The following is a 40,505-nucleotide window of genomic DNA, read 5'->3' on the forward strand; positions in this document are numbered from 1 at the left end:
CCACCCCCGCACGCGCGAGGGTGAAGAACAGTCCGTTGCGAGAAGGCATTAACCACTCCGTGGTCAGGGCTTTGATTGTCGTTGAACCCTCCCGTATGTGGACGCAGGAATCAAGGGAATAACTTCACAAAATCCTATCCCTCGCCTTTTAACAGGAGGCAGAAAGTTCTTACGACTGCAACGCCATGCTTCCCGAAGAGCAAAAACGGAAAGCGGAATGTCATCCACACGTTACTCAGGCCAGAATTCCATCCCATTCACCTTCGAACGTTGTCCCCGCGATCCTCCAGCCACAGGATCAGGCCCGCGTGGTGCAGGGGATTGCTCTCGATGCCCTGCCCCGGCTCCAGCGGATAGTCGGCCAGCGCGGACTCCAGATCCGCATCCGCTGCGGCGTGTTCGGCCGTCAGCTGCAGCACGGCGGTGGTGCCCGACGGGCGGTGCACGGCCGGATGGAAACGCTCGGCGATCATGCCCGGCAGCGGGGGGTCCTCGGTGGTGCGGAACCCGTCCTCGCCGGAGAAACGCGTCCAGGCGGTACGCAGCAGGGCGCGCACCCGCTCGCCGTCTCCGCTGTCAGTGGCGGCGTCCCAGTCGTGCAGGCCGCGGGCCACGTACGCGTAATCCGGCAGCGTGGCCGGGCCGGCCTCCTCCGCGGGCAGGCCCAGCAGCGCCGGCAGATCCTCCGGCTCGTCGGCCCGCGCCGCCAGCCAGTCGCGCACGTCCCGGCCCATGGCCGCGTACTCCTCGCCCAGATCCTGACGCACCGCCTCGGCCAGCGCCGACAGCAGCAGACCGTGGGCGCCGGTCAGCACCTTCTCGTCACGCGGCAGGCCGCGTTCCTGGCGCGCCTCGATCAACGCCTCGCGCCCCCGGTCGACGTAGTCGCGCACCCGCTCCTCGTCGAGGCCGAAGCGCTCGCCCAGGGCTGCGGTGTCCATCCGGTCGGCCGGCAGATGCCCCGCGCTGAACGCAGGTGCGCCGTCCATGCCGAAGCGCGCCCGCACCAGCTCCGACTCGGGGTGATCCTCCAGCGCGGCATCCAGGGCCGAGCCCGGCCACAGGTAGGCACCGCCCTCGCGGCCCTCGTCGTCCAGCGCCGACAGGCTGGAGGCAAAGCCCCGGAAATCGCTCTCCGGTGCGCCCGCCGCGCCGGGGTCGGAATCGCGCAGGGCCATCTCGCGGCCGACGAAATCGAGGGTCTCCAGGCCGATCCGCGTCCAGTCCTCGCGCCCGAAGAGCTCGCCGGCACGCAGGTAGACACGCGCCAGCTGCGCCTGGTCCTCGAGCATGATCTCGAAGTGCGGCGTGCCCCAGTCCGGGGTTTCCGAATAACGGAAGAAGCCGCCGCCGAGCACGTCGCGCAGCCCGGATCCGGCCATCTCTTCCAGAGTGATGCTCAGGAATTCCCCGACCCAGTCCGGCGCGCGGGTGTCTTCCTGTGCGGTCAGCAGTGCATCCAGATAGGGGGAATGCGGGAACCTGGTCTCCTGCCCGAAGCCCCCGCCCAGATCATCCGCTTCGCGTTCCATTCGGCTCCAGAGGACGTCCGGCAGGCGTGCCGCACGCTCCGCCGACAGGGGCTGCTCCCCGTCGCGCAGACGCTGTTCCAGCTCGCGCGAGCCGGCGGCGGCCAGTTCGGCCAGGCGCTCCTCATCCGCCCTCAGCCGCTCCACCACGCCGTCGAGGAACTCGGCAAAGCCATCCCGCGGCGCATAGACGATCCCGGTCAGCGCATGGCCCTCGGGCATCACCACCACGTTCAGGGGCCAGCCGGCACTACCCCCGGTGGCGCGCTGGAACTCCAGCAGATAGGTGTCCAGCGCGGTATGCACCTCGCGGTCCAGCTTGACCGGGATGAAATGCTCATTGAGCCGCTCGGCGATGCCCTGGTCGAGAAAGCTTTCCTCATGCATCACGTGACAGTAATGGCAGGAAAAATAACCGCTGGAGATCAGCAGCGGCCGGCCGCTTTCGCGCGCCTCGTCCAGCAGGCCCCGATCCCAGGCCCGCCACTGCACCGGGTCCTCCGCGTGCAGACGCAGATACGGGGAAATGCTGTCCGCCATCTCCGGATTCGCCGGCTCGGCCGCCAGCGGATGGGCTCCGGCCAGAACCAGCGCCAGACCTGCCGCCAGAACCGCAAGCGTGCGGCGCATTTCGGACACGGGATTCATGAAACTCATAGCCTACCTCAATCCGGACGTGTAATGTCTGTAAGACCGCTCAAGTTGATCAAGCATTCCCTCGCGGAATTCCCGAGCCGGCATCCACCTTTTTCGTACATGGTCTGTACAGATCCTGTATAGTTCGGAGCATGGCCATCGCAACCGACAACGACTCGAACGAGCAGGCGGGGCTGTACCCGATCCGGCACGTCTGTGCGGAGACCGGCATCAATGATGTCACCCTCCGCGCGTGGGAGCGTCGGTACGGGCTCATCCGCCCGATGCGCACCCCCAAGGGGCACCGCCTCTACAGCGAGGAGGACATCCGGCGGGTCCGTCGGATCATGGAACTGCTGGACCAGGGCATCCCGGTCTCGCAGGTCCATCGCGTGCTGCAGCGCGACGAAGACGCCGCGGCACAGGAATCGGCCGCCCCCGAGGCGGACGACGCACCCGCCTCGCCGGCACCCGGCCGGCGGCCGGCGATCAGTGGCCCCGGGATTGCCCCGCATACCGCCGACCCCATCGCCGACGCGCTCTACCACGCGGTCGACCCGCTGGACGTGGAGCAGCTGGACCGCGCCTACGCGCGGCTGGTAATGCGCCACGGATGGGACGGGGTGCACGAACGCGCCTTCCTCGAGGTTTATCGTCAGTTGCGCGAGGAGTCCCGCCATTCGCCGGAGGGCGAGGTGCGCCTGGCAGTATTCTCCGCCTGGGCCACCGCCGCCCTGGCCGACCAGCTGCGCAATGCCCTGCGGGCCTGCGAAGGGCCTGTGGCACCCTGCCTGGTGCTCGGCGGCGGTCATCAACAGGTCGGCGGCATGCTGCTCCAGGTCAGCTGTGCCCGGCGTGGTCTCGCAACCCTGTCGTTGTTCGACGCGACCAGTGCGACCGCGCTGGAGTCGCTGGTCGGCACCCTGGGTGCGCGCGGGATTGTTCTGCACGGCTCGTCGCGACTGCTGCGCAGCCCGGACCTCAATCAGGTGGAGGGAATCCTGGCGGCACCCGGCTCACCGGTCTACCTGGCCGGCTCCGCAGCCCTTGAACTGTCCAAGCTCGACCGCCAGCGTCCGGTGGAAGTCCTGCCCGGCGCCCCCCTGGAAGCCGCCGACCGGCTCTGGCAGTACCTGGGCCGCGGCTGACCCCCCGGATGGGCCCGAGGCGATGGCGACGCCCCTGCGCACGCTGCTGATCGTCCTCGGCGACCAGCTGGCCCCCGAACACCCCGTCCTCGCCACCCTCGACCCGGCACAGGATGCCCTGTGGATGGCCGAAGTCACCGGCGAATCCACTCACGTCCCCTCGCACCGGGCCCGCACCGCGCTGTTCCTGGCGGCGATGCGCCACTTCGCCGAACGCCGCCGCGCGGCCGGGCTGACCGTGCACTACCGCCGGCTCGGCTCGACCGATCGCCCGGCAGACCTCGGCGGCGCGCTGGAATACGACCTGGCGCACCTGCAACCACAACGCCTGTGCGTGCTGCAGCCCGGCGAACGGCGCGTGCAGCGGGATCTGGAAAACGCCGCCGCTCGTCACGGGCTGCGTCTGGAGATCCGCGAGGACCCGCATTTCATCGACACCCCCGAGGCCTTCGGCCGCTGGGCCGGGTCGCGCCGCGAGCTGCGCCTGGAGCACTACTACCGCAAGCTGCGCCGCGAGCACGACGTGCTCATGGACGACGACCAGCCCGCAGGTGGCGCGTGGAACTTCGACGCCAGCAACCGGGGCAGCTTCGGCCGTCAGGGCCCCGGCCTGATCCCGGAGCCCGCCAGCTTCGCGCCAGATGCCATCACCCGAGAGGCGATCGACGACGTGCGCACCCACCTGCCGGACCTGCCGGGCGAGCTGGAGGACTTCGACTGGCCGGTCACCCCGGAGCAGGCGCAGGCGGCGCTGGAGGATTTCATCCGGAACCGGCTGCCCGACTTCGGCACCTGGCAGGATGCGATGTGGACCGATGCGCCGTGGCTCTACCACGCGCGGATCTCCGCCGCGCTCAACCTGCACCTGCTGGATCCGCGCGCGGCCATCCGCGAGGCCGAGGCCGCATGGCACGACGGGCACGCGCCCATCGAGGCGGTGGAGGGCTTCATCCGCCAGATCCTCGGCTGGCGCGAATACGTGCGCGGGCTGTATTTCCACTTCGGCGACGACTGGCACGCCTGGAACGCGCTGGACGCCCACGAACCGCTGCCACGGCTGTACTGGGACGCCGACACCAACATGACCTGCCTGGCGCAGGCGGTGGGCCAGACCCTGCGGCTGGGCTACGCCCATCACATCCAGCGCCTGATGGTCACCGGGCTGTTCGCCCAGCTGCTGGGCGTGGAGCCGCGCGCGATCCACGCCTGGTATCTCGGCATCTACGTGGACGCAGTGGAATGGGTGGAGCTGCCCAACGTGCTCGGCATGTCGCAGTACGCCGATGGCGGGCGCATGGCCTCCAAGCCCTACGTGGCCACCGGGCGCTACATCCAGCGCATGAGCAACTACTGCCGCCACTGCCGCTTCGACCCGGGCGAGGCCAGCGGCGAACGTGCCTGCCCGTTCACCACCCTGTACTGGGATTTCCTCGACCGCCACCGCGAGCGCTTCGCCCGCCACCCGCGCACCGCGCTGCAGTGGAAGCACGTCGAACGCATGGACCCCGAGCGCCTGCAGCAGATCCGCGACCGCGCGGGCGAGCTGCGCCGGCGCCTGCGCAAAGGAGACCGCCTGTGAGTACCCCGTCCCCCGCCCTCGTCTGGCTGCGCCGCGACCTGCGTCTGGCCGACCAGCCCGCGCTGCACGCCGCCCTCAGCCGCGGCGGCCCGGTGATCCCGGTGTACATTCACGCCCCGGACGAAGAAGCGCCCTGGGCCCCCGGAGCGGCGTCGCGCTGGTGGCTGCATCACAGCCTGCAGGCGCTGGTGGGCGAGCTCGAGGCCCTGGGGGCCACGCTGACCCTGCGCCGGGGCCCCAGCCTTGAGCAGCTCCGCGCGCTGGTGCACAAGACCGGCGCCGGCGCGGTCTACTGGAACCGCCTGTACGAACCGGCGATCACCGCGCGCGACGCCACCATCAAGGCCGCGCTGCGCGAGGACGGTCTGGAGGTGCACAGCTTCGCCGCCGCCCTGCTGCACGAACCCTGGGAACTGGCCACCGGTCAGGGCACGCCCTACCGGGTCTTTACCCCGTACTGGCGCGCCGCCTGCAAGCGCGGGCTGGAAGGCGACCCGCTGCCGGCCCCGAGCCGCATCCCCGCGCCGCCGTCGCCTCCGGCCTCGGAACCGCTGGAGGCCCTGGAGCTGCTGCCGCGCATCCGCTGGGACAGCGGGCTGGCCGCGGCCTGGAACCCCGGCGAGCGCGCCGCTCTGGAGCGTCTGCAGGGCTTCATCGAAGACGGCGTGGGCGCCTACGCCGAACGCCGCGAGCGCCCCGACACCGATGGCACCTCGCGGCTGTCGCCGCATCTGCATTTCGGCGAGATCAGCCCGACCCAGATCCTGCGCGCCCTGCGCCAGGCCGGGCTCGAGCCGACCGACGGCCCGGCCGAGCCCTTCGTGCGCGAACTCGGCTGGCGCGACTTCGCCCACCACGTGCTGTACCACTTCCCGCACACCCCGGAGCAGCCCCTGAACCCGCGCTTCGAGGCCTTCCCGTGGCGGGAGTCGGCGGAAGACCTGGAGCGCTGGCAGCAGGGTCGTACCGGCATCCCGGTGATCGACGCCGCCATGCGCCAGCTGTGGGAGACCGGCTGGATGCACAACCGCATGCGCATGGCCGTCGGCTCCTTCCTGACCAAGAACCTGCGCCTGCACTGGCACGCGGGGGCGCGCTGGTTCTGGGACACCCTGGTCGACGCCGACCTCGCCGCCAACACCCTCGGCTGGCAATGGGCCGGCGGCTGCGGCGCCGATGCCGCGCCCTACTTCCGCGTCTTCAACCCGCAGCGGCAGGGCGAACGCTTCGACCCCGACGCCGCCTACATCCGGCGCTTCGTCCCCGAACTCGCCCGCGCCCCCGCCCACGACATCCACCAGCTGCGCCCCGGCCTCGCCGCCGACTACCCCGCCCCCATGGTCGACCTGAAACAGAGCCGCCAGGCCGCCCTCGATGCCTTCGCCACCATCAAGAACCCGCCGAGGTCCGACCATGGTTGAGGCACCGTCGTCGTCATCGCAGACCGGGCGAAACGTACGGTGCTACACTGGAATGTTAGAGAGTTTTTCTGGATTGAGAATGGAAATGAAGCCGATCAAGAGACCGCGCCTTAGCTTGCAGCCCCTCGGGCCACACGACCCGGTTGAGCGCGTGCGGCGATCCCGCGCCAACATCCGCCTTGAGGGACTGCACGCCGACCCGCGGACCGAAGCCCTGGTCGCAGCCATGGCTCGCGGGGAGATCAATGCCGAAAAGGCCGTTGGCGAGATCCGTTCCTGGTATGCCGGTCGAACCTGAAACCTGGCCCGGCACCAACGTCTACATCAACCACCTCGGCCTGAAAGACCGCCGGGAACTTGCCGAAGCCGAAGCATCCCTCACCTGGGTCCGCATCGAAGAGTACCGGGATCGACCCCACCGCCCCGCCACATTCGACCTCGAACACCTGTGTCACATCCACCACCAGATTTTTCAGGACCTTTATGACTGGGCGGGGCATATCCGCTCGTTCGACATCCGCAAGGGTTACTGCGAATTCACCCCCGCCGGGTCCATCGAACACTACGCTCATCAGATCTACACGGAACTGGCCGAACAGGATTTTCTTCGGGGACTGGACCGCGAGCCATTCACTCGGAATCTCGCTCGCTATTACGACCTGATCAATCGCCTGCACCCCTTCCCGGAAGGCAACGGACCAACGCAGAGGCTCTTTATCGAAGATCTGGCGGCATTTTCCGGCGTCTCCGTAAACTGGGATCTCGTCCCGCAGTGGCAAATCGTCGAAACCGCCGTCCGGGCCTTCGATGGCGACCGCGAACCAACAATCTGGATGTTCAGCGAAATACTGGAATGGGCAGTTGACTGACGCCGCCCGCGGCTCTTGCCGGCCCTGACAGAGCCGCCAGGCCGCTCTCGATGCCTTCGCCACCATCAAGCAGAGCGGGTAGAATGGTCCGCGATCCCATCAACCCAACAGCGAGAATCCGGCGATGAGCACCTTTTCGGAAGGCAACCTGCAGTACCCGCGCAACGTCTCCTACAACTTCAGCCAGTACGAAGACACCACTCCGGTGCGCGTGGAGGCCGAAGGCAAGCGCTACGTGGGCCAGCTGCTCAACTGCGAGCCGCCCTACCGCGTGCGCGTGACCGAAGAGATCGTGACCCCCGGCAGCGCCCGTTTCATCCCGGTGCGCGAGATCCATCTCCAGACCCTCGACGGCGTGGAATACCTGCACCAGGGCCACCACGCGCACTGAGCCATAAACCGCGAGCCGGCTCCGGCCGGCTCAACGGTTCACACGCCGGCGATGTGGTCGGGCGTGCGCACCGGGGCAGACGCGATCAGGGCGATCACGAACAGCGCCAGACAGAACAGGATGGCGTTGGCCAGCCCCAGCCAGGCCTGCAGCAGGCCCAGGCCCAGCAGACCGAAGATCGCCGCCGCCTTGGCCGCCAGCCCCCAGAACCCGAACCACCGCCCGGCCTCGCGCGGCGGGGACATGATCGCCACCAGCGCGCGGCCGGCCGACTGCGCCGCCCCCAGGCTCAGGCCGGCGACCGCCCCCACCACCAGGAACACCTCCTGCGCCTCCACCGGGCGGCCCAGCAGCGCGGCCAGGGCATCCGCCACCGCGGGCGTGGCGTAGATCGCCAGGACCGCCAGACACCACATGATCAGCGTCAGGCGGTAGATCCGCACCGGCCCCGCGCGATCCTGCAGCCAGCCGAACCCGATCGCCCCGACGATCGCCGTGATCTGGGTAATGACGAACATCGTCACCCGCGTGGACTCATCCCACTCGATCACCTGCGAGCCATAGATAAAGGTGAAGGCGATGATGATGTAGATCCCCGCCATCAGAAAGAAGATGGACACAAACAGGCTGCGCAGCGCGCGATCCTCGCTCAGGCGCTGCAGCGCCAGCAGCACGCGCCGCCAGCCCAGCCCCAGCTGCACCCGGCGCGCAAGCTCGCGGCGCGTGCCGCGCTCCTTAAGAAACAGAAAGGTCGGCAGCGCCGAGACCAGGAAGAACGCCGCCGCGAACGGCCCCACCCAGCGGATGCGGTCGAAGTTCTCCTCGGTCACCTCACCCAGCAGCCCCAGCGCAAACGCCGTGGCCACCAGCCCGCCCAGGTAGCCCAGACCCCAGCCCAGCCCCGAGATCCAGCCCAGCCGCTCCGGCGGCCCCAGATCCGGCAGGAAACTGGCAATGAACGACTCGCCGATGGCGTACCCGAAGTTGGAGGCGATGATCAGCGCCATGCCGAACCAGATCAGCCCCGGCTCGACGAAATACAGCAGTCCCGTGGTGACCACCGTCAACAGCCATGAACCCAGCAGGAACCGCTTGCGCGTGGCCGTGGCATCCATGATCGACCCCGCCAGCGGCGCCAGCAGCACCACCATCCCGTAGCTCACCGCCAGCGCCACGCTCCACAGCAGGTTGCCCAGGCGGTAATCCGGCCCGTCCCCCACGATCACGCGGGTGAACAGATCGCCGAAGATCACGGTGATGATCAGCAGGGTGTACGCCTGATTGGCGAAGTCGAACATCGCCCAGCCGAAGATCTCCCGGCGGGGCGCCGGCGCCTTGGGCGGATAGCGCCGGATCAGCGACATGCCGGCACTATTTCGCTCCCACAAGCGATACGGGCACCGCCGTGGAATCCAGTCCCATGCGCTCCACCGCGAAACGCCGCACCCGCTCGTAGGTGTCCAGCAGCATATCCGTGTGCGCGCGGGTACGACAAAGGTCTTCGGCGAAGGTCTCCGGATCGCGCATGTACTCGTGCACCAGCCGGTCGCGCAGCCGCCGCACTTCAAGCCAGTCTTCCAGGTCCTCGATCACACCCAGACGTTCCGCCCGATTGAGGACCTCGATCTGACTGCCCGGTGTTTCCGCCAGCGCAAGAAGCCAGCGTGGCAGGAGCTTGTCGGCGATGGTGTCCTGCATGCGGCCGAAACGGGACACGAATGCTTCCATGCGCTCCGCTCGCTCCGGGGCGTCGTCCAGCGCTCGCACCCATTCAGCGTCGATCAATTCCGCTGCCAGCCGCCCGCGACTCCAGTCCAGATGTCCTCCCTCCCGGCGCACGATCTCCAGCGTCTGCAGAAAGCGATCGACTGGCAGCAAACTTTCCTCGTTCACAGCGGCACCCCCGTGCGACGGGCTTCGCGGTGAATCGGCTCGCAGGTCGTATCGGGATCGATGGTGACCACATCGAATTCGCGATCCCCCAGGCGCCTCTGCAGGCGCGCCACCAGGGTCAGCTCCCGCGACCGCCGATCCGGCATCGACTGCGGCAGCTCCACCAGCAGGTCGATGTCCCCGCCGCGCGCGGCATCATCCGTGCGCGAACCGAACAGCAGCACGCGGGCCTCCTCGCCAAAGACCTCCCGCACCGTGGTGCGAATCGTCTCGCGGGTTTCGTTCGACAGGCGCATGGGCATGGACTCGACGTGGCGAGGGATTCCGGAATCGTAACAAATCCCCGGCACCGGAACGGACCGGTCGGGGCCAAGCCCGGCTTCAACCGGTGGGAGGCCAGCCCTCTGGCCGATCGGGGGCCGAGTCCGGGCTCGCGTCGGCGAGCAGGCCTGCATCCCGGCCGAGGCGCTGTACCAGACGGGCACACCGCGCACGCGCGGCGGCAGAATCCGGCAGGCGACGCGCCCACTCCAGGGCGGTCGCGGGGTCACGGCGCTGATGCTCGTGGTATTTGGCCAGGGCCTCGATGGCTTCCGGATGGCCCTGTTCGGCCAGAGGCTGCCACAGGGCGACCGCGCGTTCCCGGACACCCGCGCGACGCCATTCCCGGGCGAGCCACAACTGCCCGGCGGGGGTCAGCCGTTGTTCGCATTGCTGCAGCAGCCGGCGGGCTTCCACCGGCCCCCGAAGCCGGTGCAACAGACGCGCGGCGCCCTCGGGCGAAGCCAGCTGCGCCGGCGGGTCGGCCAGCACCCCGGCGAGCGCGGGACCCAGAACGGCCAGACTGAAGATATCGTCGGCATTGTGCCGCACCACACGCTGCAGCAAATCCGCCTGACCGAAGCGCAGATACGCCTGCCACGCCCACGGCGCGTCAGACCCGGGGAGGTCATCGGGGCGCTGCAGGCCCAGAAGCCGTTCTTCCGCGGTGCGCAGTCGGCAGTCGGGCCAGGCATGGCCATACAGCGCGCGTACCGGATGGAGAAAGTCGGTGTGGGCGCTGTCCGCCGGATCGTTTCGACGCTGCATGCGTCGGCGGTCGCGCAACAGCGGCAGGTCGAAGGTCTTGCCGTTGTAGCTGACCAGGCGCTCGCAGCCGGCCAGCGCGGCGTCCACCGACTCCAGCATGGTGGCCTCGCCGGCGAACGCGGTCATCAGCCACTGGCGCAGGCGCAGGCCCTCGCCGCTCGGGGTCGCCAGGCCCACCAGAAACGCAACGGTCCCGGCACCGCCGGCCAGCCCCGTGGTCTCGGTGTCGATGAAGCCCACCCGTTCGCCGGCCTCCCAGAACGGCCACGCCGCTCCCAGGGCCTCCCCCAGAGCCAGCCGGCCATGTTCGTGCCCCGGTGGCAGCTCGCGATCCAGCAGGATCACGTGTTCGCCGATGCGGCTGCCGCCGAGACGTTCGGCGAGTTCGTCGACGGACACGGCCGGGCCATGGGGGCTCGTGGCGGGTGCCGTCGCGCTGTCTGCCTTCCCGACTGCGGGGGGTACGGCGGACGGCGGGGCATCCTGCGGACTGGGCGGTTTCGGCGCAGCTCCCATACGCCGGATCCGTTCGCGCAGCTCGGCCAGCGCGCGGGCGCGCTGCGGGCTTTCGCCCTGCCCGGTCGCCGGCGCCCGACCTCCGTGCACGGACCCTTCGTTGCCCGACGTACCCCCCGGATCTGCGGAGGCGTCCGTCATCGAACCGGTTTCTTGCCCGGATTCGGTCCCGGGGGCCGTCCCGCCTGCGGCACCCGCAGGGCCGGCTTCCGGACCCCCCGGGGCCGTACCGGAGGGTCCGGCCCCGTCCCGGACAACCTCGTCCGCGGTGCGCCGTTCCGGGTTCACGCCGGCCTGCCGTCGCAGGGTGTTCAGCCGGTCGGACAGGCTCATGCCGCCGCCCCCTCGCCAAGGGCCTCCAGCACGGTCAGCGCCGCCTGTTTGGGCGAGAACCCGCGCACCTCGTCGCTGGCGAGAATCGGGCCGATGCAGGCGGGACAGCCATGGGCACAGCCGCAGTTGCGGATCAAGGCCAGGGCGTCGCGGACCACCCGCGCCCGCGCATCGAACAGCGGCGACGACAGCCCCACGCCCCCGGGATAGTTGTCGTACAGGAACACCGCCGGGCGGAAGCGCGCCTCCTGCTCGGGGTCGCGCTCGCCGCCGTCGAGGGTGCGCAGCTGGCCGCGGCCGCCGGCCCCCACGGTGGCAAACCAGCGGGCGTCGCCATCGCCCACCGCGCGGCCAAGATCCTGCGGTTCGGCCATCACCACCAGCGCGGCGACGTGGTGCATCGCATAGGCCGCGCCGAGGAAGCCGTCCAGCGCCTCATGGCGGGAGGCGAAACGCGCCGCCAGGGCCTCCGGCACCATCTGCCACCACACCGAGGTGGTGTGCATCTCCTGGTCCGGCAGATTGATGTTGCCGTAGCCCACGTTCTCGTGGGTGTAGTAGCGGATCTTCTTGTAGCCCGGGATGCGGCGGACAATGTGCACCTCGCCGCGCGCGGCCTCCCCCTGCCCGGCGGCGCTGCGCTCGAAGTCGTCGAGGATCTTCAGCCGGGTGTAGTCGATGGCGTCGGTGTAGTAATCGGCGCGGGTGCGGGTGACGAAGGCCTTGCGCCCGTCCCAGTCGAGGTGCTCGACCTGGTAGGGCACCGCCTGCACCAGGTAGATCGCCCCCTCGTACAGGGTCTCGGCGGCACTGGAGAAGTCCACCTCGGCGATGATGTTCTGCTGCCCGTCGCTGGTGTCCACCACCACGAAGTTGCCCTCGGCCACCGAGCGCAGGCTGACGCTCTGCGCCGGGTAGCTGTCCTCGGTCCAGTGCCAGGTGTCGGACTCGCGGTGCAGCACGCCCTCCTCTTCCAGGTAATTCAGCAGCGCCTCCAGATCTTCGCCGCCGAAGGTCTCGCTGCGCCGGAACGGCAGCTCGAAGGCGGCGCAGCGCACGTGGTCCAGCAGGATCAGTAGCTGGTCCGGGGCGATGCGCGCCTGCTCCGGCGACTGCCCGAGAAAGAACTCCGGGTTGCGGATGATGTACTGATCCAGCGGCTCGGAACTGGCCACCAGCACGCCCAGCGACGGCCGGTTGCGCCGCCCGGCGCGGCCGAGACGCTGCCAGGTACTGGCGATGGTGCCGGGGTAGCCCGTCAGCAGGCACACGTCCAGGCTGCCGATATCCACGCCCAGCTCCAGCGCGGAGGTGGCGATCACGCAGTCGACGTTGCCGCCGCGCAGCGCCTTCTCGGTTTCGCGGCGCTCGTTCGGCAGATAGCCGCCGCGATAGGCGGCCACCCGCGCCGCCTTGCGCGGGTCGTTGTCGAACACGTCCTTCATGTAGCGGGTGATGATCTCCACCATCAGCCGGGTGCGCGCGAAGATGATGGTGGACAGCCGCGAGCGCAGCGCCATGCGCGCGATGCGCGTGACCTGCGAACGCGCCGAGGCGCGGATGCCCAGATCGGCGTTGACCACCGGCGGGTTCCACAGCAGCAGGTGGCGTTCACCGGCCGGGGCGCCGCTCTCGGTGATCGCCTCCACCGGTGCGCCCACCAGCCCTTCCGCCAGCTCCTGCGGGTTGGCGATGGTCGCGGAACTCAGGATGAACACCGGATCCGCGCCGTAGAAGCGGCAGACCCGGCGCAGCCGGCGCATCACGTTGGCCACGTGCGAGCCGAACACCCCGCGGTAGCTGTGGGTCTCGTCGATGACCACGTACTCCAGGCTCTCGAAGAACTGCGCCCACTTGGTGTGGTGCGGCAGCACGCCCTGATGCAGCATGTCCGGGTTGGTCACCACGATGTCGCCGCGCGTGCGCACCGCCTTGCGCGCATCGCCCGGGGTGTCACCGTCGAAGGTGTAGGCGCGCACGCCCAGATCACCGGCCTCGTTGAGCTCCATCAGCTCGGCCACCTGGTCCTGCGACAGCGCCTTGGTGGGGAACAGATACAGCGCCTTCGCCTTGCGCTCGCGCGCCGCCTGCAGCACCGGGAGGTTGTAGCACAGGGTCTTGCCCGACGCGGTGGGCGTGACCACGACGGTGTGATGCCCGGCACGCACCCGATCCCAGGCCGCCCGCTGGTGGCTGTACAACCGCTCGACGCCGCGCGCCCGCAGCGCGGAGGCGATCGCCGGATCAAGGTCGTCGGGGATGGGCGCGGTGCTGGCCGGCCGCGCGGGCATCACCAGCTCGCCGGTGATCCGCTTGCGATAGCGCGCCTTCAGCCGCTCGGCCAGCCGGCGCGCGCCCTCCACTCCGGAATCGGTCTCTGCGTCCATGAGGCGCATGCTACTGCATCCGCCCGGGCGTGGTGGACGTCCCTGCCCCGGATCCGGAAGACCGACGGCCGCGCGTTCCTAACGCCCCGATCCGGGGTCGTCCCGACCACGGTCTTCCCGATCCTGCTCGCCGGAGCCCGTTGTCGGGGCATCAGGGTCAGCCCCCTCGCTACCACCGCTGGCGGCACCGGCCGTCGCCATGCCATCGGCCTCATCGGAACGCCCGGAGCCTCCGGTCCAGGCGGCGGCCTTCTGGCGCATCTCGCCAAACTTGCCGGTCAGTTTTTCCAGCCGCCCCTCCCACTCCGGGTCGGGGTCCTGGCCCTCGGTCACGCGGTTGAACACCTGCATCAGCGCGACCATGCCCACCGGCTCGATCACGGCCTGCTTCACGCCCCAGGCGAACACCAGGGCAATGATGACTGTCAGCGGACCGGCCAGCGCCGGGATCAGGGCCACCAGCCCGGCGATCGGCGCGAGGATGATCAGGAACACGACGAAGGTCATGCCCCAGATGAAGAACGCGAGGAAGAATGCATTCTTCAGGAATGCCTTGTAGTTCTGCGCGTACAGGATCAGTGCGGTGCGGCTGGCCGCCCACGGATTCTCGGCCCGGGTGCGGATGTTGTAGGCGAGGATCACTTCGTCCAGGTAGGTCAGCGACAGGTTGATGACCGTGTTGATGAAGCTCGCCAGCCCCCTGGTCCCGGGCAGCGGGATCAACGCCGCGATGCTGAAGAAGGCCCGGTTGAAGACCTTGAGTACGCCCTTGATCAGTTGATCCACCGCGAACAGCACCGAGGCCTGGGCGAAACGCTCGCGCACCACCTCGCGCGCGTGCTCGATCTGGCCGCGGCCCTGCGGCAGCTCCTGCCCATCCATGCGCTCCACCAGCACGGCGATATGCCCGGCCTTGACGATGTACAGCAGGTATTCGCGGAAGAAGTACACCACCGCGCCCACCAGGCCGAAGCCGATGAAGCCGCCCCACAGACCGAATACCCCGGGGTTGTCGCCGATATATCCGATCCCGTAGCCGAGGCCCGCACCGACCCCCGTGCCGATCACGTACGCCAGCGTGATCCCCACGTAGATGACGAAACGGAACACCAGAAACGGTGCGGTACTGCGCAGCAGACCCAAGGTCTCCCGCATGCTGAAGTCCTTCATGGCGTTGCCCCCCGAAAAGGTTCCGTTGTGATGCACCAGCATCACCCACAGGGGACACTCCTGTCCCCCTCCGGATACAGGGGGCGGGCCCACTTCTCCCCTGCCTCCGGCGGTGCGACCATAGGGCCCCGAACACCGGAAAGGGATCTCCATGCCCGTTCGAATCCTCGCCGTGGGCGACATGCACCTGGGTCGCCGTCCCTCCCGGCTGCCGGCCGCGCTGGCCGACGACGGCGCGCGCCTGGGGCCGGCCGAGGCCTGGGAGCGCTGTGTCCGCCTGGCCATCGAACAGCAGGTGGACGCGGTGGCACTGGCCGGGGACCTGGTCGAACGCGAGGACGACTTCTTCGAGGCCTACCGGCAGCTGCGCACCGGCATCGACCGTCTGACCGGGGCCGGCATCCGCGTGGCGGGCGTGGCCGGCAACCACGACGTGGCCGTGCTGCCGCGTCTGGCCGATGAACTCGAGGGCTTCCACCTGCTGGGCCGTGGCGGGGCCTGGGAAAGCGTCACCCTGGGGACCGGCGAAGACCGCGTAACCCTGCACGGCTGGTCATTCCCGTCGCGGCGGGTGACCACCAGCCCGCTCGCCGGACACGACTTCCACGCGAACGAAGGGGCCGCGGCCGGCGTTCACCTGGGCCTGCTGCATGCCGACCGCGACGCACGCGACTCGCACTACGCCCCGGTGCGCTCGGCCGAACTGGCCGGTGCCGGACTGGATGCCTGGCTGCTGGGGCATATCCATCGCCCGGACGCCCTCGACGCCGCGGGCACGGCCGGGCGCTACACCGGCGGTTACCTCGGCTCCATTACCGGCCTGCACCCCGGCGAACACGGCGCGCGCGGCCCGTGGCTGCTGACCGTGGAGGCGGGCCGCATCCAGTCCCTGGAACAGCAGTGCCTCGCCCCGCTGCACTGGGCCCGCGTCGATCTCGACCTCACCGGCCTCGAGACCGCCGAACAGGCCCGCACCCGCCTGCTGCAGCAGCTGCGCGAGCTGGAAGCGGGACTGGACGCCCGCCCCGTCCCGCCGCGCGCGCTGGGCCTGCGCCTGCGCCTGACCGGGGCCACCACCCTCGCCGGCGAGGTGGCACACCAGCTGGACGGGCATCGCGAGGAAAGCATCGCCGCCGGCCCCGAGCGCTTCACCTTCATCGAGCGCATCCTCGCCGATACCCGGCCGCCGATCGACCTGGACGAACTGGCCCGCCGGCAGGACCACGCCGGGCTGCTGGCCCGCCGGCTGCGCGACCTGCACCGCCCGGCCGACGACCCCGACCGCCGCGCGCTGATCGAACGCGCACGCGACGAGCTGGCACCGGTCGCCGACGACGCCCGCTGGCAGGGCCTGCCCGCGGCGGCACTGGATGAAGAAGCCATCGCCGAACACCTGACCGATACCGGCAGCCGCCTGCTGGAACGCCTGCTGGCCGAGACGGAGGCCGGCGCGTGAAACTGCAATCCATCGAGATCCGCCGGCTGCCCGGGATCGATCGGGGCTTCGTCATCGACGCTCTGGACCCGGCGGTCAACTTCGTCACCGGGCCGAATGCCTCCGGCAAGAGCAGCCTGATCCGCGCCCTGCGCCATCTGCTGGCCGGGCATCGCCCGGGCGACCCGCACCTGCTGTCGCTGACCGCCGGCTTCCACGACGGGCGCCATCTGTGGACCGTGGACCGCAACGGGGCACATGTGGCGTGGCAGTGCGATGGCCGCCCGGCCGAACCGCCCGCCCCGCCCCCGGCGGATCTGCTCGACAGCTACCTGATCGGCGTCGAGGACCTGGTGCAGATCCAGGGCAGCGGCGAGCAGGCGCTCGCCCGCCAGCTGCGCCGGGAACTCAACGGCGGGCTGGATCTGCCCGCACTGCGCGACGAGCTGTTCCCGCATGCCCCGCGCGCCGGACACCGCGAGCGTCAGGCGCTGGAACGGGCCCGGCAGCAGCGCGAGGAGGTCGAGCGAGAACAGCGCCAGGCCGCCGCCGGGGAACAGCGCCTGCCGGAGCTGGACCGCGAGATCGCGCAGGCCATGGAGGCGCAGGAAGAGCAGCAGGCCCTGGAGACCGCACTGCGCCTGCTGGACACCGAACAGGCGCTGCGCGGGACCGCCGCACGCCTGGAAGACTTCCCGCCCGACATGGAGCGCCTGACCGGCCGCGAACCGGAACGCCTCGCCGCACTGGACCGCCGCCGCGAGCACGCCCGCGAAGAACTCGCCCGCACGGAACAGGCCCGCCGGCAGGCCGCCGAGCGGCTGACACGTACCGGGCTGGAGAACGCCCGACCGGATCCCGCCGAACTCGAACGCCTGCGCGGGCGTCTGGAGGCCCTGCACCAGCAGGAACGGGCACTGGCTGACGCCGACACCGCCTGTACCGACGCGCGTACCGCGCGCGACCGGGCCCTCGCCCGGCTCGACGGCCGCGAGGACTCCGCCCGCGAACTGCCACAACTGGATGACGCCAGCCTCGACCGGGCGCACGATCTCGCCCGCCGCCGGCGCGAGCTGGAAGACCGCCGCACGGCCCTCGAGACGCGGGTGCAGGGTGCGCCGGAGTCCTCCCCCGAAGAGGAGCTGGAACGCCACGAACGCGGCGCGCGGCTGCTGTATGACTGGCTGGCCCTGCCGTCGCCGGACCACCGCGAGCGTCCCGTCCTCCCGACCGTGCTCGGGGCTGGCCTGGGCGCCATCATCGCGGTCTTTGGCGGACTCGTCGGCCCCGGCTGGCTGGCTGTCGTGGGCGGCGGCGTGATGCTGCTGGCGCTGCTGCCGCTGCGGTTCCCTGGGATGGTCTCCGGGATCCTGCCGGAACGTCTGCGCCGCTCGGCCGAAGCGCTGGCCGCGGACGCCCGCCGCGACCAGCTGACCCGGGAGTTCACGGCGCTGGGCCTGGACAAGGCCCCCGATGCGCCGTGGGTCCCGGCCGGCGTGCGCGCCTGTCTCGAGGCCATCGAACGCCGCCGCGATACACTGCGGCTGGACCGCCAGCGTTTCGAGGAGGCCCGCACGCTGCGGTCCGAGCGCGACAGCGTGGACCGACAGTTGCAGGAACTGGAACAGGAAGAGGCCGCCTTCGCACGCGAAGCCGGCTTCGACCCGACGCTTGCCGGGCGGCTCGACGATTTCCTCCAGCGCACCCGCGAGCTGCAGCAGGCCGAGCTGGCCCTGCAGCAAGCCGAAGCCCGGCGGGCGGACACCGCCGGCCGCGTCCGGGCCCTGTCCACGGAACTGCGCGAAGCCCTCGCCCGTTGGCCCGGCACCAAAACCGACGCCGCGCCCGACGCATCCCCGGCCCACGTCGATCTGGCGCCTGCCGTGGCCGCCCTGCGCCAGCGCGCCGACGAGGCCGCAGAGGCCGAGCGCGAGGCCGCCGAGAAGGAACGCGAGGCGCGGCGGCTGCGGGACACGCTGGAGGAGATCGAGCAGGAAACCGCCCGCGAGCTGGCCGAGGTCGGCCTGGGGCCGGATCAGCGCGGCATTCTGAAACAGCGTCTGGAGCAGCACGAGGCGTGGCACGAACTGCGGGACCAGCGGGAAGAACAGCGCCGGCGCCGCGACGACCTCGCGCGCGAACTGGTGGCCCGTCCGGACCTGCTCGCCCTGGCCGGCACGCAGGATTCCCCCGGCGAGCGCGACACCCTGGCCCGGCGCCACACCGAGGCGGTCGACCGCGCCGCACGGCTGGAGGAACTGCGCGAGGAACGCAGCCAGATCCGGGAACGCATCCGCCAGACCGGGCTCAAGGGGGAACGCGAACGGGCCATGGCGGCCGAACAGGGCGCGCGCGAGGCGCTGGAGCAGCACCGCGCCAGGGCCCTCGAAAGCACCGCCGGCCGGTTCCTGCTGGACGACATCCAGGACGAGTTCCGCCGCGAGGAAGAACCCGAGCTGCTGCGCCGCGCGCGCGAGGCCTTCGCCCGCTTCACCCACCACCAGTGGGCCCTGCGGTTGAGCGACGAGGACGACGGCTTCCTCGGCGAGGACCGCGTGCAGGGGGCCCTGCGCACCCCCGGCGAGCTTTCCACCGCTACCCGCATGCAGCTGCTGCTGGCCCTGCGTCTGGCCCGCGTGGAGACCCGCGAGGCCGGCGACGGATCACGGCGCTGGCCGCTGCTGATCGACGAAGCCCTGGCCACTACCGACCCCGAACGCGCCGGCGTGATGTTCCGCACCCTGCGCGAACTCGCGCAGGATCGACAGATCCTGTATCTGGCGGCCAGCGACTACGAGGTGCAGCTGTGGCAGCAGGCCACCGGCGAGTCACCTCACCGGGTCGACCTGCAGGCCGTACGCGGCATCGCGATGGACAAGTCCGGGGAAGGCTCGGGGCGGACTCCGGCCCGTTTCCGCCTTCCCGCCGCGCCGACCATCCCTGAACCCGGCGACCGGGACATCGCCAGCTGGGCCCGCGAGCTGGGCGTCCTGCGCCCGGACCCGACGGCGCCGGCGGAAGAGGTCCATCTGCTGCACGTACTGTTCGACGACCCCGCCACCGCGCGGAGCCTGATGCAGGACTGGCGGGTGGACCGGGTCGGGCCGCTGCGCAGCCTGCTGGACAGCCGGATCGCCGCCCGCGCCCTGCCCGAGACACGCCGGCGCACCGCCCTCGCCCATCGCAGCATGGCTCTGGAGCACTGGCTGGACGCCTGCCGGATCGGCCATGGCCAACCGGTGAACCGGGGGATCCTGGAACAGGCGCACGCGGACGGCGTGCTGACCGACAACACGCTCGAGGGCGTGGTACGACGTGCGGAAGAAACGGGGGGTGACCCTGTAGAGCTGCTGGAGGGCCTGCGCCAGGATCCGATCACCATGGCCAGCGGCACCGAGCAGCGCCTGCGGACCAGGCAGCGTGAACAGCTGGAGTCCTGGCTGAAGGAACACGGCCTGCTGGACGAGCGTGACCCGCTCACGCCGGAGCAGCGCCGCCAGTACGTCCTGGAACGCGTGCCCGCGGATGCCGACCCGGGCGACATCCAGCGCCTGATCGACCACCTGGAGCACGAAACCGGCGACTGACTCCCCGCCATGCGCCGCCCCATCCGCCATCCGGATGGGGCGGTCGCGGTCAGCCGTTGGCGGCCTTGCGGCGGATGCCCAGGGTTCCGGTACTGTTCTTGCTCTGGCCCTTGCCCGAAGCCCGTCCGGGGCCCTTGCCCGTCGCCTGATACGCGGGGCGCTTGCCGGTCGCCGGCTTGCCACCGGCGGGCTTGCGGGATGCGGGCTTCGACTTGCGCGCCGGAGCGTCGTGGCCCGGGCCCTGCGGCGCCGGGATCTCCAGCGTCAGCCCGAGGCGGCGGTTGGCGACATGGATGCCGCCCAGCTTGCGGATCGCGCCCTCGTCCAGGCTCTCCGGCAGGTCCACGTGCGAGTGCTCCTGCTGCAGCCCGATACGGCCGATGTCGCGGCCCTTGAGCCCGCCCTCGTTCGCCAGCGCGCCGACGATCGCGCCCGGCGCGACGCCGTGGGTGCGGCCCACCGGCATGTAGTAGCGCACCATGCCGGATTCGGGACCCGCGTCGCGATCGCCCTGACGGCCGCCTTCGCGGCGCTTGTTGGTACGCTCGCCACGATCCCGGCCGCCGGAGCGGTCGTCGCGACCGGCACGGGCCGCACCAGCCAGCGGGTCCGCACCGGCGATGGCGGAGGCATCCAGCGGGGACCCCTCGGTGGCCAGCGCCACCAGGGCACCGGCCAGATCCTGCGGCGAGGTCTCGCCATCGGCCAGCAGGCGCTCCACCAGGGCCGCGTGACGGCCCCCGGCGTCATCCGCCACGGCAGCCCGCACGCGTTCGGCGAAGCGATCCTCGCGCCGTGCGCGCACCGCCTCGCGGTCGGGCACCGCCTGTTCACGCACGGACTTGCCGGTCAGGCGCTCGATGTCTTTCAGCATGCGCCGCTTGCGCGGCTCCAGGAACAGGATCGCGCGACCCTTGCGCCCGGCGCGGCCGGTACGCCCGATCCGGTGCACGTAGACCTCGGCATCGCCCGGGGCATCGAAGTTGAACACGTGGCTGATGCGCGGGACGTCGATCCCGCGCGCGGCCACGTCGGTGGCCACGATCACGTCCAGACGACCGTCGCGCAGGTTGGCGACCACGCGCTCGCGCTCGCCCTGCTCCATGTCGCCGTTCAGCGCCGAGGCGGCCACGCCGGCGGCGCCCAGCCGGTCGGCGATCTCGACCGTCGCGGCCTTGGTGCGGGCAAAGACCACCGCCGCATCCAGATCCGGCTCGGTCTCCATCAGGCGGGTCAGGGCCTCGAGCTTGTTGCGCTGATCGACCAGGCAGTAGCTCTGGTCGATGTCGACGCCGGCCTCGTTGCCCGCACCCACGCGGATCTCTTCCGGTTCGCGCATGTGACGGTGCGCGATGCGCCGGATCGGCGCCGGCATGGTCGCGGAGAACAGCGTGGTCTGGCGCTCGGCCGGGGTCTGCTCCAGCAGCCACTCGATCTCCTCGACGAAGCCCATGCGCAGCATCTCGTCGGCCTCGTCCAGCACCACCATGCGCAGGCTGGACAGGTCGAGGCTCCCGCGGCGGACGTGGTCGGCCACGCGGCCGGGCGTACCGACCACCACCTGGGCCCCGTCGCGCAGGGCACGCAGCTGCTGACCCATCGGCTGGCCGCCGTAGACCGGCAGGATCTCGATGCCGTCCAGACCCGCCGCGAAACCGCTCAGGGCGTCGGCCACCTGACCGGCCAGCTCGCGGGTGGGGGCCAGCACCAGCGCCTGCGGCGCCTTCAGGGCCGCGTCCACGCCATCCACCAGCGGCAGGCCGAACGCGCCGGTCTTGCCGGTGCCGGTCTGGGCCTCGCCCAGCACGTCGCAACCACCCAGCAGGGCGGGGATGCAGGCGGCCTGGACCGCGGTGGGGGTGGCAAAGCCCAGATTCGACAGGGCACGGACCAGCGACTCGGACAGACCGAGCTGGTCAAAGGAGGGAGATTCGGACATCACACAGTACTCACACGGGCCGGAAACAGCGACGGCACTGGCGTGCCCCGGGCCCGGCGAAAAGGAATGACCACACGGTCAGCTGCGCACTATACACGAAACGCGAGAGCCGTGGGGGTCAGCCGCGCTCCACGCGATCGCGTCCGCCGGCCTTGGCGGCATACAGGGCCAGGTCCGCACGCGCCATCAGGGTTTCATGAGTATCCCCGGCACGAGCCTCCACCACGCCCAGACTGCCGGTCACGGAGACCCCGTCGGGATCGCGCAGGCCGTGGATCTCGCCACGGATGGTCTCCGCAAGATGCCAGGCGACGGTCAGATCCATCTCGTGCGCGATAATGACAAACTCCTCGCCGCCCCAGCGCCCGACGTGGCCCGCGCCCTCGACAGTCCGCGCCAGGATGCCGGACAGCGCCTTCAGGATCCGGTCTCCCTAGAGGTGACCGTGCACGTCGTTGATCCGCTTGAACCGATCCAGATCCAGCAGAATCACGGCCAGCGTCGAGGCCCCGCCACCCGTCTGCGCAAGGGCCCGTTGCAGGGTTTCATCGATGCTGCGACGGTTGGCCAGGCCGGTCAGCGAATCGGTGCGAGCGAGACGATCGATCCGTGCCAGCGCCTCGTGGAGCTCGGCCGTGCGCTCGTCCACCCTTCGCTCCAGCACCGCATTGCGGTCTTCCAGCTCCTTGGCCGGGTAGGCTTCATCGTCCCCGTGCTCCACACCGGGGAAGGACACGTGGATGTGCTCCAGGCGCCAGACGTCATCGTGCCGGCTCCACACCAGGCTGTGTCGCACTCCGTTGAAGCGCACGGCCTGACGCGCAATGGTCGTGTGCAGATCCAGCACACAGCTGGCGATCGCCACCCCTGGCGCCGGCTGCGACACATGCAGATCCCGCAGGGAGTATTGCACCGGATTCGGCGCCTGCTCGATGTCGTGCCGGTAGAGCTGCTCGGACGCCTCCCGGGTAAAGCAGACCTCGCCGGAACCGGTCCCGATGCCGTGCATGGAGGGGCTCAGCAGCTCACATGTAGCAACGAGGTCGCGCTCGCGGAAGTAGCGATCGAAATACCGCTCCACCGCCGCCCGGACTTCTGCTTCGGTTGATAAAGCCGTCATTGCCGATGATCCACCATGTACGAGGTGCTGCCCGGGGCGTCCTGCAGGCCTGAAACAGGCCATATTGTGCACCCGCCGGGGGCATACGGGCGAATCCTTCCGCCCGGTCCGCTCCCCGGTCCGAACATGGCACCGGCCTCGCCCGTCGCTGACCTGGTGTACGGCCTGCGCCGGGTCGACCAGGGGCGCCTGCCCCTGGTGAAAGCCTGAGCCCCCGGCTCCTATTCCACCTCCAGCGGGATGCTCTCGAGCACCTCGCCGCTGTCGGAAGCGCGGTAGCGGATCTCGTAGCTGCCCGCACTGGAAGGCGCGAACAGCTGCACCGGACTGCCCTGCGAGGCCCGTGCATCCTGCACCGCGCTGTCGTCCGGGTCCGCGCCGGCCTTGACGATCTCGATCAGATCCTCGAAGCGCCCCGGTCCGGTGAAGTCCACTTGCATCGTGCTCCGGGCGGCCACGGAATCTTCGGCCGAAAGGGTCACATCTGTACCGCCGACGGTAATCGGAATGGCCTCCAGGGTGCGGCCGGACTCGTGGATCACGTAGCGGATCTCGTACTCGCCCTCCTCGTCCGGCGCGGTCAGGGTCTCGGTGTCGCCGGAGACACGACTGCTGGCGCTGCGGCTGTCGCCGCTGTCACCTTCGGGCGCGTCCGGCTCCACGATGGCCACGAAGTCGTTGCGATTCTCCGGTCCCTCCCACCGCACTTCGAAATCGGCACCCGGCAGCACGATGTCCGGCGCTTCCAGCGACGCCTCGACCGGGGTCAGCGTCACCTCCTGCGAGGCCAGCACCCGGCGACTTTCGCGAAGCACATAGCGCACCTCGTGGGTGCCCAGCGCATCCGGGGCCTGGATGGTCACCGGCTCGCCGTCTTCCGAAACCCGGGTGTTGGCGCGGCGGGAATGCCCGGTTTCATCGTCCGGCGCCCCCGCCGCCACGATCGCGATGTAATCGTTCCGGTTGACCGGACCTTCCCATTCGACCTCGAACCGCGACCCGGCCGGAACCTCTTCGGGTGGCGAGACGGACGCCTCCACCGGGGTCAGCGTCACCTCCTGCGAGGCCAGCACCCGACGACTGTCGCGAAGCACATAGCGCACCTCGTAGGTGCCCAGCGCATCCGGTACCTGGATGGTCACCGGTTCGCCGTCCTCCGAAACCCGCGCGGTGGCCCGCCGGCCATGCCCGGTGTCGTCCTCCGGGGCCCCCGCCGCCACGATCGCAATGTAGTCGTTGCGGTTGACCGGGCCTTCCCATTCGACCTCGAACTGCGCCCCGGCCGGGACATCACCGGGTGCCGAGACGGACGCCTCCACCGGCTCCAGCTCGATGGTGCGAGTGGCCAGGACCGCCCCTGTTTCCCGATGCACGTAACGCAGCTCGTGGGGCCCGAGGGCATCCGGCATCTGCAGGGTTACCTCATCCTCGTCCCGCACGCGCTCGCTGGCCCGACGCGAATGGCCCGTATCATCCTCGGGCGCGCCCGGCTCCACCACGGCAATGAAGTCACGGTCCTCGCCGGGCCCGTCCCAGCCGACATCGACCATGGAACCGACGCCGGCGGTGTCCGGGGCATGGAGCTCGGCGTCCGGCAGTTCCTGTTCCAGCGTCACGACCACTTCCCGGTCTTCCGCGAGGGTCGCCGTCTCCCGCGCATCACCGCTCGTCGCGCCGCGTTCGGCAGTGATGCGGTATTCCCCGGGCTCCAGGTGGAGTTCCAGCGGATCGGCATCCTCGCTGCGGGCCTCGACCGCTTCCTCGGTCTCCACGTTCAGCGCGACCCAGTCGACCCCGCCCAAGGCTTCCCCGGTTTCGGCATCCTCGGCGCTCAGCTCCAGCGTGGCCTGCGTCTTCGCCATCATGATGTCGACCGGCTCGTCGGTCTGCGGGGTGACCTCGAACTCGGTCCCGCCGGCAAAAACTTCCGCTTCGGCCTCGACCGTGTAATGACCGGGCATCAGCTCCAGGTCGATGATGCCCCGCGACTCCCCGGAGAAGATCGACTCGCCCGCCTCGTCGGCCACCTCCCAGTCCACCCGGCGCAGGTGCTCTTCGGGATTGCGTTCGTCGAGCGCGCGCAGCTGCACACGCAGCGCCTCGGGTTCCGCTACCGCGATCTCGTCCAGGGCGGCACTGAGTTCCTCGCCGGATTGCGTGGTGAACAGCTGGCCACCGGTCTGCTCCGGCACACAGGAGAGGGTCTGAACCTCTTCCTCCTCGAGCGCAAAGCCGACCACATGGGCGCGCAGGTCGATGCCCTCCTCCGCCATCTCGGCGGCCAGCGCACAGGGATCGCCACCGCAGTTTTCCAGGCCATCGGTCACCAGGATGATATCCGCGGACTCGGCCGTGCGCGGGATCATCTCCCGGGCCCTGGCCATGGAGTCGGTCAGCGGCGTCATGCCCTGCGGATTGAGATCGTGGATCGTGCGCGCGATCTCGTCACCCTCGTGGGTACCCAGCGGCAGCACGGCCTCGATGTCGTCGCAGTCCCCTCGGCGGGTATGCCCGTAGGCCACCACACCGAAGGGAATGCCGGCGTCGCGACTGGCCGCGAACTCGTCGACCACCTCGCGCGCCACCTCGATGCGCGACTTGTCGTCTTCCATCCGCGCCCACATGGACCCCGAGGCATCGAACACCATGATGCTCACATGATCATCGGCCATCACCGGCGCCACCACGCCGAACGCACCGGCCAGCAAACCGCCGGCCACGGCCCGTCGCAAGAGTTTTCCGTACATTGTCCGCTCCTCTCAGTGCCATTGATTGGCCCGATGTTCCCCTTGAGAGGATCACGCAATGCACAAAAGAACGCCCCCTCCAAAAGGAGGGGGCGACACGGCTCAAAGCCCGTTCAGCGGGGCCGGTCCCGGCCCTGCCGCCCTGCGATCCACGGCAGAAACAGCAGGCTCTCCAGTGGACCGCGGTGGAACCGTGAACGCCACAGGACCGCGAAGGCGGCGAAGGCCACCATCGCCAGCAGGGTCACCGCGGTCGCGATCGCGGGGGAGTCCATCACGTGGTCGTCCAGGCCCGAACTCTCGAGTGTCTCCCGCAGCAGCCAGAGCACCAGGAGGTGGGTCACGTAGAAGGTCAGCGCCAGCTGCCCGGACGCGATCAGGGGCCAAAGCCAGCGGCGCGCCCGATCGGCGAGGAGCAGGCACAGCCCCAGCACCGCGCCGGCGGTCAGCACGGAGCCGGCCAGCCACAACAGCATCTGACTGTGGGGCTGCGTGACCAGCAACCGGTTCCAGCCCCAGTCGTCGGCATCCACTCCCAGTGCCCGCTGCAGCCCGGCGCTGGCCAGCAGCACCCCGGCCGTCCCCACCGCCCCGACCACGACCAGACGCCGGCGCACGGCGGTACTGCGCAGATCGAGCCGGCCCAGCCACATCCCGACCGCAAACGGAACGATCCAGGTCACCAGCGGATACGGGCCGGACAGCACCAGACGGTGCAGCATCTCGCCCGCGGCAAGCCCCGGCATCACGGGCGAACGGTCGAACACCTCGGGGCTGGTCAGCTGCCCGTGCAGAAAGATCGCCGGACCGAGGGCCAGCATCAATGCAGCGATGGCCAGCAGTCCGGGTGACGGCATGCGCAGCATGGCGATCGCCAGCACGAACAGTGCCGCGTAGGCCGGCAGGATCACGTAGATGGCGTCGGGCTCCAGGGCCTGCAGCCCCAGCCCGATCAGGAAGAGCAGCGCGGCCCGCCACAGCAACTGGGCCTCGGCCCCGCCACGTCGCGGACGCCGGGAGGCGGCCAGGAAAGATACGCCCACCCCGGCCAGCAGCATGAACAGCACCGACGCCCGACCCTGAGGCAACGCGTACAGCTGCCCGCCGAGCGTCTCCAGGCCCACCGGCCCGACATGCGCCGACAGCATGCCGGCCACGGCCAGCGCACGCGCCAGATCCAGGCCCTCCAGGCGCGATGCCGAGAGGGCGGTCATGCGGCCACCCTGCTCGCGCCAGCAACTTCGGCCCCGAGCTCGAAGTTCGGGGTTATGTGTCGAAACGCGACAGGTCGGCGCGACCCATGTGGCACATTGCCACACCCGCAGCACCCGGGCGTACGGCGCCCCCCGCGAGCCCGGATCCGGATTCGTTGTGTCCCCGTCCAGTCCATGCCGGAGGGACTAGCAAATCGCCGGCCACTCCGGGAACGGACAGGTCTCCGGGTCGATCAGGCCTGAATGTTGACGCTGGAGCCGGTGGTATCCGGGCCCGTGCTGGCCAGGCTGCCGTCCGCCATGAAGGTGGAGCCCATCTCTTCCTCGGCGCCCGGTTCGTCCTGCGCGGCGCCGTTATCCGGGTTGCCAGAGCCGGTGTCCGTCGAGGAATCGCCCGCCTGCATCTCCGAATCGACGGACAGTCCGGTATCGATCTCGCCCGCGGACTGCGTCGCTTCGGTGCCGCCAATTCCGGAGGTACTCCCGGTGTTGCCGGTGGAACCGGTCGGAGCCGCCGGGCTCTGGGTAGCGGCCGCCTGGGTGGCGTTCTGTGCGGGCTGGGCCTGCCCCATGGCCGGGCTGGCTGCGGCCTGAGCCGGCTGCGCCGCCTGCATGCCTCCCTGTGCGCCCGTTTGGGCCGGTTGGGCCTGCTGCGCCGCGGCCATGCCGGCGGCCTGCCCGGTCGCCTGGCCCGCCGGGTTCTGCCCGGCCGCGGCCGCGGGGCCCTGGTTCCCGGCGCCATTCGGTCCGTTCATGCCCGCCGTCTGGGCCATGGTGGCCGGATTGGGTCCGATACTGTTGATCATGGCGTGCTCCTGCTCGAAAGGTTTTCCCGCTCCAAATGAACGGAGCCGGGGCAACCTTGCCAAGCGAAACGCATGCCAGAATCTTCCCGAGCACGGCCGCGCCGCTCCATGGGGCGCCCCGGATCCTCACGCATCCCCGGATCGTTCCAGTGTCCCCGGAGCACCCTTGCCGATCATTTCCGGCATTCGGCATGCGGCAACCGGGTCATTTCTGCCCCAGTTCCTCCAGTGCCGCCTGGAGGTCGCGGACGATCGCCCGTTCATCCCCGCCGGCGGTCGTCGGATCCACCGGGTCCCCGATCACGATGCGCACCTTCCCGCCCGGCCGCGGGAGACGCTGCCCCGGGGCCATCACCTCGCGGGTGCCCTCGATCCACACGGGCACGACGGGGACGGGCTGCGCGGCCAGCACCAGCCCGATGCCGGGACGCAGGGGCTGCAGGCTTCCGTCCGGCGAGCGCTGGCCCTCGGGGAACCAGATCAGTCCGTGACCGCGCTGCAGACTGGCCGCCGCAAGGGCCAGGCTGCGACGCGGCGCGGCCCCCGGGTCCACCGGCAGGATCCGCGCCGTGCGGCTGAAGGCCCGCGACAGCGGGCCGGTGAACAGGTAACCCTGGAAACCGGCCCAGTACAGCGACTCGAGACGCTGCCGGTCCAGCGCCGGCAACAGCGCGAGCGCATCGACGAAGCTGAGATGGCGCGGGGCGATCACGTACGGTCCGTTCGCAGGGAACTGACCGTGCACCTCCACGCGCATCAGCAGCCGGGAGAGCAGACGCGCCCCGCCCAGCAGCAGCACCCCGGCGCCGCGGCGCAGTGCCCCCGGGGGTTCCAGCGCGGTTCGCTGGTCGGCCTCCAGCAGCGACTCCGGATCCGCGAGCTGTGCCTTCAGATCGGCCTGCCCCTCGCGGGCCACGCCCGCGGCGGCCGCCTCCTGCAGCAGATCGCGCACCGTTTCGACCCGTTCGATCGCCGAGTCGTCCAGATCGATCCCGGCGCGATCCTGCAGCGCCAGGGTCAGGTCGACCCAGCTCAGCGAATCGATGCCCAGTTCGTCGGCCAGCCCGGTGTCCGGGGTCAGACGCCGGTCGTGGAAACGCTCGGCGAGGTAGTTCCAGGTGCGCTCGGCGCCCGGGTCGGACAGCAGCTGCTGGTCCTCCGGGGCCATGGATTCCGGCGAGACCGGCTCCGGACGGGCCCGCGAGACCGCGTCCTCGCGCCCCAGCTCCTCGAACAGTTCTTCCAGCTTGTGCCGACGCAGCTTGCCCAGACGCGTGCGCGGCAGGGGATCGAGCGCGACGCGCACCGCTCCCGGGCGGTGATGGGTAGGCAGCGACTTCGCCGCTTCGTTGACGGCCTCGCGCGTGCGCCGTTCGAGCTCCTCGCCGGCGGCCTCACGCATCAGGCCCGCATCCGGCACCGCCACGACCGCCAGCCGGTCGTCATGCTCCAGCACGCCCGCCTCGCGGATCCCTTCGGCCGACTGCAGTGCACCCTCCACGCGTTCCGGATCGATGTTCTCGCCACCCGAGAGCACGATCATGGCCGATTCCCGACCGTGCAGATAAAGGAAGCCATCCGCATCGATCTCGCCGGTATCTCCGGTACGGTACCAGCCGTCCGCGTCCAGGACCTTCGCGGTCTTTTCCGGGAGATTGAGATAGCCGGCGAATACGTTCGGCCCGCGGGCCATCACCTCGCCGCGGCCATCGCCGGAGCCGCCGTCGTCGATGGCCAGCTCGACCCCCGGCAGCGCCACCCCCGCGGCGTCCAGACGCACCCGCTCCGGCGGGTTATAGGTGAGGATCGGCGAGGTCTCGCTGAGGCCGTAGCCGGTCGCCACCTCCCAGCCCAGTGCCTGCAGGTTACGACCCAGCGCGGGGTCGAGCGCCGCTCCCCCGGCCACCACCATGCGCAGGCGCGGCGCCAGGCGCTGGTGCAGGCTCCGGAACAGGCGACGACCCAGGCGCAGGCCGAAGCGCTGGCGCGCCTGTTTCGACAGCCCCAGCATCGCGCGGAACAGCAGCGCCGCTACCCGCCCCCGGCCGGCCACGCGATCCTGCAGCGCCTTCCACACGGCCTCGTAGAGCCGGGGCACGCCCAGCATCACGGTCGCCTCGCCATCGCGCAGGCCGCGCACGATCTGCGGCCCGACCAGCGAAAACGGCACGATGATGGAGGCCCCCAGGGTCAGCGGCACGAGGATGCCGACCGTGAACGGATACACGTGGTGGAACGGCAGCGGCACCAGCACTCGATCCTTATGGTCCGCGACCTCTTCGGCGCACAGGGCCTCCACGTTGCTTGCCAGGTTGCGGTGGGTCAGCGGCACGCCCTTGGGCGGACCGGTGGTGCCGGAGGTGTAGAACACCGCGGCCACATCCCCGGCCTGCGCGACCGACCCGGCGGGCTCGGCCTGCAGCAGGCTCGCCCAGGCATTCGGGGCATCCGTTGCGGCGTCGAACAGGCGGACCTGCCAGTCACCGGGGACATCCGCCAGCCGCTCTTCCAGCCCCGAGGTAGTGAAGACGAAGCGCGGAGCCGAGTCCGCAAGGACGTGGTACAGGTCCTCGGACGGCATCTGCGTATCCAGGGGCACCACGCTGCCGCCGGCGTTCATCACGCCCAGGGCCGCGACGATCCAGTCCGGGCTGTTGGGGGCCAGCAGCACCACGCGGTCCCCGCGTTCCAGGCCCGCCGCGCGCAGCCCGGCCGCCAGTCTCGCGGCCCTTTCGAGCAGTTCGGCCCGCTCGGTGGTCTCGTGGCCATCGCGGGTCATGGCCACCACCGCCTCGCGACCCGACTCGGGGGAACGCGAGGCGAGGAGTTCGTCGACGGTCTGAACGCTCATCCGCTGGCCTCCGGCGGGACGGCGCCCGCGCGACTTGGTGGGCAATGCGGTTTCCATCATACGCATTGACAGGATTCGTCACGAAACCCCAATCTTCTGGCTAACGACAAGACTGCAGGGGGTTCCGTTGAACGCCACCGAGCTGCCCCCGTACCCGCGCGATGGCTACCTCCCGATCGAGGACCACGGGCTGATCGGCGACGGCACCACCGCGGCCCTGGTGGGGCGCGACGGCTCCATCTCCTGGCTCTGCGTCCCGCGGTTCGATTCCGACGCCCTGTTCTGCGGCCTGCTGGACCATCGCAACGGCGGTTCCTTCACGGTGGCCCCGGAAAACCTGACCGCTGCCACGCAGCGCTACGAGCCGGACACCGGGGTGCTCGTAACGGACCTTTCGGGGCCGGAGGGACGCGTCCGCGTGACCGACGCGCTGACCTTCCGCGCCGGCGCCGACCTGTCCGAAGATGCCCCCGCCGGGCGCGGCGAACTCCTGCGGATGATCGAGGTGGTGGAGGGGCGCGTGCGCCTGCGGGTCCGGCTGGAACCGCGCGGTGACACCGAGTGCCGACCGCATGCCGCGGGCCTGCAGCTGCGCCTGCAGCGTCGCCCGGAGCTCGAGCCGCACCTGACCTCCTCGCTCCCGCTGGCCGGGCTGGACACCACCCACGAGCTGTCCGCGGGCGAACGCCACCACCTCGTCCTCAGCTGGGAATCCGCGGGGCACCGCTTCCATCCCCGCCCGCCGGAAGAACTCCTCACGGACACCATCGCGGTGTGGCGCGACTGGATGCGCTCGTTCCGCTACCAGGGTCCGCAGACGGCACTGGTCCGCCGCTCCGCGATCACCCTGAAGATGATGGATTACACCGCGACCGGTGCGATGATCGCCGCGCCCACCTCCTCCCTGCCGGAGGCGATCGGGGGACCCCGCAACTGGGATTACCGCTATGCCTGGATCCGCGACGCGGCGTTCTCGGTCTATGCGCTTGCCCAGATCGGCATGGGGCACGAGGCCGAGGGTTTTCTTGGCTGGGTACTCGATGCGGTGGACCGCGCCGGGCGGCCACGCGTGCTGTATGACGTGGACGGCCACGCTCCGCCACCGGAATGGCACGACCCCGGACTCGAGGGCTACCGCGGGTCTGCGCCGGTGCGGTGGGGCAATGCCGCCGCCGAGCAACGCCAGCATGACGTGTTCGGCGAGATCATGGACTGCGCCTGGCAATGGGTGCGTCGCGGCGGCGCACTCGAACCCGCGCTATGGGACCGGCTGCGGCGCCTCGTGGAAGCGGCGGCGAGGGAATGGCAGACGCCCGACCACGGGATCTGGGAGGTGCGTACGCCGGGGCGCCCGTTCACCTATTCCGCGGCGCTGTGCGCGGTGGCACTGGACCGGGGGGCGCGCATGGCGCGGTCCATGGGCATGGAGTCCGATGCCCGACGCTGGGAACTCGAGTGCGAGCGGATCCGCACGGCCATCCTCGAACAGGCCTGGGACCCGCAGCAGCAGACCCTGACCGAACACCTCGGCGGCGGCGGGATCGACGCCAGCCTGCTTGCCCTGCCCCTGCGGCGGGTCATTCCCGCCGACCATCCGCGCATGATCGCCACCACTCGCGCCGTAGTGCGTCGGTTGGGCGCCGGCGACGGACTGCTGTTCCGCTACCTTCCCGATGAATCCCCCGACGGACTGGCCGGCCACGAGGGCGCCTTCCTGCTGTGCAGCTTCTGGCTGGCCGACAACCTCCTGGGCCAGGGCGAACGGGACGCGGCGATGGAGCTCTTCGAATCGCTGTGCGCTCGAGCCAGCCCGCTGGGCCTGCTGCCGGAACAGATCGACCCGGCCAGCGGGGCGTTTCTCGGCAACTTCCCGCAGGCCTTCAGTCACGTCGGGCTGATCTCCACCGGGATCAACCTGGGCCGGACCTGATCCGCAACCGGGCCGGCCGGGCGTTCCGGTGGCGGCGCTTTCGTGCTATGAGAGAGGGGTGAGCGCTCGACCCGTCGCAACCTACCGTCTCCAGCTGCATCCGGGGTTCACCCTGGATGACGCAGCTGCGGTCGTGCCGTATCTGGCGGATCTGGGCATCAGCCATGTCTACCTCTCCCCGTTCCTGCAGGCGGTGTCCGGCAGCACCCATGGCTACGATGTCGTCGACCCGGGCCGCGTGAATGCCGAACTGGGCGGCGAGGCGGCGCGGCAGCGGCTGAACGTCGCTCTCGCCCGCGCCGGCATGGGACAGGTACTGGACATCGTCCCCAATCACATGGCGATCGCCGGCGACCAGAACCCCTGGTGGTGGGATGTCCTCGAAAACGGGCCCTCCAGCCGCCACGCCCCCTGGTTCGACGTCGACTGGGCAGCCGCGGAAGAGCGCTGGCCCGACAAGGTGTTGCTGCCGGTCCTGGGCGACCATTACGGCCGCATCCTCGAGGCGGGCGAACTGCAGCTGCGGTTCGCCGAAGGCCGGTTCACGCTGCACTATTACGAACACCGTTTCCCCGTCGACCCCTCCTCGCTGCATGACCTGCTCCAGCGGGTCTACCGGCGCAGCGGCCCGGAACTGCTCGGTTTTCTGGCCGAGTCCTGCGCACGCCTGCCACGCCCGCGGGTAACCGGCGGCGAGCCGGCCGAACGGCGCCGGCGCGACCAGGAGGTGATCCACCGGCTGCTGGACGAGACCTGCCGCGACAATGCCGGGACACGGGCCGCCGTGCAGGCCGAGGTCGATGCCATCAACGCCAGCCCCGATGCGCTGGACGCCCTGATCGGTGAACAGAACTACCGGCTTGCCTGGTGGCGTACCGCTGCGGAGGATCTGGGCTACCGCCGCTTCTTCGACATCAACGATCTGGCCGGGCTGCGCGTGGAGCGGCGCGAGGTCTTTGACGCGATCCACGAGCTGCCCCTGCGCTGGACGGCCGAAGGCACCGTGGACGGTCTGCGGGTAGACCACCCCGACGGGATGCGGGACCCCGAAGAATACTTCCGGCGCCTGCGCGAGGCCTGCCCGGAGGCCTGGATCGTGGCGGAGAAGATCCTGGAACCCGGCGAGCGCCTGCCAGCACACTGGCCGATCGCGGGGACCACGGGCTACGACTTTCTGAACCGGGTCCAGGGCCTGTTCGTGGACCCCGCCGGGGAGCCCCCGATGACCGCGCTGTACGAGAACTTTACCGGGGAGCCCGCGGATTTCGGCACCGTGGTGGTCGCGAGCAAGCGCCAGGTCCTGCGCGAGCTTCTCGGCAGCGAGCTCCATCGGCTGACCTCGCTGTTCGTGCTGATCTGCGAACGTCATCGCCGCCACCGCGATTACACCCGCGAGCAGCTGCATCACGTGCTGCTGGAGGTCGCCGCCCGCTTTCCCGTCTACCGCACCTACCTGAGGCGCGGCGACACGGTGGACGAGGCCGACGCCCGCTGCATCCGCAGCGCCATCGAACAGGCGCATGCCGAAGCCCCGGAGCTGGATGCTGAGCTCCTGGACTTCCTGCGCGCCCTGCTCTCGCTGGAGGTGGATGGGGAACAGGAGGCCGAGCTGGCCCTGCGCTTTCAGCAGCTCACCGGCCCGGCAATGGCCAAGGGCGTGGAGGACACCGCCTTTTACCGGTTTCATCGGCTGGTCGCGCTCAACGAGGTGGGCGGCGCGCCGGACCGGTTCGGGGTATCCCCCGCGGATTTCCATCGCGCCTGTCACGACGCCCTGGACCGGCACCCGGACGCCATGCTCGCCACATCCACCCACGACACCAAACGCAGCGAAGACGTGCGGGCCCGCCTGCTGCTGTTGTCGGAGATCCCGCAGGACTGGGGCCGCGCCGTGGCGGCATGGAGCGAACGCAACACCCCCCACCGCTCGAGCAGCGGCCCCGATGCCGCGACGGAGTATCTGATCTACCAGACCCTGGTGGGTGCCTGGCCGATCGATCCCGAACGCCTCTGCGCCTACCTGGAGAAGGCCGTCCGCGAGGCGAAACGCCACACGCGCTGGACCCGCCAGGATCCGGACTACGAACGGGCCGTGCTGGATTTCGCCCGCGGCCTGCTGGACGACCGGGCATTCGTCGAGGCGCTCGAGGCCTTCGTCCAGCCACTGGTGGCGCCCGGGCGGGTCAACAGCCTGGCGCAGACCCTGATCCGGTGCACGGCACCCGGGGTACCGGACACCTACCAGGGGACGGAGCTGTGGGACCTCAGTCTGGTGGACCCCGACAACCGGCGGCCGGTCGATTTTCGGCTACGCCGTGAGCAGCTGGCCCGACTGGACGTGCTGTCGCCCGCCGAGATCCTGGAGCGCGCCGATGAAGGCCTCCCGAAGCTGTGGCTGCTGCGCGAGGCGCTGGCCCTGCGCCGGCGCCGACCCGGGGCGTTCGGGGCCAACGGCGGCTATCAGCCAGTCGCCGCGCGGGGACCCCGGGCCGACCACGCCGTAGCCTTTTTCCGCGGCGACCAGGTGCTGACCCTGGTGCCCCGGCTGATACTCGGACTGGCCGACGACTGGCAGGACACCGTATTTCCCCTGCCACCGGGACACTGGCGGAACATCCTCACGGGGGAAGAGCTCGAAGGCGGCGACATCCCGCTCGCGGGTCTGCTGGCCGCGTTCCCGGTCGCCCTTCTGGAGCGGGTGGGGGGGGCCACAGTGACGCGGGTGACGGTCTGGGCCCCGCACGCCGGCCACGTCACGCTGGAATCCGCCGGCGAACGGTTCCCAATCGCGCGCCGCGAGGGCGGCTGGTGGGCGGTGGACGCGCCCGCCCTGACGCACGGCGTGGACTACGCCTTCCGGGTCGACGATCGCGGCCCCTTCCCGGACCCGCGTTCACCCTGGCAGCCACAGGGCGTCCACGGGCCGTCGCGCTGGCTGGAGCATTCCCGGTTCGACTGGAGCGATGCCGGATGGCGCGCCCCGCCGCTGGCCTCCGCGGTCATCATGGAGATCCACGTGGGGACCTTCACGCCGGCCGGCACCTTCGATGCGGTGATCGACCGTCTGGACCACCTCGTCCGGCTGGGCATCACCCACATCGAGCTGATGCCGGTGGCCGAGTTCCCCGGCGACCGCGGCTGGGGCTACGACGGGACCAGCCCGTTCGCCCCGCATCACGTCCTGGGCGGCCCGGACGGCCTGAAGCGCCTTGTGGACGCCTGCCACCGGCGCGGACTCGCCGTGCTCCTGGATGTCGTTTACAACCACCCGGGTCCGGACGGCAATTATCTCGGTCAGTTCGGTCCCTATTTCACCGACACCTACAGCACGCCCTGGGGCGATGCCGTCAACCTCGATGGCCCCGACAGCGACGAGGTGCGGCGCTTCTTCCTCGACAATGCCCTTATGTGGCTGCGCGACTATCACTTCGACGGCCTGCGCCTGGACGCGGTCCATGCCATCGTCGACACCTCCGCGACCCACCTGCTGGAGGCCCTCGCCGACGAGGTGCGGCACCTGGAGACGCAGACCGGCCGACCGCTGGCGCTGATCGCCGAAAGCGATGCGAACGATCCGCGCCTGATCCGGCCGGTCGAGGTCGGCGGCTACGGCCTGGATGCGCAGTGGAACGAGGATTTTCACCACGCCCTGCACGCCCTGCTGACCGGCGAATCGCAGGGCTATTTCGCGGATTTCGGCCGACTTGAGCACTTTGCCCGCGTGCTCGGCCGCGGCTTCGCCCTGGACGGCCGCTACTCCCGCTACCGCCGGCGGGCGCACGGCCGGCCGGCCAGTGACGTGCCGGGGCGACGTTTCGTCGGCTGCCTGCAGAACCACGACCAGATCGGCAACCGGGCCACCGGCGAACGCAGCAGCCATCTGCTGTCGCCGGGTCTGCTCAAAATCGGGGCCGCTCTGGTGCTGACCTCGCCGTTCGTCCCCCTGCTGTTCCAGGGCGAGGAATGGGCCGCGTCCACGCCGTTTCTGTACTTCACCGATCACCGCGACCCGGAACTGGGCGCGGCGGTGCGCGAGGGTCGCCGCGAGGAATTCGCCGGGTTCGGCCACGATCCCGCGCGCATCCCCGACCCGCAGGCCACCGAAACCTTCGAGCGCTCGCGGCTCGACTGGGACGAACCGCTGCAGGCACCCCATGCGGACCTCCTCGAGTGGCACCGTGCCCTGATCCGGCTGCGCCATTCCCGAGCCGCCCTCGCCGAGGACCGTCTCGACCGCATGCGCGTGGAATTCGACGAATCCCGCCGCTGGCTCCTGCTGCTGCGTCCGGATCTGGTGGTGGCCTGCAACCTCGCCGCCCGGCCGCAGACCCTTACCCTGCCACCGGAGGCCTCGCACCTGTCCCTGCACCTGCGTTCCGAGCCGGACATCCGCCTGGATCACACCGGGCTCCGGCTGCCCGCGGAAGCGGTCGCCGTGCTTGCCGGGCCGGACACGCCGCAGGACTGAGAACGTGACGCATTCCCCTTTTTGCCAGCGGCTCCCGGAAACACCACCTGCGTCCCCCGGCCCGGGCGACTACACTGGGCCCCACGCTCAACACCGGCCCTCCCCATGACGCACGATCCAGCCACCCCTCCGGCATCGGAGGTCAGCGACGTCAACCAGCGCTTCTACGACCAGCTATGGGCGGACAGCCGCCTGGTGCGCCCCGAACGCTTCAACACCTGGGACCTGGTTTCCGGCCTGGCCCGAAGCCACGACCGGCGACTCGAGGTCGGCCCCGGCATGCGCCCGCGCCTGCCCATCGAGAACACCCACTTCGTCGACATCAGCCCGCCGGCGCTGGATACCCTCGCCGCGGAGGGCGGCATCACCCATACCGCGCCGGTCTCCGAACTGCCGCACGCCGACCACAGCTTCGGTCTGGTGAGCGCCCTGGACATCATCGAGCACGTGGAGGACGACGAGGCCGCAATGGCGGAGATCAGCCGCGTGGCCGAACCCGGCGCACAGGTCCTGCTCTCCACCCCGCTCCACCCGGAATACTGGACGCCGTTCGACGACATCGTCGGCCATTATCGCCGCTATGAACCCGACCACCTCATGGACCTGCTCGACCGCCACGGGCTCGAGGTGGAACAAAGCGCGATCTTCGGCATGAAACCCCGCTCTTCGCGGCTGAACGACCTGGGCATGTGGTTCCTCGAGCGCCACCGGCCCGTGGCCATGAAGGTCTACAACCGCTTCCTCATGCCCCTGGGCCTGCGCCTGCAGAAACCGCTGAAACTCCATTCCGGCATGGTCGCCACCGACGGCGTCGAAGAAGTCTTCCTGGTCTGCCGGCAACGTTGATGAGACCCGCGCCCCAGCCGCGTACTTTTCAAGGCACGGGTGTTCCGGCCAGACTGTAGCCCTGTCCACCCCGCAAGGCCCCTCCCATGCGAATGCATCACTGCGCGCGCCCGCTGCTCCTCGTCGCCATCATCCTGCCGCTTGCCAGCGGCTGCGCGGCCGTCAGCGTGGCCAGCTCGGCCACCAGTGCCGCCGTCAGCGTCACCACCGGCACCGTCAAGGCCACCGGCAGCACCGCGGCCGCCCTGGGGCGCACCATCACCCCCAGCGGCGAGGAAGACGAGGACAAAGAAGAATAGCGCGCCGGCGCCGTCATCCTGCCGCCGGAGGCCGGAGGCATCCGCCGGTGTACGGGACACCCTGAACCATGCTCCCCCTCTTCCGCCGCCGCACCGCGACCGGCACGCTGGAGGCCATCTGGATCGCCGAACACGCCGGCGCGCCGATGACTGCATGCGAGCGCATCGAAGTCGACCCTGCGGGCCTGCAGGGGGATCGCTACCGGCACGGTCGCGGGCACTGGCACACGGTCGAGGCCTGTCGCGTCACCCTGATCGGCACCGAGGAACTCGAACGGGCCGGTCGCCGTGCGCGACGCCTGCGCCAGCCCGCCGAGCCTGCGCCCGGCGAACACCGTCGCAATCTGGTGGTATCCGGCCTGGGACGCAGTCCCCGCGAGGGCGAGCTGCGTATCGGCGAAACGCGCTTCGTGATCGAACGCCCCCGACCGCCCTGCGGCTGGCTCAACCAGGTCGTCGGCTACAACCTTGCGGCCGCCCTGCGCCACGACAGCGGCATCTGCCTGCGCCCGCTGGAGGCCGGCACCCTGTGGGTCGGCGATCCCGTCGAGTGGCGTGCAGTCGCGCGGGACGGTCCCGGAGGGCGATGAACCCGAGGGGCCGGACTCAGAGCGGCCGCCACGCCTCGTAGCCGCAGCTCATGCAGTGGTAGAGCGCCTCGTAGTGCCCTGCTCGCGTCGCGCTCTCGCGGATGGTGCCCTCCTGAAACGTGAACCCGCGCAGGGTGCAGCGGGGACATTTCTCGATCGGGTCGCGCGGGGGCCGCGGCTCCTCGGGCTTGCGCGCGGCCCCGGCGCCGTCCTGTTCCTCTGCGGCGTCGAGCGCCTGATTCAGCTCGCGGGTCAGTTCCGTCACGAGCTGCCGGGCCGCCGCGGGGTCATCGCGGGTCAGCGCCTCCAGGCGCGAGAGCTGGTCGCGGACGTTGCGCAGTCGGGCAGCAAGTTCGGTCATGCGGGTCTCCTCCTCGGTTTCCGCACGATACCCGGGTTCGAACCCGTTCCGCCATGGGGTAGCGGAATCAGCTGCGCTTAGTGGTCATCAGGATCCAGCCGCACCACCAGACGGCCACGGACCTGCCCCTCCAGGATGCGCTCGGCATGGGCGGGTACTTCGTCCAGCCCGATCTCGTGCGTAACCGCGTCGAGCTCGGTACCGGGCAGCGTCTCGCCGAGACGTTCCCAGGCAGACAGGCGCCTGTCTGCGGGGCACAACACCGAATCGATCCCCAGCAGGGAGATGCCGCGCAGGAGAAATGGCAGGACCGTGGTGTGCAGCTCTGCCCCGCCGGCAAGGCCGCAGGCCGCCACGGACCGGCCATAGGCCATGCCGGCGAGCACGTGGGCCAGCGAATCCCCGCCCACCGTGTCCACGCAGCCTGCCCAGCGCTCGCTCAACAGCGGCTTGGCCGGCGCGGTCGCCAGATCCTCGCGGGGCAGCACCTGCTGCGCCCCCAACTGGTGCAGATAGTCCACGTTCCCGCGCCGGCCGGTCACGGCAGCGACGGTGTACCCCAGCCGGGCCAGAAGCCGTACCGCCAGGCTGCCCACGCCACCCGAGGCGCCAGTGACCAGGACCTCCCCGGCCTCCGGGTGCAGCCCGTGATCCTCCAGGGCCTGCACCGCGAGCATTGCGGTGAGGCCGGCCGTGCCGGCGGCCATCGCCTGACGCGCGCTGTAGCCCGCGGGCCGCGGAATCAGCCAGTCGCCGTGCAGCCGCGCGCGCTGCGCGTATCCTCCCCAGTGGGTTTCGCCGACCCGGTGACCGGTCAGAATCACGGCATCGCCCGGCCGATGGCGCGGGTCGGAGGATTCCAGCACGGTGCCGGCCAGGTCGATGCCGGCCACGTGGGGATAGTGCCGGACCAGGCCGCCCCGGCCGTTCAGGATCATCCCGTCCTTGTAATTCAGACTGGAATACTCGACCTGCACGAGTACGTCGCCGGCCGGAAGATCCTCGTTCGTCAGTTCCCGGATGCCCTATCAGTCAACGTAGTTGTCGCCTCAACGCAACCAGCAGGTGACAACCATGAAGCACTACTCTGCCGAGCGTAAGGAAGCCGTCCTGCGCAAGCTGGCACCACCGATGAATCTCACTGTCCCCGAGGTGGCCGAGGCCGAGGGGATCTCCACGGCGACCTTGTACAATTGGCGCAAACAGGCCCGTGAGAGAGGACAGGTTTTGCCATCACGAGGATCGACCCCGGAGGGCTGGAGCAGCGAGGAGAAGTTCCGCGTCGTGCTCGAGACCGCGCCGATGACCGAGGCGGAGTTCAGCGCCTATTGCCGTGAGAAGGGGCTCTATC

The 40,505-nt window shown here is 70.1% G+C and carries 28 protein-coding genes and 2 pseudogenes; 15 read left to right on the forward strand and 15 right to left on the reverse strand.

Features of this window, described 5'->3' with window-relative positions:
* Positions 1–257: 257 nt before the first annotated feature.
* Positions 258–2,186, reverse strand: a complete 1,929-nt coding sequence (locus tag F788_RS0112660; protein ID WP_019590398.1) for a thioredoxin domain-containing protein — start codon at positions 2,184–2,186, stop codon at positions 258–260.
* 131 nt (positions 2,187–2,317) lie between these two features.
* Here F788_RS0112660 and F788_RS0112665 point away from each other — a divergent pair, with 131 nt between their 5' ends.
* The 6 genes from F788_RS0112665 (at position 2,318) to F788_RS0112690 (ending at position 7,573) form a co-directional block, all read left to right on the forward strand.
* Positions 2,318–3,313 carry a MerR family transcriptional regulator gene (locus F788_RS0112665; RefSeq protein WP_019590399.1) on the forward strand — a complete coding sequence of 332 codons (996 nt, stop codon included), beginning with the start codon at positions 2,318–2,320 and terminating at the stop codon, positions 3,311–3,313.
* A gap of 22 nt (positions 3,314–3,335) precedes the next feature.
* On the forward strand, positions 3,336–4,892 hold the full coding sequence (locus F788_RS0112670) for a cryptochrome/photolyase family protein (RefSeq protein ID WP_019590400.1): 1,557 nt from the start codon (positions 3,336–3,338) through the stop codon (positions 4,890–4,892).
* A complete protein-coding gene (locus F788_RS0112675) occupies positions 4,889–6,313 on the forward strand; it encodes a deoxyribodipyrimidine photo-lyase (RefSeq protein ID WP_019590401.1) in 1,425 nt (474 codons plus the stop codon). Before F788_RS0112670 ends, F788_RS0112675 begins: the two co-directional genes overlap by 4 nt.
* Positions 6,314–6,464: 151 nt before the next feature.
* The gene (locus F788_RS13810; RefSeq protein ID WP_231372067.1) at positions 6,465–6,611 is read left to right on the forward strand and encodes a hypothetical protein; all 147 of its coding nucleotides are present in this window, start codon (positions 6,465–6,467) and stop codon (positions 6,609–6,611) included.
* Positions 6,595–7,182: a Fic family protein gene (locus tag F788_RS0112685; protein WP_019590402.1), complete on the forward strand. Its 588-nt coding sequence runs from the start codon at positions 6,595–6,597 to the stop codon at positions 7,180–7,182. Before F788_RS13810 ends, F788_RS0112685 begins: the two co-directional genes overlap by 17 nt.
* A gap of 124 nt (positions 7,183–7,306) precedes the next feature.
* Positions 7,307–7,573 carry a hypothetical protein gene (locus tag F788_RS0112690; RefSeq protein WP_019590403.1) on the forward strand — a complete coding sequence of 89 codons (267 nt, stop codon included), beginning with the start codon at positions 7,307–7,309 and terminating at the stop codon, positions 7,571–7,573.
* Between the two features lie 38 nt (positions 7,574–7,611).
* Here F788_RS0112690 and F788_RS0112695 read toward each other — a convergent pair whose 3' ends face one another.
* From F788_RS0112695 to F788_RS0112720, 6 genes are all read right to left on the reverse strand, one after another.
* Positions 7,612–8,937: an MFS transporter gene (locus F788_RS0112695; protein ID WP_019590404.1), complete on the reverse strand. Its 1,326-nt coding sequence runs from the start codon at positions 8,935–8,937 to the stop codon at positions 7,612–7,614.
* A 7-nt stretch (positions 8,938–8,944) separates the two neighbouring features.
* Complete coding sequence (locus F788_RS0112700; RefSeq protein ID WP_019592938.1) at positions 8,945–9,466, reverse strand: hypothetical protein; 522 nt, start codon at positions 9,464–9,466, stop codon at positions 8,945–8,947.
* Complete coding sequence (locus F788_RS0112705) at positions 9,463–9,762, reverse strand: nucleotidyltransferase domain-containing protein (RefSeq protein ID WP_018945842.1); 300 nt, start codon at positions 9,760–9,762, stop codon at positions 9,463–9,465. Before F788_RS0112705 ends, F788_RS0112700 begins: the two co-directional genes overlap by 4 nt.
* 85 nt (positions 9,763–9,847) lie before the next feature.
* A complete protein-coding gene (locus F788_RS0112710) occupies positions 9,848–11,404 on the reverse strand; it encodes a ribonuclease H-like domain-containing protein (protein WP_019590406.1) in 1,557 nt (518 codons plus the stop codon).
* Positions 11,401–13,800 (reverse strand): DEAD/DEAH box helicase, encoded by a 2,400-nt coding sequence (locus F788_RS0112715; protein ID WP_019590407.1) that lies wholly within the window; start codon positions 13,798–13,800, stop codon positions 11,401–11,403. The genes F788_RS0112710 and F788_RS0112715 overlap by 4 nt, the downstream gene beginning before the upstream one ends.
* A 69-nt stretch (positions 13,801–13,869) precedes the next feature.
* Positions 13,870–14,961 carry a hypothetical protein gene (locus F788_RS0112720; protein ID WP_026332791.1) on the reverse strand — a complete coding sequence of 364 codons (1,092 nt, stop codon included), beginning with the start codon at positions 14,959–14,961 and terminating at the stop codon, positions 13,870–13,872.
* A gap of 151 nt (positions 14,962–15,112) precedes the next feature.
* On the opposite strand from F788_RS0112720, the gene F788_RS0112725 reads away from it, so the two are divergent.
* Together F788_RS0112725 and F788_RS0112730 are read left to right on the forward strand one after the other, a co-directional pair.
* Positions 15,113–16,417 (forward strand): DNA repair exonuclease, encoded by a 1,305-nt coding sequence (locus F788_RS0112725; RefSeq protein ID WP_019592937.1) that lies wholly within the window; start codon positions 15,113–15,115, stop codon positions 16,415–16,417.
* Entirely contained in the window at positions 16,414–19,983 is a 3,570-nt protein-coding gene (locus F788_RS0112730) for a hypothetical protein (protein ID WP_019590410.1), read from the forward strand. Before F788_RS0112725 ends, F788_RS0112730 begins: the two co-directional genes overlap by 4 nt.
* Positions 19,984–20,032: 49 nt before the next feature.
* Here F788_RS0112730 and F788_RS0112735 read toward each other — a convergent pair whose 3' ends face one another.
* From F788_RS0112735 to F788_RS0112760, 6 genes and pseudogenes are all read right to left on the reverse strand, one after another.
* A complete protein-coding gene (locus F788_RS0112735; protein WP_019590411.1) occupies positions 20,033–21,922 on the reverse strand; it encodes a DEAD/DEAH box helicase in 1,890 nt (629 codons plus the stop codon).
* A 118-nt stretch (positions 21,923–22,040) separates the two neighbouring features.
* Positions 22,041–23,105, reverse strand: a pseudogene (locus F788_RS13470) (diguanylate cyclase domain-containing protein).
* Between the two features lie 158 nt (positions 23,106–23,263).
* Positions 23,264–25,789: a VWA domain-containing protein gene (locus tag F788_RS0112745; RefSeq protein ID WP_019590414.1), complete on the reverse strand. Its 2,526-nt coding sequence runs from the start codon at positions 25,787–25,789 to the stop codon at positions 23,264–23,266.
* A 113-nt stretch (positions 25,790–25,902) separates the two neighbouring features.
* Complete coding sequence (locus F788_RS0112750; protein ID WP_019590415.1) at positions 25,903–27,003, reverse strand: acyltransferase family protein; 1,101 nt, start codon at positions 27,001–27,003, stop codon at positions 25,903–25,905.
* 233 nt (positions 27,004–27,236) lie between these two features.
* Positions 27,237–27,809 (reverse strand): hypothetical protein, encoded by a 573-nt coding sequence (locus tag F788_RS0112755; RefSeq protein ID WP_019590416.1) that lies wholly within the window; start codon positions 27,807–27,809, stop codon positions 27,237–27,239.
* A 205-nt stretch (positions 27,810–28,014) separates the two neighbouring features.
* Entirely contained in the window at positions 28,015–30,660 is a 2,646-nt protein-coding gene (locus F788_RS0112760) for an AMP-binding protein (protein WP_019590417.1), read from the reverse strand.
* Between the two features lie 127 nt (positions 30,661–30,787).
* On the opposite strand from F788_RS0112760, the gene F788_RS0112765 reads away from it, so the two are divergent.
* The 6 genes and pseudogenes from F788_RS0112765 (at position 30,788) to F788_RS0112790 (ending at position 38,793) form a co-directional block, all read left to right on the forward strand.
* The gene (locus F788_RS0112765) at positions 30,788–32,590 is read left to right on the forward strand and encodes a glycoside hydrolase family 15 protein (protein ID WP_019590418.1); all 1,803 of its coding nucleotides are present in this window, start codon (positions 30,788–30,790) and stop codon (positions 32,588–32,590) included.
* Positions 32,591–32,648: 58 nt separating this feature from the next.
* A pseudogene (gene treY, locus F788_RS13975) lies at positions 32,649–35,294 on the forward strand (malto-oligosyltrehalose synthase); the annotation flags it as partial.
* 9 nt (positions 35,295–35,303) lie between these two features.
* Positions 35,304–37,058, forward strand: coding sequence for a malto-oligosyltrehalose trehalohydrolase (gene treZ, locus F788_RS13980; RefSeq protein WP_026332792.1), 1,755 nt, complete (start codon positions 35,304–35,306; stop codon positions 37,056–37,058).
* A 105-nt stretch (positions 37,059–37,163) separates the two neighbouring features.
* Positions 37,164–37,904, forward strand: a complete 741-nt coding sequence (locus tag F788_RS0112780; RefSeq protein WP_019590420.1) for a bifunctional 2-polyprenyl-6-hydroxyphenol methylase/3-demethylubiquinol 3-O-methyltransferase UbiG — start codon at positions 37,164–37,166, stop codon at positions 37,902–37,904.
* A 92-nt stretch (positions 37,905–37,996) separates the two neighbouring features.
* The gene (locus tag F788_RS0112785) at positions 37,997–38,203 is read left to right on the forward strand and encodes a hypothetical protein (protein ID WP_019590421.1); all 207 of its coding nucleotides are present in this window, start codon (positions 37,997–37,999) and stop codon (positions 38,201–38,203) included.
* Positions 38,204–38,271: 68 nt separating this feature from the next.
* A complete protein-coding gene (locus F788_RS0112790) occupies positions 38,272–38,793 on the forward strand; it encodes an MOSC domain-containing protein (RefSeq protein WP_019590422.1) in 522 nt (173 codons plus the stop codon).
* A 16-nt stretch (positions 38,794–38,809) separates the two neighbouring features.
* On the opposite strand, the gene F788_RS0112795 is transcribed toward F788_RS0112790, so the two are convergent.
* Both F788_RS0112795 and F788_RS0112800 read right to left on the reverse strand, forming a co-directional pair.
* Positions 38,810–39,154, reverse strand: a complete 345-nt coding sequence (locus F788_RS0112795; RefSeq protein WP_018937031.1) for a hypothetical protein — start codon at positions 39,152–39,154, stop codon at positions 38,810–38,812.
* Positions 39,155–39,231: 77 nt separating this feature from the next.
* Entirely contained in the window at positions 39,232–40,176 is a 945-nt protein-coding gene (locus tag F788_RS0112800) for an MDR family oxidoreductase (protein WP_051080624.1), read from the reverse strand.
* A gap of 52 nt (positions 40,177–40,228) precedes the next feature.
* On the opposite strand from F788_RS0112800, the gene F788_RS0112805 reads away from it, so the two are divergent.
* The coding region (locus tag F788_RS0112805; RefSeq protein WP_019590424.1) for a transposase at positions 40,229–40,505 on the forward strand (277 nt) is incomplete at its 3' end.

It is taken from the genome of Thioalkalivibrio sp. ALE10, assembly GCF_000381385.1.
Classification (GTDB): Bacteria; Pseudomonadota; Gammaproteobacteria; order Ectothiorhodospirales; family Ectothiorhodospiraceae; genus Thioalkalivibrio.

Coding starts and splice junctions, on each gene's coding strand:
- F788_RS0112695 (WP_019590404.1), bottom strand. CDS start 8,937: ATGTCGCTGATCCGGCGCTATCCGCCCAAGGCGCCGGCGCCCCGCCGG.
- F788_RS0112790 (WP_019590422.1), top strand. CDS start 38,272: ATGCTCCCCCTCTTCCGCCGCCGCACCGCGACCGGCACGCTGGAGGCC.
- F788_RS0112690 (WP_019590403.1), top strand. CDS start 7,307: ATGAGCACCTTTTCGGAAGGCAACCTGCAGTACCCGCGCAACGTCTCC.
- F788_RS0112725 (WP_019592937.1), top strand. CDS start 15,113: ATGCCCGTTCGAATCCTCGCCGTGGGCGACATGCACCTGGGTCGCCGT.
- F788_RS0112760 (WP_019590417.1), bottom strand. CDS start 30,660: ATGAGCGTTCAGACCGTCGACGAACTCCTCGCCTCGCGTTCCCCCGAG.
- F788_RS0112715 (WP_019590407.1), bottom strand. CDS start 13,800: ATGCGCCTCATGGACGCAGAGACCGATTCCGGAGTGGAGGGCGCGCGC.
- F788_RS0112670 (WP_019590400.1), top strand. CDS start 3,336: ATGGCGACGCCCCTGCGCACGCTGCTGATCGTCCTCGGCGACCAGCTG.
- F788_RS0112750 (WP_019590415.1), bottom strand. CDS start 27,003: ATGACCGCCCTCTCGGCATCGCGCCTGGAGGGCCTGGATCTGGCGCGT.
- F788_RS0112705 (WP_018945842.1), bottom strand. CDS start 9,762: ATGCGCCTGTCGAACGAAACCCGCGAGACGATTCGCACCACGGTGCGG.
- F788_RS0112665 (WP_019590399.1), top strand. CDS start 2,318: ATGGCCATCGCAACCGACAACGACTCGAACGAGCAGGCGGGGCTGTAC.
- F788_RS0112720 (WP_026332791.1), bottom strand. CDS start 14,961: ATGAAGGACTTCAGCATGCGGGAGACCTTGGGTCTGCTGCGCAGTACC.
- F788_RS0112660 (WP_019590398.1), bottom strand. CDS start 2,186: ATGAGTTTCATGAATCCCGTGTCCGAAATGCGCCGCACGCTTGCGGTT.
- F788_RS0112795 (WP_018937031.1), bottom strand. CDS start 39,154: ATGACCGAACTTGCTGCCCGACTGCGCAACGTCCGCGACCAGCTCTCG.
- F788_RS0112685 (WP_019590402.1), top strand. CDS start 6,595: ATGCCGGTCGAACCTGAAACCTGGCCCGGCACCAACGTCTACATCAAC.
- F788_RS0112780 (WP_019590420.1), top strand. CDS start 37,164: ATGACGCACGATCCAGCCACCCCTCCGGCATCGGAGGTCAGCGACGTC.
- F788_RS0112735 (WP_019590411.1), bottom strand. CDS start 21,922: ATGTCCGAATCTCCCTCCTTTGACCAGCTCGGTCTGTCCGAGTCGCTG.
- F788_RS0112755 (WP_019590416.1), bottom strand. CDS start 27,809: ATGATCAACAGTATCGGACCCAATCCGGCCACCATGGCCCAGACGGCG.
- F788_RS0112785 (WP_019590421.1), top strand. CDS start 37,997: ATGCATCACTGCGCGCGCCCGCTGCTCCTCGTCGCCATCATCCTGCCG.
- F788_RS0112710 (WP_019590406.1), bottom strand. CDS start 11,404: ATGAGCCTGTCCGACCGGCTGAACACCCTGCGACGGCAGGCCGGCGTG.
- F788_RS0112745 (WP_019590414.1), bottom strand. CDS start 25,789: ATGTACGGAAAACTCTTGCGACGGGCCGTGGCCGGCGGTTTGCTGGCC.